This window comes from Nocardia sp. NPDC003693 (assembly GCF_053981095.1).
In genome coordinates, this window is record NZ_JBSFNO010000022.1 from 1 (window position 1) to 56,078 (window position 56,078).

The following is a 56,078-nucleotide window of genomic DNA, read 5'->3' on the forward strand; positions in this document are numbered from 1 at the left end:
GCGCCGATGGTTCTGCACTCGACAGGGTGTGGGAGAGTAGGTCACCGCCGGAACATCATTCACGAAACCCCCTGACTTCGGTCAGGGGGTTTCGTTGTTTCCGGGCACGGTAACTCGCCCCGCGGCGTCGCGAATTCGTTCGTCATTCAGAGCGCGGGTGCATTACACGTGGTATTGCCGCTGGCATAGACTCGTCCGGTGCGCCTTGTAATAGCTCGTTGCCAGGTCGATTACGTTGGCCGTCTGACCGCCCATCTGCCCATGGCTCGCCGCCTGATCATGATGAAGGCGGACGGGTCCGTGCTGGTGCACTCGGACGGCGGCTCGTACAAGCCGTTGAACTGGATGAGCCCGCCCTGCTGGGTGGAGGAGCGCGACTCCGAAGCGGGAGCGGCGCAACACCTTTGGGTAGTCACCAACAAGGCCGGCGAAGAGCTGCGCATCACCATCGAGGAAGTCGAGCACGATTCCAAGCACGAGCTCGGGGTGGACCCGGGTCTGGTCAAGGACGGGGTCGAGGCGCACCTGCAGGAGCTGCTCGCGGAGCACATCGAGACCCTCGGCGCCGGCTACACGCTTATCCGCCGCGAGTACATGACCGCCATCGGCCCGGTGGACATCCTGTGCCGGGACGCCGACGGCGCGACGGTGGCGGTGGAGATCAAGCGCCGCGGCGAGATCGACGGCGTCGAACAGCTGACCCGCTATCTCGAGCTCCTCAACCGCGATCCCCTCATCGCGCCGGTGACGGGTGTGTTCGCGGCGCAGCAGATCAAGCCGCAGGCGAAGGTGCTCGCCACCGACCGTGGAATCCGCTGTCTCACTCTCGATTACAACGCCCTACGCGGCACCGACAGCGACGAATTCCGGCTCTTCTAGGTTCGATGCCATGCCCCGCCGGAAGCCTCGTCCCAAGTCCTCCCAGGCGCGGTCCCAGCCGGAGCCGCGCCCGATCGGAGACGTCTTCGGCCGCACCGAGGACGGCCCCGGCGGCGACGAGTACATAGTTCGCACGATCCCCGGAACCCGGGCCACCAAGTACTACCGCTGCCCGGGCTGCGATCACGAGATCCCGCCCGGCGTAGCCCATCTCGTCGCCTGGCCCGCCTACGGCGGCGAGGACGACCGCCGCCACTGGCACACCGGTTGCTGGAAGGGCCGCCACACCCGCGGCATCACCCGCCGCTGGTCCTAGCCCCGAAAAGCAGGGGCTCCGGTTTCGTTCTGTGCCACAGCATCGCTCGCTACTCTCCCAGTGAAATTGAAGTACATGCATTTCACCTGGGAGTGCTGTGGGATCGAACAGAGGAATCGGATGAGCGTGCGCCGAATCAGCCTGGGGCCGAGCACCTTCGCGGTGGTCGCGGTCAGCGTTGTCATGGGTAGTCCGGTGGCGTCGGCGGATATCGCCTACGTATCGGCCTCCACGAACACCAGTGACCAGGGGCATGGCCAGATCTTCAACGATTGGCAAGCGGTTGCGGAATTGAAGCCCTGCAACACACTGCCGGTTCACTTCACGGACAGCGGCGGCGGCAGCTTCCAGTAAATACCCGCCGAGACCGCATTTCCTGACCTCGGGTCACCCCGGCGCCGGCCGACATCGCGGCGCGAGTTCTATTTTCTCTTGGAGATTTGTCATGCAAAAAAACCGAATCGCCGCGGCTGTCGCGGGATTCGCCGCTCTTGCCGCCGTCTGGGCGGGGGCTCCTGCCGCTTCCGCCGACATCGTCGACCTGGACATCCAGTATCGGACGATCGAAGGGTCCGAATTCTTGGTGGTCACCGTCAAGACGGATGACTGCAAGCCGGTGTATCTCTACGCCGACGGCGAGTACTTCGTCAACGGGCCGCTCATTCCACAGAATCCGCCCAATACGCCCTGTACGCCCGGGACGCATGAGGGCTGGTTGGTGTGGAAGCCGAAAAAGCTCGGCATCTATCAGGTTGTCGCGGAGCAGCAGGACAGCCAGTTGAATGTCACCAGCACGATGTCGACGCATTTCAATGTGATCCACATTCCGTGCGACACGCCCAAGACCGCCAGCGGCGATTGCCCGGCGACCTCCGGCAGCTTCTGAAGACATGGGGTTGGAAATGAGAACGAATCGAATCGTGTTGGCGGCGGCCGGATTCGCGGGCATCGCCGCGATCTGCGCGGGGACCCCCGTCGCGTCCGCGGATATCACCGGCGTCTCCGCCCATTACGGGGTGTTCGATCTGAGCTGGGGCGGCTCGATCGCCGTGACCACCACCGACTGTGCACTGGTGCGCATCACGGTCGATGGCAAGTATCTGCCGAGTGACCCGTTCGTCCCGGTCAGCACGCGCTTCTCCAAGGAAGCCTGTATCCCGGGGGCGACCAATTACGTAGATGTCGGGTGGCAGCCGTCGACTCCCGGCAGGCACCGCATCGAGGTGGTCCAGCGGGACGCCGACGGAAAGGTCATCAGCACGAAGTCCATCGACTACAACGTGGAGTGCCCGACCGGGATGTCCGGCGGCTGTCGAGGGAACACCGGCAGCTTCTAGTCGGGAGCGTGCCCGGGCTCACGAGCCCGGGCACGCTGATCGCGTCCCATACATAAGGAAGACCGCCCCCGAACCGGGGGCGGTCTTCGAGTTGAACGGGTGTCGCCCGGTCGGAGGACTAGCCGGAGATGTCGGCGTTCTCGCGCTCGTCCTCGACGGAGTCTTCGTCGCGGACATCGAGGGCCTTGCGGTTGCTGGACTTGCTACCCAGCGAGCGGGGCTCGGGGGAGCCGTCGAGCAGTTCGCTCTCGCGGTTGACCGCGGCGAGCATGGCCGGCACGGAGTCGAGCTGGCCGCGAATGCCGAGCAGCTGGGCCAGGACGCGGCCGCGCAGCACGCGCATCTCCTCGGCCAGTTCCTTGGCGTGCGCGATCTTGCGATCGGCGGTGTTGGTCGCCGAGGTGATGAGGCGGTTGGCCTCGTCGGTGGCGTCCTTGATGCGCTGGGCGGCCTCGGCGCGCGAGGTGGCCTCGAGCTCCTCCATGGCACGGGTGAGCTTGGTGCGGCGCTCGGCCATGGTGACCTCGAAGTCCTGCTGCGCGGCCTTGCGCTTGGCCTCGGACTCCTTGGTGAGGCGATCGGCCTCGGCGTTGGCGGCCTCGACGATCTTGTTGGCCTCGGAGCGGGCGTTGGCGAGGGTCTGCTCGAACTCGATCTCGAGGGCTTCGCGCTTCTCCTTGGTCTCCGAGAGCAGCGACTCGTACTTGCCGCGCATCTCGGTGGCCTGCTGCTCCGCGATGGAGATCATCTCGGCGGCCTCGGCCTGCGCCTGGGCGCGGACCTCGGAGGCCTCGTCGGAGGCCAGGCGGAGCATGCGGGAGATACGATCCGACATACCTTCGGCGGTGGTCGGCGGCACGGAGAGACGATCGACCTCCTTGCGCAGCTCATCGATCTCGTCGCGCGCGTCCTCCAGCTGGGCTGCCAGGTTGCGGGCCTGTGCTGCGGCGGCATCGCGATCGGTCGCGGTGACCCTCAGTTCGGCATCGAAACGGTCGAAGTAGTTACGCACCTCATCACGGTCATAGCCCTTCCGCACGACGGTAAAGGGCAGCGCAACGAAGCGATTACGATCGGGCTCAGTGGACGACATGGCACACAAACTACAGCCTGTCGACCACTGATGGTGACCCGACCGCGAATGTTGTTACAGCCTCTTTAGGCTCGCGGAAGTCGGTACTAGTGGGTAGTTTTCGCGGCAGGTTCGACGAGTTCGACCAGCACACCGCCAGCATCCTTCGGGTGGATGAAGTTGATGCGCGAACCCGCTGTGCCACCACGGGGCTCGTCGTACAGCAAACGCAAGCCCCGAGAACGCAGATGCGTGGCTACGGCCTCGACATCGGTGACGCGGTACGCGAGCTGCTGCAGGCCAGGACCGTTTCGATCGATGAACTTCGCGATGGTCGACGCGTCGTTCAGCGGCGCCAGCAACTGCAAGGCAACAGTTCCCGCCGGAGCGCCCGCATAGGACAGCATGGCCTCGTGCACGGCCTGCGCCTCGTTGATCTCGCGATGCGTCTCGACCATCCCGAGATTGTCCCGGTACCAGGCCACCGCCGTATCGAGATCGGGGACGGCGATACCGACGTGATCGATCGCGGTGATGTATTCGGTGGGGATGAATTCGGTGTTCTCGGTGTTGCTCACCCTGGCAACGGTAGCGCGCACCTGAGGAAGGTTGTCCGGGTCGGTCGGGTTACCTTTGAGTAGGGCTCCGATGGTTGGCGGAGCCACGACAATCGACGTAAGCGAGGCACATCGTGACCACCACCGTCATCGTCTCCGGCGCGCGCACCCCGGTGGGCCGGCTGCTCGGATCGCTGAAGGACTTCAGCGGCTCCGATCTCGGCGGCATCGCCATCAAGGCGGCCCTGGAGAAGGGCGGCGTCGCGCCCGAGCAGGTCGACTACGTGATCATGGGCCAGGTGCTCACCGCGGGCGCGGGGCAGATTCCGGCCCGGCAGGCCGCGGCGGCCGCCGGCATCCCGATGGACGTCCCGGCGCTGACCCTGAACAAGGTGTGCCTGTCCGGCATCAACGCGATCGCGCTCGCCGATCAGCTCATCCGCGCGGGTGAGTACGAGGTCGTGGTGGCCGGCGGCCAGGAGTCCATGTCCCGGGCCCCGCACATGCTGGAGAAGAGCCGTGAGGGCTTCAAGTACGGCGATGTGACCCTGCGCGACCACATGGCCTACGACGGCCTGCACGACGTGTTCACCGATCAGGCCATGGGCCTGCTCACCGAGCAGAAGAACGACACCGAGCCGATCAGCCGCGAAGCGCAGGACGCGTTCGCCGCCGCCTCGCACCAGAAGGCCGCCGCCGCGTGGAAGAACGGCCTGTTCGAGGACGAGGTCGCCCCCGTCTCCATCCCCCAGCGCAAGGGCGACCCGGTCGTCTTCAACGCCGACGAGGGCATTCGCGCGGACACCACCGTCGAGTCGCTCGGCAAGCTGCGCCCGGCGTTCCGCAAGGACGGCACCATCACCGCGGGGTCGGCCTCGCAGATCTCCGACGGCGCGGCCGCGGTGGTCGTGATGAGCAAGGCCAAGGCCGAAGAGCTGGGCCTGAGCTGGATCGCCGAGATCGGCGCCGCCGGCGTCGTGGCCGGTCCGGACTCCACCCTGCAGGATCAGCCCGCCAACGCCATCGCGAAGGCCTGTGCGCGCGAAGGCATCTCGCCCGCCGATCTGGATCTGGTCGAGATCAACGAGGCGTTCGCCGCGGTCGGCCTCGCCTCCACCGCGAAGCTCGGCATCGACCCCGAGAAGGTGAACGTCAACGGCGGCGCGATCGCCATCGGCCACCCCCTGGGCATGTCCGGCGCCCGGATCCTGCTGCACCTGGCCCTGGAGCTGAAGCGCCGCGGTGGCGGCGTCGGCGCGGCCGCCCTCTGCGGTGGTGGCGGTCAGGGCGACGCCCTGATCATCCGCGTGCCCTGAGCATCGGCCTGATAGTCACCGCCCCGGTTCGTAGTACGGACCGGGGCGGTGTCGTGCCCGGGGTCGGCGCGGCCGCCCACCCCGGACTCGGGGGTCCGGGGGCTGGGCCCCCGGAAACCCCTTCGCCCGGGTCCCGGGGTGGAACCCCGGGTGCCGAACGCATGTGACCAGCTCCACGACACAGCGTCGTAGTCGTCCGGCACAATGGGTGCCGTGAATATCTTCGATCTGAGCACCATTGCCAAACGGTTCCGATTCGTCGCGGTGCTCGAGGCGGTGTCCTGGGCTCTGCTGATCGTCGGCATGATCTGCAAGCGGCTCGACGAGCCGATCATGTGGCCGGTGAAGGTGTTCGGCATGTTCCACGGCGCGGTGTTCGTGGCGTTCCTGATCGTGGCGCTGCTGGCCGCGCGGGAACTGAAGTGGCCCTGGTGGGTTGCGCTGCTCGCGCTGGCGTCGAGCATTCCGCCGTTCTTCACGGTCCTGTTCGAGCTCTGGGCCGCGAAGTCCGGTCTGCTCGGCGAGCTGAGCACCGGCCGCCGGACCGAACCTGCGAGCCCCGCACCCGCGCGTTCGTGACAGACTGGATGTCGTGACTCGACCCGCACGACGACCCTCTGCCGCCGCAGCTGCCGCCATGTCCGGCGCGGTGGACCTGTCCGCACTGAAGCAGCCGGTAGCCACGGATGTTCCCGGCGACCACGCTGTCACCGAGGCCGATTTCGAGCACAAGGTGCTGCGCCGTTCGACGCACGTGCCGGTGGTGGTGGTGCTGTACTCCCAGCGCAGCCCCGGCAGCGTCGAACTGGTGAAGCTGCTCGAGCGGTTGTACGCCGACAACGGCGGCGAATGGGATCTGGCGACCATCGAGGCCGAGGCCAACATGCGCATCGCGCAGGCCTTCGGCGTGCAGGGCATTCCGACCGTGGTGGCCGTGGCCGCCGGGCAGCCGCTGGCCGACTTCACCGGCAACCAGCCCGAACCGCAGGTGCGCCAGTGGCTCGCGGCCGTGGTGGACGCGGTGCGCGGCAAGCTCGAGGGCGGCGTCCCCGAGGGTGAGGCCGAGGCCGAGGCGCCCGAGGACCCGCGCTTCGTCGCGGCCGAAGAGGCTTTGGAGCGTGGCGATTTCGACACCGCCGTCGCCGCGTACAAGGCGATCCTGAACGCCGAGCCGAACAACGCCGAGGCCAAGGCCGCGCTGCGCCAGGTGCAGTTCATCGCCCGGGTGCAGGAGGTCGATCCCGAGGCGCTCGCCAAGGCCGACGCCGATCCGAGCGATCTGGACGCCGCGCTGGCCGCCGCCGATCTGGAGATGTTCAACCAGCAGACCGAGGCCGCGTTCGATCGCCTGATCGCGCTGGTCAAGCGGACCGCGGGCGACGATCGCACCCGGGTGCGCACGCACCTGCTCGAGCTGTTCGACCTGTTCGATCCGGCCGAGCCGATCGTGACGGCCGCGCGTCGCAAGCTGGCCGCCGCGCTGTACTGATACCGGCGGCTTCCGCTGCGCCGCACGGTTTTACGAGCAGAAGAACCGGGCCCCCTCCGCGACATCGCGGAGGGGGCCCGGTCCTTGTCGAACCCGCCGGAAACTAGGCGTCGGGGGTGGTGTCCGGGGTGCCCGGCGTCGCCGGGGCCTTGGAGCTGCCCGCGATGAGCTTCTGCACCAGCTCGGAGAGCGCGGTCGCCGAGGAGCCGGTGCCGTTGGGGTCCGGCTCGCCGGGCGCGATCTCGGTCACCGGCTGCAGGGTCACCTGCGCGGCGGCGGTACCGGCCGCGCCACCGATGATTCCGGCGGCCGCGACGCCGATGATCGCGACAGTGCTCAGCTTCTTCATCAAGATTCGTTCCTATCCCAAGAGATTCGATGGTCGCCCCGACGGGAGCCAGTTCACCACCCGGGAAAGGGCTTGGGCAGCCCACACATTCGGTGGCACGGCTATTCGGGTGCCGGCGCCGATCGCGGTTTCGGGCGCACCGCGGCGGCGGGCGCGTCCACCGGCACGAACCACACCCCGCTGCTGGGCGGCAGGGTGAGCACCGCCGACGCCGGGCGTCCGTGCCACGGTTCGGCGGTCGCGGTGACCGCGCCGAGATTGCCGATTCCGTTGCCGCCGTAAGCGATAGCGTCGGTGTTGAGCACCTCCCGCCACACCCCCGCGCCGGGCAGGCCCACGCGGTACCCGCGGTGCTCTGTCCCGGAGAAGTTGTAGACGCAGGCCAGGATGGAGCCGTCGGTGCCGTAGCGCAGGAACGACACCACGTTGTTCTCGCGATCGTCCGCGTCGATCCACGAGTAGCCGCCGGGCGAGGTGTCCTGGCTCCACAGCGCGGTGGTGGCGCGATAGCGGGCGTTCAGGTCGCGCACCAGCAGGGCGATGCCGCGGTGCAGCGGGTTGTCCAGTTCGTGCCAGTCCAGGCCGCGATCGTGGTCCCATTCCCGGAACTGGCCGAATTCCTGTCCCATGAACAGCAGTTGCTTGCCCGGATGCGCCCACATGTAGGCCAGCAGCGCCCGCACGCCGCTGGCGCGGGCGAAGTCGTCGCCGGGCATCCGGGTCCACAGCGTGCCCTTGCCGTGCACGACCTCGTCGTGACTGATGGGCAGCACGTAGTGCTCGCTCCACGCGTAGGTGAGGGAGAAGGTGAGTTCGTTGTGATGCCAGGCGCGGTGCACGGGATCGTGGCCGAGATAGCCCAGGGTGTCGTGCATCCAGCCCATGTTCCACTTCATGGTGAACCCGAGTCCGCCGACCTCGGTGGGCCGGGTGACGCCGGGCCAGGTGGTGGATTCCTCGGCGATGGTGACCACGCCCGGATGGTGCTTGTGCACGGTCGCGTTCATCTCCTGCAGGAACGCCACCGCCTCCAGATTCTCCCGGCCCCCATGGACATTGGGCTCCCAGTCCGGGCGCGAGTAGTCCAGGTAGAGCATGGAGGCGACCGCGTCCACGCGCAGGCCGTCGATGTGGAACTCCTCGATCCAGTACCGGGCGTTGGCGACCAGGAAGTTGCGCACCTCGCGCCGGCCGAAGTCGAAAACGTAGGTGCCCCAGTCGAGTTGCTCACCGCGCCGGGGGTCCGGGTGCTCGTACAGGGCGGTGCCGTCGAAGCGGGCCAGCGCCCAGTCGTCGCGCGGGAAATGCGCGGGTACCCAGTCCAGCAGCACGCCGATGCCGCGCCGGTGCAGATGATCGATGAACCAGCGGAAGTCGTCCGGTGAGCCGAAGCGCGCGGTGGGGGCGTAGTAGGAGGTGACCTGGTAGCCCCAGGAGCCGCCGAACGGGTGCTCGGCCACCGGCAGCAGCTCGACGTGTGTGAAGCCCTGTTCCACAACGTATTTCGCGAGCTGCTCGGCGAGTTCGCGATAGCGGAGCCCGGGGCGCCACGACCCGAGGTGCACCTCGTACACGCTCATCGGCGCCCGGGTGGGATCGGTGCGCTCGCGGGCGCGGATCCAGTCCGCGTCGTCCCACCCGAAGCCGCCGTCCGCGACGATCGAGGCGGTGGCGGGCGGGGTTTCGGTGGCGAAGGCCATGGGGTCGGCGTGATCGGCGGTGTGCCCGTTCGCGCCGTGCACCCGGTACTTGTACTTGTCGCCGGGTTCGATGCCGGGCAGGAACACCTCCCACACCCCGGATCCGCCGAGCCGGCGCATGGGTGCGGTGTGCCCGCTCCACCCGTCGAAGTCGCCGATGACCGCGACCCCGCGCGCGTTGGGCGCCCACACCGCGAAGGAGGTGCCGGTGACCTCGCCGTCCAGGGTGGTGTAGCGCCGCGGATGCGCGCCGAGCACCTCCCAGAGTCGTTCGTGGCGGCCCTCGTTGAACAGGTGCAGATCCAATTCGCCCAGGGTGGGCAGGAATCGGTAGCCGTCGGCGTCGACGACGGTGCGCCCGCCGGCGTAGACGGCCACGACGCGGTAGTCCCACAGGTGTTCGAAGGGCAGCACGGCTTCGAAGACGCCGTGCCCGATGTGCTCGAGCGGCAGGTCCCGGTCGCCGACGCGCGCGTGCACGGTGGCCGCGTGCGGTCGCAGCACGCGCACCGTGGTGCCCCCGGCGTGCGGGTGCGCACCGAGCACGGTGTGCGGATCGGGATGCGTTCCCGCGGCCAGCAGCAGCAGATCGCGCCGGTTCATCCGAAGGATCTGCGATGGGCGAGTTCGGTGCGGGCGGCGGCGGGCACCGGGGGCAGCACCAGGATGTGCGCGACCGCGCGGGCGGGGTCCAGGCGCACGTAATTGCTCTGGCCCCAGTGGTATTGCTCGCCGGTGATCTCGTCGACGACGACCGGGCGGTCGTGCCATTCCCGGCCGATGGCGGGCAGATCCAGTGCGACGACGCCCTGTTCGGCGCCGAAGGGATTGAGGTTCACCACGACGAGCACGGCGTCGCCGGTGGTGGGATCGAACTTGGAGAAGGCCAGCAGCGCGTCGGAATCGGTGTGGTGGAAGTGGATGCACCGCAGCTGCTGCAGCGCCGGATGGGCGCGGCGGATCTCGTTGAGCCGGGTCAGCAACGGCGACAGCGATTCTCCGCGCGCGTCCGCCGCGGTGAAGTGCCGCGGGCGCAGTTCGTACTTCTCCGAGTTCAGGTATTCCTCGCTGCCCGGCTGCACCGCCTGGTGCTCGAACAGTTCGAAGCCCGAGTACACGCCCCAGGTGGGCCCGAGGGTGGCGGCCAGCACCGCGCGGATGGCGAACATGCCCGGGCCGCCGTGCTGCAGGCTCTCGTGCAGGATGTCCGGGGTGTTCACGAACAGGTTCGGCCGGGCCTCATCGGCTTTGGCGGCCAGTTCGCGGCCGAACTCGGCGAGTTCGTGCTTGTGCGTGCGCCAGGTGAAGTAGGTGTACGACTGGGTGAATCCGCGCCGGGCCAGGCCGTAGAGCCGCGCCGGGCGGGTGAACGCCTCGGACAGGAAGATGATCTCCGGGTGCCTGCGGTGCACCTGGGCGATCAGCCATTCCCAGAAGTCGGCGGGTTTGGTGTGCGGGTTGTCGACGCGGAAGATGGTGACGCCCAGGCCGATCCAGTGCCGCACCACCCGCAGCACCTCGGCGTAGAGCCCGTCCGGATCGTTGTCGAAATTGACCGGGTAGATGTCCTGGTACTTCTTGGGTGGGTTCTCCGCGAACGCGATGGTGCCGTCCGGCAGCGTGGTGAACCATTCCGGATGCGCCCGCACCCACGGGTGGTCCGGTGCGCACTGCAGGGCCAGATCGAGCGCGACCTCCATGCCCAGTTCGCGTGCGGCCCCGACGAATTCGACGAAGTCCGCCTCGGTGCCGAGGGCCGGGTGGATGGCGTCGTGGCCGCCCTCGGCGGAGCCGATGGCCCACGGCGAGCCGACGTCCCCGGGCTCGGCGGTCAGGGAGTTGTTGCGGCCCTTGCGATTGATCGTGCCGATCGGATGCACCGGTGGCAGGTAGACCACGTCGAAGCCCATGCCCGCGATGCGCGGCAGGTCCCGGGCGGCGGTGGCGAAGGTGCCGTGCACCGGTGTGCCCGCGGCGTCCCAGCCGCCGGTGGAGCGGGGGAAGAACTCGTACCAGGCTCCGAACAGCGCGCGCCGGCGTTCCACCAGCACGCTGAATCGCGGTCCCTGCGTGACCAATTCGCGCAGCGGCGTCTCGCGCAGGATCTCCGCGACCTCGGAGCCGAACGCCGCGGCCACCCGCGCGGGCAGCTGGGCGTCCCCGCGCAGCGCGGTCGCGGCGGCGTGCAGTATCTCCCACTGCCGTTTGGGCACGGCCTGGGCGGCGCGGTCGAGCAGGCGGGCGCCGATCTCGAGGTCGTTGGCCAGGTCCGCCGCGCTCTGACCCACCGAGAGTTTGGCTTCGACGCCGGCTCGCCACGTGGTCAGCGGGTCGGTCCAGCCCTCGACGCGATAGGTCCAGAGCCCGGGTTTGCCGGGTGTGAACACGCCGTTGAACACGTCGGGCTGGTACTCGGGCGTCATGCGAATGCGCTGGGTGCGCGAGGAACCGGGCGCGCGCACCGCGAGGGTGGCCGCGACCGCGTCGTGGCCCTCGGCCCACACCACCGCGCGCACCGGGAAGACCTCGCCGACGACGGCTTTACTGGGCCTGCCCCCGGGAATCGCGGGGGCGGTGTCATCGATGGCGATGCGGCCGGTCACCCGTTAGAACTTACCGGTTGCGGACTCCGGTCTACTGCTGGCCGGGCTTGAGCAGCAGGAACAGCCCGTGGGCCTCGGCGCAGAGGCGGTCGCCGTCGTGCATCGTCGCGCGGACGAAGACCTTGCGGCCCTCCACCCGCTCGACCCAGCCGTGCACGGCCAGTTCGGTGTTCAGCGGGGTGATGGCGCGGTAGTCCACGTGCAGGAACGCGGTGCGGGTGACCGCGCGGGTGTGCACCGCGGCGGTCATACCGAGCAGGTCGTCGAACCCGAGCCCGATGTGCCCGCCGTGCGCGGCGTTGTTGCCGCCCAGGTGGAAGGTGCGGAAGGTGATGCGCGCGTGCACCCCGTCCTTGGACGCCGAATCCACCAGGAACGGAGGCAGCGTGATGTTGCCGCGGGAGGGCAGGTCGGTGCGATGCCAGGTCGGGGCGGACCATTCGTCGGTCACGACCGCGTCGAGCTTGTCGTTGAGCTCCTTCAGGGTGGCGATGGCGTCCAGCGCGATCTCGTCGGTCGGATTGGCCAGACGCACCTTGTCCATCAGCGTGCGCACCTGGTCGACGAACTCGCCGTAGTGCGGCCCGCCGACGGTGAAGTCGCGCCCGAGGTCCGCGATCGGGCGGAAGCCACCTTCGTGATGTTCCGCGGTGGGCACGGCGTCAACCGCCTCGACCTGCTGTTCGCTCATGAGAACACGTTATCGGTTGCCCGGAGGATGCTCCCGTCGGGGCTCCGCGCCGAGCTCGTTCACGGCCCGTCTCGTACCGGACCGGGGAGCGCGGCGGAGCAGCGGGGGAGCGAAGAACGAGACTTCGGGGCCCGTGAACTCGCCCGGAGCGCGGCGGAGGGCAGAATGGGCACCGTGAAGGCACTGCGTCGATTTACGGTTCGCGCCCACCTGCCCGATCGGCTGTCCGCGCTGACCGAGCTGGCTACGAACCTGCGCTGGTCCTGGGACGCGCAGACCCAGGATGTGTTCGCACAGCTGGATCAGGGGCTGTGGGTCGAGGTCGGGCGCGACCCGGTGCGGATGCTGGGGGAGGTGCCCGCCGCCCGGCTCGACGAGCTCGCCGGGGACGAGGCGTACACCCGCCGGGTCGACGCCGCCGCCGCGGACCTGCGCGACTACCTGGCGCGCCCGCGCTGGTTCCAGCGGCAGGAGAGCGGGCCGCGCGGGATCGCCTACTTCTCGATGGAGTTCGGCGTGACCGAGGTGCTGCCGAACTATTCGGGCGGGCTCGGCATTTTGGCGGGCGACCATCTCAAGGCCGCATCCGATCTGGGCCTGCCGCTCATCGGCGTCGGATTGCTCTACCGCTCCGGCTATTTCCGGCAGTCGCTGACCGCCGACGGCTGGCAGGCCGAGCACTACCCGGCGCTCGATCCGCAGGGGCTGCCGCTGCGGTTGCTCACCGAGGGCGGCGCGCCGGTGCTGATCCACGTCGCCATGCCCGAGGGCCGGGTGCTGCGCGCCCGGGTGTGGATCGCCCAGGTGGGCCGGATTCCCCTGCTGCTGCTGGACTCCGACATCGCGGAGAACGATCCGGAGCTGCGCGCGGTCACCGACCGGCTGTACGGCGGCGATCAGGACCACCGCATCAAACAGGAGATCCTCGCCGGTATCGGCGGCGTGCGCGCGGTGCGGGCGTTCACCCGCGCCAACGGCCTGCCCGATCCCGACGTGTTCCATATGAACGAGGGCCACGCCGGTTTCCTCGGCATCGAGCGCATTCGCGAATTCATGACCGCGGGAATGGATTTCGACGCCGCGCTGACCGCCGTGCGGGCGGGCACCGTCTTCACCACCCACACCCCGGTCCCGGCCGGCATCGACAGGTTCGCGGGCGCGCTGGTGCGCCGCTACTTCGGCGGCGCGCACGGCGACCGCGAATCCCCGGTGCTGCCGGGCGTTTCGGTGGATCGCATCCTGGCCATGGGCCGCGAGGCCGATCCCTCGGTGTTCAACATGGCGCATCTCGGCCTGCGCCTGGCCCAGCGCGCCAACGGCGTCTCCCGCCTGCACGGCGAGGTCAGCCGGGACATGTTCGCGCCGCTGTGGCCGGGATTCGACGCCACCGAGGTGCCGATCGGCTCCATCACCAACGGCGTGCACGCCCCCACCTGGGCCGCGCGCGAGTGGATCGACAAGGCTCGCGAGCTCATCGGTGACGAGCTGGTCGAGGAGGCGCGCGGCTGGGAGCGGCTGTGCGATGTGGATCTGCGCGAACTGTGGTCCACCCGAAACGATCTGCGCGGACTGCTGGTCGACGAGGTGCGCCGCCGGGTGCGCGCCTCCTGGCTCGAGCGCGGCGCCGCCCCGGCCGAATTGGGCTGGGTGGATCAGGTTTTCGACCCGAAGGTGCTGACCGTCGGCTTCGCGCGCCGTGTGCCCACCTACAAACGCCTGACCCTCATGCTGCGCGATCCCGAGCGGCTGCGGGCGATGCTGCTCGATCCCGAGCGCCCGGTGCAGCTGGTGGTGGCGGGCAAATCCCATCCCGCCGATGACGGCGGCAAGGCCCTCATCCAGCAGGTCGTCCGGTTCGCCGACGATCCGGAGATCCGCCATCGCATCGTGTTCCTGCCCAACTACGACATGTCCATGGCCAGGTACCTGTACTGGGGTTGCGATGTGTGGCTGAACAATCCGCTGCGCCCGCTCGAGGCCTGCGGCACCTCCGGAATGAAGTCCGCGCTCAACGGCGGTCTCAATCTCTCCATCCGCGACGGCTGGTGGGACGAGATGTACGACGGGGAGAACGGCTGGGCCATCCCGACCGCCGACGGCGTGCGCGACGACGAGCGCCGCGACGATCTCGAGGCGTCGGCGCTGTACGAACTGCTCGAACGCGCGGTGCTGCCGCGCTTCTACGACCGCGATCACGACGACCTGCCGGTGCGCTGGATGGAGATGGTCCGGCACACCCTGCGGACGCTGGGCCCGAAGGTGCTGGCCTCGCGCATGGTTCGTGACTACGCGGTCGAGCTGTACGCCCCGGCCGCGGCGGCGTTCGCGGCCGTCGCCCAGGACGATTTCCGGGGCGCCCGCGAGCTGGCGGAGTACCGCCGCCGGATCGAATCCGCCTGGCCCGCCGTCAAGGTCGTGCAGGTCGACGCCTCCGGGCTGCCCGACATCCCGGTGATCGGCGCGACGCTGGCCCTGCGCGCGCGGATCGATCTCGCGGGGCTGAGTCCCGCCGACGTCAGCGTGCAGGCCGTGCTGGGCCGGGTCGACACCGCCGACGATCTCTCCGACGTGCACGGCGTGCCCATGACGCACACCGGGACCGATTCCGGCGCGGAGCTTTTCGAGGTGAAGACCGAGGTGCCGATCTCGGGCGCGGTCGGGTACACGATCCGGATTCTGCCCGCCCACCCGCTGCTGGCCGGGCCGGCCGAGCTGGGCCTGGTCGCCACCCCGAGCCCCTAACCCGGCTGCGCCAGGGTGCGTTTGAGGATCTTCCCGGTGGCGTTGCGCGGCAACGCTTCCAGGAAGGTCACATCGCGCGGTACCGAGAACCGGCTCACCCGGTGCCGGATGTAGGTGCGAACCATGTCCGAGTCCAGCCCGGCGCCGGGCCGTTTGACCACGAAAGCCGCCAGCCGCTGGCCGAATTCGCGATCGGGCACCCCCACCACGGCGACCTCGCTCACCTGCGGCAGATGCGAGAGCGCCTCCTCCACCGCACGCGGGAAGACGTTCTCCCCGCCGGAGATGATCATCTCGTCGTCCCGGCCCGCCACGAAGAGCTTGCCGTCCGCGTCCAGATATCCGATGTCGCCGGTGTCGAGCATGCCGTCGGACTCGTCCGGCGGGGTGGCGTCGGTGTAGCCGTCGAAGAGCATGTGGTTGCCGATGAAGATGCGCCCCACGGCCCCCACCGGCAGCCGCCGCCGATCCGGGCCCAGCACACCGATTCTGGTGCCGAGCGGCGGTCGCCCGGCGGTGGTGGGGGAGACCCGCAGATCGGCGGGATCGGCGATGCTCGCCCAGCTCACCTCGGTGGAGCCGTACACGTTGTAGAGGATGTCGCCGAAGGTCTCCAGGAACTCCACCACCGTGGCCCCGGACAGCGGCGCGCCGCAGCTGGCCACCACCTTCAGGCTCGACACGTCGTAGCGCTCGCGCACGTGCGCGGGCAGGTCGAGGATGCGATTCACCATGACCGGCACCACGATCAGCGCGGTGATCCGTTGTTCCTGGATGCGGCGCAGGCAGTCCTCGGCGTCGAAGCGGTCGTTGAGCACGATGGTGGCGCGAATCGCGGTGGCTATCTGCAGCGCCGCCAGCCCCCAGGTGTGGAACAGCGGTGACGGGATGAACATCGTCTCGTCGGTGCCGAACGGAATCCGCGACAGCAGCGCGGCCACCGTGCCGAAACCCTTGGGGTGCGGGCGGCGTGCGCCCTTGGGGGTGCCGCTGGTGCCGGAGGTGAGCACGATGAGCCGCCCGGCGCGGGGCGGCTTGCCGGTGACGCGCTGCCGGGCGGCGACGAGGTCGTCGATGGTCGTGCGGCCCGCGTCCGGCCGCCGGTCGTCGGGGGTGAAGCGCGGCAGGTCCGCGGGTACGTACCGCACCAGATGCTCGAATTCGCTGTCCACGAACAGCGCCGCGAGCTTGTGCCGGTGCACGATCTCCTCGATCTGGCGGGCGGGCAGTCCGGTGTTGAGCAGCACGCAGTCGGTGCCGGCCTTGCCCGCGGCCACCATCACCTCGACCATGCCGGTGTGGTTGCGGCACAGCAGGCCCACGCCGGTGCCGCCGAGTCCGAGCGCCGCCAGCGAACCGGCCAGCGCGTCGGTGCGCCCGTGCAACCGATCGAAGCTGCTGGTGGACCTGTCGTCGATCACCGCGGTCCGGGCCGGGGAGTGCGCGGCCGCCGCGGCGTAGCCGCCCGCCAGGCTGAACCCCCATCTGGCCAGGCCGCCGAGCTGTTTGAGCCCGACCCCGGGGTGATAGGTGCGGACCACGCCCGAGGCCACCATGCGTTTGGCGACGCCGGCCCGGCGGCGCAGCGGGGAGTCCTCGCCGTTGTTCAGGTAGGCGGTGGGTGCGCCGGTGATGAGCTCGGCGGCGCGGGTCAGCCCGGCCAGGGTCCAGCCGATCACCGCCGAGTTGGGCACCTGTCGCAGCGGCGGATGTGCCTGTGCGGCTTTGAAATAGGTGACGACGACCCTGGTGCGGCCGCGGTCCTCGCGCAGCCGGATCGTGGCGAAGCTGCCGGAGTCCGCGTGGTGGATCTCCAGCCCCTCCTCGTCGCGGCCGAGCCGGAGCTGGACCTGCAGGGTGCGAATCTCACTGTCGGCGTTGCCGATCCGCAGATTCAGGGTGGGGTGTTCGGCGGCGGCGTCGACCTGCTCGCACGCGCCGATGCCGCGGAACAGGCGCGGGTAGGACTGCGGCTCGACGAGCACGCTCCACAACGCGGTGCGCGGGACCGCGAATTCGGCGACCGCGTCGATGACATCTGTGACCACAGGCGTGCAATTCTCGTCGGCCGGTTCGAGTCTCGGGTCGGCGGATAATGTATGTGTAACGTCCCAGACAGTTACCCGCAAGCGTTTGGAAATACCGGTGGGTAATGAGTTTAATTGCCCACTGATTGCGCAGGTGATGCTGTGATTTCTTGGTTGAGGCAGGTGCGATTGCTCACGATTCGCCGGGCCGAGTGAAGTTCCGGCGAACCAGACAAGTACGGTGCCCAGGGCACCTGCTGTACCTGCCGGCGCCGCTCCCGTTCCCCGTTACCCGCCGACTGGAGACACCACACTCATGAGCACCGGCGTCCTCACGCGCACCAAGGGGCGCGTCGACGAGTACTTCGGCGTCACCGCGCACGGTTCCACCATCCGGCGTGAGCTGATGGCCGGAACGATCACCTTCCTCGCGATGTCCTACGTGCTCGCGGTAAACCCGGCCATCCTGGGCGACGAAGGTCCGCTGGGCGACAAGGGCATGCCCATGCAGGCGGTGTTCACCGCCACCGCGGTCGCCGCGGTCGTCGGCACGCTGGTGATGGGGATCTGGGCCAAGTACCCGGTGGCGCTCGCGCCCGGTATGGGCCTGAACGCCTTCTTCGCCTACACCGTCGTGCTCACCATGGGCATCCCGTGGCAGGAAGCCCTCTCGGGCACGTTGCTCTCGGGCGTCATCTTCTTCATCCTGGCCATCACCAAGGTGCGCGAGAAGATCATCGACGCGATACCGCTGCAGATGAAGCTCGCGGTCGGCGCGGGCATCGGCATGTTCGTGGCCTTCCTGGGCCTCAAGAACGCCGGCATCGTGGTCGCCAGCGAGGCGACCTTCGTGCACCTGGGCGACTTCCACAAGGGCACCACGCTGCTCGCGCTGTTCGGCCTGCTGGTGACGGTGATCTTCCTGGTGCTGGGCTGGCACGGCGCGGTGCTGTACGGGATCCTGTCGACCACCGTGGTCGGCGTCGTCAGCGGCCTGGTGGAACTGCCGGGTTCGGTCGCGGCGCTGCCGCACGGACTCGATCAGACCTTCGGCCAGGCGATCATTCATCTGCCCGACGCCTTCACCGGGCAGATGATCATCGTGGTGCTGACCATGCTCTTCGTCGACTTCTTCGACGCCTCGGGCACCCTGATCGGCGTGGCCAATCAGGCCGGGCTGCTGACCAAGGACGGCAAGCTCGAGCGCGCCGGGCAGGCGCTGGCCGCCGACTCGGTCGGCACGACCGCGGGCGCGATCATCGGCACCTCGACCACCACCGCGTACGTCGAGTCCACCGCGGGGGTGAGCGCGGGCGGCCGCACCGGCCTGACCGCGGTCTCCACCGCCGGCTGGTTCCTGGCGGCGATGTTCTTCTTCCCGCTGTTCGCCGTCGTCGCGGGCGTGCCCGCGGTGACCGCGCCCGCGCTGATCGTGGTGGGCGTGCTGATGTCCCGCGCGCTCGGCGATATCGACTGGAGCCGTTTGGAATACGCGGTTCCGGCGTTCATCACCGTGATCATGATGCCGCTGACCTACTCCATCGCGAACGGCATCGCGATGGGCCTGCTGTTCTACCCGGTGGTCATGATCGCCAAACGCCGTGCGCGCGAGGTGCATCCGGTCATGTGGGTGCTCGCGCTGGTCTTCCTGTCGTACTTCTGGTTCCTCGCCGAGTAACGCGGGTCACAACTTCTCTGTCGTGAGGCCCGGAATACCGTGCGGCACGGCCCGGTTGGTTGGAACTGTCGGCAGCGATGCGGACCGCAGTCCGGTTCTCTGGATCGGAGCGGTGCGCGGCGTTGCTTCCACAGCACCGGACCGACGAGGAATGAGAGAGCCATGACCACCACCGAAAAGGCCACCGCCACTCCCGAATCCGGCACCGTCGCCGCGAACGCCACCGCCTCCGATGTCGGCCTGCTGGTCCTGCGGGCCGGTTTCGGCGGGCTGCTGGCCGTGCACGGCGCGCAGAAGCTCTTCGGCTGGTTCAACGGGTACGGCCTGACCGCGACCCAGGAATCGTTCGACGCCATGGGCTACAACCCCGGCGCGCTCTTCGGCACGCTCGCCGGTGTGACCGAACTCGTCGGCGGCCTGCTCCTGCTGCTCGGCCTGGCGACCCCGCTGGCCGCGGCGATCGCGCTGGGCACCATGGTCAACGCGCTGCACGCCACCTGGGGTGACGGGCTGGCGGTCTACGAGATGGCGCTGCTGTTCACGATCGCGATCACCACGCTGGCCTTCACCGGTCCGGGCCGGTACTCCCTCGACGCCGGCCGCCCGTGGCAGCGGCAGGGGCTGGTGTGGGGCCTGGGCGCGGTGGTCCTGGCGCTCGCGGCCGGGGTCGGCACGCTGATCCTCAAGTGGGCGTTGTAATTCGAAGTTTCGGGTCCCCGCGCCGCGTGCAGGGCTTGGCGCGGGGACTACGGACACAGCCGATGTGGGAATTGGGGGTCCACCGGCGCATCGAGAGCCAATTTACTTTCGAACGGAAGTATGGACCAACCTTGTGAGCGGTCTCACACGGGAGTCTTGCTCGGCGCGCCGCTTTTCGTGAGACGCTCCAAGGCTTTTCGTACGACCGCGGGATCCGATGTCTCCCAATAGGGCGGCAACGACGCCCGCAGATATCCGCCGTAGCGGGCGGTCGCGAGTCGCGAATCGAGAATAGCGATGACACCGCGATCGTCCACGCTGCGCAGGAGCCTGCCGGTGCCCTGCGCCAGCAGCAGCGCCGCGTGATTGGCCGCGACCGAGAGAAATCCGTTGCCGCCCCGCGATTCCACCGCGCGCTGACGCGCCACCAGCAGCGGGTCATCCGGGCGGGGGAACGGAATGCGGTCCAGGATAACCAGACTCAGCGACGGCCCCGGGACATCGACGCCCTGCCACAGCGACAGGGTGCCGAACAGCGAGGTTTCCGGGTCGTCGGCGAACTTGCGCACCAGAGCCCCGGTGGCATCGTCGCCCTGGCACAGGATCGGGGTGTCCAGCCGTTCGCGCAGGGCCTCGGTGGCGGCCTTCGCCGCGCGCATGGACGAGAACAGGCCCAGGGTGCGGCCGTTGGCGGCCACGATGAGCTGCTCGATCTCCTCCAGGTAGGACGGCGGCAGGCCGTCCCGCCCGGGCGCGGGCAAATGCTTTGCCACGTACAGGATTCCGGACTTGGCGTGGTCGAAGGGCGACCCGACGTCGCAGGAATTCCAGCGCAGCTTGTCCGCGTCCGAGGGTGCTTCGATGCCGCTGGCGAGCGCCGGATCCACCTTGCTCGCGTTCTCCGGCGGCAGCCCCCAGGTGACCGCGAGATTGTCGAACGAGCCGCCGACCTGCAACGTCGCCGAAGTCAGCACGACCGTGGACGCGCCGAACAGCCGGCTGCGCAGCAGCCCGCCCACCGACAGCGGCGCCATGTGCAGGGTGCGCCGGGCGACCCCGCGCACGTCGTCGGCCGCGAGCCAGATGACGTCGCGATGGGCCGCCGGATCGGCCTCCTCGAAGGTGGTGAGCACGCGCACCGCGGCGTCGTGCACCTCCTCCACGGCCGAGAGCGCCTGATTGCGGGCCGCGGCCGACTCCGGATCGGCCTGCGGATTCGCCGAACCCGACGGCGCGAGCGCGGTGCGCGCGTTCCAGGCGGCGTCGCGGATCAGCGCCAGCACCGGGGCCGCGCCGTCGGGCATCCGGTCCCAGCGGCCGGGCGCGAGATCATCGAGCAGGGCGTGCCAGGCTTCCGCCGCGCCCTCGAGCCGATCGACCTCCTGCTCGTCGATGAGCTTGGTGCAGCGCTTGGCCGCGGTGCTGATGCCGCCGGTGGAGAGTTCGGCGGTGGCCACGCCGGTGACCCTGTCCACCAGTTCGTGCGCCTCGTCCACCACGACCACGTCGTGTTCGGGCAGCACCTGGATTCCGCTGATGGCGTCGATAGCCAGCAGCGCGTGATTGGTGACCACCACGTCGGCGGCCCCGGATTCCGCGCGCGCCTTCTCCGCGAAGCAGTCCTGCCCGAACGCGCAGCGCGACTTGCCCAGGCACTCCCGCGAACTCACGCTCACCTGCCGCCAGGCGCGGTCGCTGACGCCGGGCGCGAGTTCGTCGCGATCGCCGGTCTCGGTGTCGGACACCCATTCGTTGAGGCGCTGCACCTCGCGCCCGAGCCGGGAGATGGCGAAGGCGTCGAACAGTTCCGCCTCGGCGGGTTCGTCCGGAATCGCGCTATTGATCTTGTTCAGGCACAGATAGTTGTTGCGGCCCTTGAGAATCGCGAACTGCGCCACCCGCCCGAGCGGTTCGGCCAGCGCCGCGGTCAAGCGCGGCAAATCCCGGTCGACGAGCTGGCGCTGCAGCGCGATGGTCGCCGTCGACACCACCACGGTGCGCCCGGTGCGCACCGCGTGCCGCAGGCTCGGCACCAGATACGCCAGCGACTTACCGGTGCCGGTCCCGGCCTGCACGGCCAGGTGCTCCCCGGTGTCGATGGAATGCGCGACCGCGGCCGCCATCGTCTGCTGACCCTTGCGTTCCTTACCGCCGAGTGCCTGCACCGCGGTGGACAGGAGCTTGGGAACGGGAGGGAGTTCGGGCACGGCGGCCAGCCTAACGGCCGGTGCCGACAAGGTCCCGCGCGAGATGCAGCGAACGCACCGCGCGCAGGTGGTCAGCGCTCCAGGGCGCCGGCCAGCTCCACGCCCGCGGCGCGCAGGGCGTCCAGGGCGGTGGGCACGGTGGCGGGCGTGACCGCGGCGGTCAGGCCCAGCAGCACGCGGGTGCCGAAGCCCGCGGCGCGGGCATCGAGGGCCGTGGCGCGCACGCAGTGGTCGGTGGCGATGCCGCAGATGTCGACGGTGTCGATGTCGCGGGCGCGCAGCCAGTCCGCCAGGGTGGTGGAGCCGCCGGAGGCGGTGCCCTCGAAACCCGAATACGCCGCCGTATAAGCTCCTTTGGAGAAGATCTCGGCGACGGGCGCGGTATCGAGGCTCGGATGGAAGTCCGCCCCGGGGGTGCCGACCCGGCAGTGCGGGGGCCAGCTGTCCACGTAGTCGGGGTGCTCGGAGAAGTGCGCGCCCGGATCGATGTGGAAGTCGCGGGTGGCGACGATCGCGGCGTAGTCCGACACGCCCAGGTACTCGGTGATCCGCTCGGCCACCGCGGCGCCGCCGGTGACGGCGAGCGAGCCGCCCTCGCAGAAGTCGTTCTGTACGTCGACGACGATCAGGGCTCGGCTCATGGGTCGACCTCCGGGGATCGCGGATGAACTGCGGCGGTTCCGCCCGCGTAGAGCATTGTGCCGCCCGGGCGCGTCACCCGTCCATCCGCCCGGGCGGCGGTGCCGCGCACCCGGACGGGACGAACGCCGAGAACCGGGAGAACACCGTGAATCGCATGGTCATGCTGGTGCTGTTCCTCATCGTCATGGGGATCCTCATCGAGATCGCCGGCAACGACACCGTCGCCCTGTACGGCCGCGGGCTGATCCTGGGCGTGCTGGCCGTCGCGGGCGTGGCGTGGCTGCGCCGCCGGATCAGCTCAGGAAGGTCGTCGGGATAGCCGGATCGCCCGCGGAGAGTTTGAGCCCCTCCCACGGCAGGCTGACCAGGCCGCGCGCGACCAGGTCGCGGCTCTCGGCCAGCGTCGGCTGCCCGGGCACGACCGCGCCGGCGCGCACCAGCGGCGTCTGCAACTCGCGCACCTCGTACCCGTTGGCCGCGGGCAGCTGCGCGGTCTCGGGGTAGACGATCTCCTCGATCAGGGTTCCGGTGCGCCGCACCAGTCGCACCGCCTTCTTGCCGCCGCCACGAGATTCCTTGTGCGAGCTGCGTTTCGCGACCGGGACCCCCTCGACCTCGACCAGCTTGTAGACCATCCCCGCGGTGGGCGCGCCCGAGCCGGTCACCAGCGCGGTGCCCACCCCGTACACGTCGACCGGTTCGGCCCGCAGCGCGGCGATGGCGTATTCGTCGAGATCGCCGGACACCACGATGCGGGTGCGGGTGGCGCCGAGCCCGTCGAGCTGCTCGCGCACCTGCCGCGCCAGCACGCCCAGATCACCGGAATCGATACGCACGCCGCCCAATTCGGGACCGGCGACCTCGACGGCGGTGGCGACGCCCTGCGCGATGTCGAAGGTGTCGACCAGCAGCGTGGTGCCGACCCCGAGCGCCTCGATCTGGCTGCGGAAGGCCGCGGCCTCGTGCTGCCCGTCGGCGGCGCTGTGCAGCAGGGTGAAAGCGTGCGCGCTGGTGCCCGCGCCCGGCACCCCGAAGCTGCGCACCGCCTCCAGGTTCGAGGTGGCGTCGAGCCCGGCCAGGTACGCGGCGCGGGCGGCCGCGGGCGCGGCGAGCTCGTGCGTTCGGCGCGAACCCATTTCGATCATCCGCCGGCCGCCGGCGGCGCTCACCATGCGCGCCGCGGCCGAGGCGATGGCGCTGTCGTGGTTGTAGATCGACAGCGCCAGCGTTTCCAGCAGTACGCATTCGGCGAAGGTGCCGCGCACGGTGAGCACCGGCGAACCCGGAAAGTACAGCTCGCCTTCGCGATACCCGTCGATGTCGCCGGTGAACCGGTAGTCGCGCAGCCACGCCACCGTCGGTTCGTCCAGGAACTTCGCCACCACCGCCAATTCCGGTTCGCCGAACCGGAATTCGCTCAGGGCCGCCAGCAGCCGGCCGGTTCCCGCGACGACGCCGTAGCGCCGCCCGTGCGGCAACCGGCGCGCGAACAGCTCGAAGGTGCACCGCCGCTGCGCGGATCCGTCCCGCAGGGCCGCGGCGAGCATGGTCAGCTCGTACTGGTCGGTCAGCAACGCCGTGCTGTTGACTCCGTCAGCGATCATGGTCTCCATACTGCCCTGAATCGCCGCCCGCAGGACTTTGCCGAATTCTCGATCTTCGAACGCGTCGGCCCGGCGTGTTGCCTGGGGTGTTGTTTCTGCTTTGTCGAGTCGTACCCTGGACGTTATGGGTCTGTGCATGGAAGACGCCGTCCGGGTCGCTGCCGGTCCGGCAGGGGTGATCGGGGTTTCTTCGGCGGCACAGGTGGCGACCGGGTCCGCCGTGATCGTCGCCTCCGCGCCCCAGGCGACGCCGGAGACGGTCGAACACACCGAGATTCTGGAGGCCGAGGACCGGCCGTGGGTCACCGTGGTCTGGGACGACCCGGTCAACCTCATGCACTACGTGACGTACATCTTCCAGAAGCTGTTCGGCTACAGCAAAGGCAAGGCCACCGAACTGATGCTCGAGGTGCACAACGAGGGCAAGGCCGTGGTGTCCTCCGGCTCGCGCGACAAGGTGGAGCACGACGTGCAACGCCTGCACGCGGCCGGACTCTGGGCCACCATGCAACGGGACCAGTGATCGGGACGGCTACGGTTGAACCGTGCGGAAGTGGAGCAGGAAGAACTCCCTGGGCGGGCTGAAGCTGCGTTCGGAGATGGACGAGCACGAGGCCGAGGTCCTGCGCTCGCTCATCGGAGCCGTCAGCGGGCTGCTCACCGAGCGGGCGCGTTCGGCCCCCGAGGACGAACTGGCGGCCCTGACCGGGCTGCAGACGGGCAACACCGTCCCGCCGGATGATCCCCGGCTGCACCGGCTGCTGCCGGACTTCCATCGCAGCGAACCCGGATCACCCGACGCCGAGCGCGCCGGGCTCAACGGCGCCCTGCGCGGCCTGCACGAACCCGACATCATCGAGACCAAGGTGGCCGCGGGATCGGTCGTGCTCGAGACGCTCCCGCCCCAGGGCGGCAAGATCGTGCTCACCCCCGAACAGGCCGACGCCTGGCTGACCGCGCTCAACGACACCCGGCTGGCGCTGGGCACCGCGCTCGAGATCGGCCCCGACACGCCCGACCATCTCGACGAGGACGATCCGCGCGCGCCGAGCCTGGAGATCTACCACTGGCTGACCTGGATGCAGGATTCGCTGCTGCAGGCGCTCGCACCCTGACCCAGTACCGGCCACCGGAGGTGCAATCCGTGAACACCGTTGCGGGACCGCGTAATTCGATCACCGACGTGGTGGGTGTATTGGTCGGGCACCAGCACTCGATCGACCCGGACGCCACCCTCGGCTCCGGCGCCGCCACCGGCTGCACCGTGCTGCGCGTGCCCGGCGGCGCGACCGCCTCGGTGGACGTGCGCGGCGGCGGTCCCGGCACCCGCGAAACCGACCTGCTCGATCCGGGCAACACCGTCCGGCGGTTGAACGCGGTGCTGCTCACCGGCGGCAGCGCGTACGGCCTGGCCGCCGCCGACGGCGTCATGCGCTGGCTCGAGGAACACGGCGAGGGCATCCCCATGGATCCCGCCGACCCCACGCGCGTGGTGCCCATCGTCCCCGGCGCGGTCATCTTCGATCTGCCGGTGGGCGCCTGGCACATTCGGCCCACCGCCGATTTCGGCTTCCTGGCGTCCGAGGCCGCCGCGGTCGAGTTCGCGCGCGGTTCGGTGGGCGCCGGGGCGGGCGCCCGCGCGGGGTCGATCAAGGGCGGGGTCGGCACCGCCAGCGTGTACTTCACCGAGGGCCCGGCCGCGGGCATCACCGTGGGCGCGCTCATCGTCGCCAATCCGGTCGGCTCGGTGTTCGATCCGCGCACCGGACTGCCCTGGGGCGCGGGCACCGACGGCGCGGCGCACTTCGGCCTGCGCCCGGCCGCCGCCGACGCGCTGACCGCGGCCAACGCGCTCCCGGTCAAGGGCACGGTCCTGAACACCACCATCGGCGTCGTGGCCACCGACGCCGCGCTCGATCCGGCCGGCTGCCGCCGCCTGGCCGCCACCGCGCACGACGGGCTCGCCCGCGCCATCCGCCCCGCGCACTCGCCCCTGGACGGCGACACCCTGTTCGCCCTCGCCACCGGTACCGCGTCCCCGTCCGCCCCGGCCTTCCCGCTGCCGCCCGCGTTCCCGGCCGACCTGCTCATGCTCGACGAATTGTGCACGGCCGCAGCGGTATGCGTGGAACGCGCGATCGTGGACGCCATCCTCTCGGCCACGACCGTCGCCGGAATCCCGTCCTACGCGGACCTGTTCGGCGGCTGACCAGGTCCCGGCCGGCCGCCGCCCGATACGCCGGCCCCGCGCGCGGGGGTGTCATCGGGCACGCCGGGAATAGGTTGCCTAGGCTGACAGGTTGACCGCCTTCGAGCGGTGAGCCCATCGCACAGGCACGAACCGGCGGGAGGATTTCGACGGTGCTGGTGATCAGAGCCGACCTCGTGGACGCGATGGTCGCGCACGCGCGCGCCGACCACCCCGACGAGGCGTGCGGCGTGATCGCCGGGCCGGAGGGCTCGGACCGCGCCGAACGCTTCATCCCCATGGTCAACGCCGAGCGCTCGCCGACCTTCTACCGCTTCGACTCCGGTGAACAGCTGCGCGTGTGGCGCGCGATGGACGACGCCGACGAGGAGCCCGTGGTCATCTACCACTCGCACACCGCGACCGAGGCGTACCCGAGCCGGACCGACATCTCCTACGCGTCCGAGCCCAACGCGCACTACGTGCTGATCTCCACCCGCGATCCCGAGGTGCACGAACTGCGCAGCTACCGCATCGTGGACGGGGTGGTCACCGAGGAACCGGTGCACCTGATCCTGCCCCCGGACTGAGCCGCGGGCCCGGAAGAACCCACCGCAACCCACTCTCCCGCGACGAAGGAGCCCAACCCATGTCGGTCACCGTGTCCATCCCGACCATCATGCGCACCCTCACCGGGGGCGAGAAGCGAGTCCAGGCGCAGGGCGCGACCCTGGCCGCGCTCATCGACGATCTCGAGGCCAACCACACCGGTCTCAAGGAGCGCCTGCTCAAGGACGGCAAGCTCAACCGCTACGTGAACATCTACGTCGACGACGAGGACGTGCGCTTCGCGGGCGGACTGGACGCCGAGATCACCGACGGCGGCACCGTCACCATCCTGCCCGCTGTCGCCGGGGGCGCGCCGGACACCGTGACCGGCGGCCGGTAGTCCGGTGGCCCGCTACGAGTCGCTGATCGCGACCCTCGGCAACACGCCCCTGGTCGGGCTGCGGACCCTGTCCCCGCGCTGGGACGGCGACGACCACGTGCGCCTGTGGGCCAAACTCGAGGACCGCAATCCCACCGGATCCATCAAGGACCGGCCCGCCCTGCGCATGATCGAGCAGGCCGAACGCGACGGGCTGCTCACGCCCGGCTGCACCATTCTCGAGCCGACCAGCGGCAACACCGGGATCTCGCTGGCCATGGCCGCCAAGCTCAAGGGCTACCGGCTGGTGTGCGTCATGCCGGAGAACACCTCGGTCGAGCGCAGGCAGCTGCTCACCATGTACGGCGCGGAGATCATCGACTCGCCGGCGGCGGGCGGCTCCAATCAGGCTGTGGCGCTGGCCAAACAGATCGCCGCCGAGCATCCGGACTGGGTCATGCTCTACCAGTACGGCAATCCGGCCAACGCCCTGGCGCACTACGAGACCACCGGCCCGGAGATCCTGGCCGATCTGCCCGAGATCACGCACTTCGTCGCGGGCCTCGGCACCACCGGCACGCTCATGGGCACCGGCCGCTTCCTGCGCGAGCACGTGCCCGGGATCGACATCGTCGCCGCCGAACCGCGCTACGGCGAACTGGTCTACGGGCTGCGCAACATCGACGAGGGCTTCATCCCCGAGCTCTACGACGAATCCGTGCTGACCTCCCGTTTCTCGGTCGGCCCGTACGACGCCGTGCGCCGCACCCGCGAACTGGTCCTGCAGGAGGGCATTTTCGCGGGCATCTCCACCGGCGCGATCCTGCACGCCGCGCTCGGCGTGGCGAACAAGGCCGTCAAGGCGGGTGCGCGCGCCGACATCGCGTTCGTGGTGGCCGACGGCGGCTGGAAGTACCTGTCGACCGGCGCGTACGACGGCACACTCGACGAGGCCGAGGAGCGGCTGGACGGCCAGCTCTGGGCCTGACGCCCGCGCCCGGCGGGCCGCACCGCCGGGCCGTCGCCCCTCGATAGCGCGTTGCCCGGCGCGCCCGGCGGTACGCTCGGGGCAGAGTGCGGCCTAGGAGGTCTGGCTATGAGTGGCGGCGTCGGAGCGTCTTTCGATCCGGATCGGATCGGGCGACTGCGGGGACAACTGACCGATCCGCGCTCGGCGACGGGCGGCGGCGGGGCGCTGAAACTGTTGTGGCAGCGGGCCATTGCGATAATCCTGGCGTTCACCGCGCTGCTCTACGCCGTGGAAGGCGTCGATTCGGTAACCGGACATAAGCTGGATCTGGAAGCCGGGGTCGAGCCGCGGCGTGTCGGCGGACTCGACGGGATCTTGTTCGGCCCTGTGCTGCATGCCAATTGGGAACACCTGATGGGTAACACGCTGCCCGTCCTGGTCCTCGGCCTGCTGACGTTGCTGACCGGGATCGCGCGCGGACTGGCCGCCACCGCGATCATCTGGGTGATCGGCGAAACCGGCACCTGGCTGACCGGCGCCACCGGGTCGGTGCATGTCGGGGCCTCGGTCCTGGTGTTCGGCTGGCTCACCTATCTGATCTCCCGGGGACTGTTCGCACGGAATGTGGCGCAGATCGCTATTGGCGTCCTCGTGGGGTTGCTGTATGGGTCGATTCTGTGGGGTGTGCTGCCGGGACAGGACGGAATCTCTTGGCAAGGACATCTTTTCGGGGCGGTGGGTGGTCTGGTTGCGGGGTGGGTACTCTCTGGGGATGAACGTCGTCATCGTCGAGGGGCTAACGCCGGCCGTCTCGCGTCGTAGGGGTGACGGTGGCACCGGTCGGCGATTTGGGGGATCCCTCCTTGAGTGAGACAGCAGCGTGGCAGCATGGGGGAATGCGCCTCACCGTGATCGGGTGCTCGGGCAGCGTGTCCGGCCCGGATTCCCCGGCTTCGGGATACCTGCTCACCGGCCCGGATATGACACCCACCGTCATCGATTTCGGCCCCGGCGTCCTGGGCGCGCTGCAGCGCTACCTCGACCCGGGCGAAGTGGATATCTTCCTCACCCACCTGCACGCCGACCACTGCCTGGATCTGCCGGGCCTGCTGGTCTGGCGCCGGTACCACCCGAATCCGCCCACGGGTAAGGCCATCGTCTACGGCCCGTCCGACACCTCCCTGCGGATCGGCAACGCCTCCGCCGAGATCGGCGGCCAGACCGACGACTGGTCCGACGTCATCGACATGCGCACCTGGGTCGCGAACGAACCGATCACCTTCGGCCCCGGCCATGTCATCGAGGCCCGCCGCATGTTCCATCCGCCGGAGTCCTACGGCCTGCGGATCAAGACCGCCGCGGGCAAGACCTTCGTCTACACCGGCGACACCGCCATCTGCGACGACGTCTTCGAACTCGCCCGCGGCGCCGACGTGCTGCTGGCCGAGGCCTCCTGGACCCACGACCCCGCGAATCGCCCCCCGGGCATTCACCTTTCGGGTCACGAGGCGGGGCTGGTCGCCGCCGAGGCCGGCGTCGGCGAACTCCTGCTGACCCACATCCCGCCGTGGACCTCCCGCGAGGACGTCATCGCCGAGGCCAAGGCGGTGTTCAAGGGTCCCGTGCACGCGGTGTCCCCGGGCGAGACCTTCGACATCTGATTTCGTGCGTGTCGGGGTAACTCCCGGGGCACGCCCACAACAGGCGACGCACTCAACCGCACTACGCGTGCGAAACTGCCAACGGCTCCCAGGCCGTGCGCTGAATATCCGGGGAGGCGGAACAGCTTGCGGTATCGGCCCGGCTAGGGTGAGGCTGTGTCGAAACGAGCCGATGGTAGGGCGGATGACGAACTCCGCGACGTGAAGATCACCCGGGGATTCACCACGCATCCGGCGGGTTCGGTGCTGGTGGAGTTCGGCGGGACCCGGGTCATGTGCACCGCGAGTGTCACCGAGGGCGTGCCCGGGTGGCGTCGCGACTCCGGAATGGGCTGGCTGACCGCGGAATACGCCATGCTGCCCGCCGCCACCCACACCCGTTCCGGGCGCGAGTCGGTGAAGGGCAGGGTGGGTGGCCGCACCCAGGAGATCTCCCGGCTCATCGGCCGGTCGCTGCGCGCGTGCATCGACCTGTCCACCATCGGTGAGAACACCATCGCCGTGGACTGCGACGTGCTGCAGGCCGACGGCGGCACCCGCACCGCGGCCATCACCGGCGCGTACGTGGCGCTCTCGGACGCCATCACCTACCTGGCCGCGGCCGGGCAGCTCACCGACCCGCAGCCGATCTCCTGCGCGATCGCCGCGGTGAGCGTCGGCGTGGTCGACGGCCGCGTGCGTCTGGACCTGCCGTACGAGGAGGATTCGCGCGCCGAGGTCGACATGAACGTGGTCGCCACCGACACCGGCACCCTGGTCGAGATCCAGGGCACCGGCGAGGGCGCCACCTTCCCGCGCTCCACCCTGGACCGGCTGCTGGATTCCGCGCTGGCCGGGTGCGAACAGCTGTTCCAGGTGCAGAAGCAGGCCCTCGCGCTCCCGTATCCGGGGGTGCTGCCCGAGCCGTCCGAGACGGGGAAGAAGAAGTCCTGATGACGCGCCGCGTGCTGGTCGCCAGCCGTAATGCCAAGAAGCTCAACGAATTGCGCCGCATTCTCGACGAGGCCGGGATCGCGGGCCTGGAGATCGTCGGTCTGAACGACGTCCCCGAGTACGAGGAGGCGCCGGAAACCGGGGCGACCTTCGAGGAGAACTCCCTGGCCAAGGCCCGCGACGGGTTCGCGGCGACCGGATTGGCCTGTGTCGCGGACGATTCCGGTATCGCGGTGGACGCCCTGAACGGTATGCCCGGTGTGCTGTCGGCCCGCTGGTCCGGCACGCACGGCGACGACGCGGCCAACAACGCGCTGCTGCTCGCCCAGATCGGCGACGTCCCCGACGAGCGGCGGACCGCGCATTTCGTCTCCACCTGCGCGCTGGTCGCGGACGGCGTGGAAACGGTGGTGCGCGGCGAATGGCCCGGTGTCATCGCGCGAAAGCCGGTGGGCGACGGCGGGTTCGGCTACGACCCGCTCTTCGTGCCCGAGGGCGGCACGGTCTCCGCGGCCCAGCTCACCCCGGCCGAGAAGGACGCGGTGTCCCATCGCGGGCGCGCGCTGAAGCAGTTGCTTCCCGCGCTGAAGGCGCTGGCCGGCAACTGAATTCGGCTCCCTGACATACCGACAGAGCGCTCCCGGCCGGATCGGCCGGGAGCGCTCTGTCGATGTACGGGGAAGCGGGCGGCGGCTCGCGCCGGACCTGCCGTCAGAGCCCGAAGGTCCGGCGGACTTCCAGGGTGCGCTTGTGCTCGAACCAGAACGACAGGAACGGGACGGTGCCGGCCAGGCAGGTCAGTGCCGTGGTGACCGGCTCCCAGCGCGCCTTGATGCCGAGGTCGACGGTGAAGACCAGGTAGATCATGTAGAACACGCCGTGCGCCTGGGCGATGTAGAAGAACCACTCCGGCGCGGTGTTCTTGTCCTCGAGCAGCAGGTACTTGTAGACCATCTCGCCGGACAGCACCAGCAGCCACAGACCGGTGATCCAGGCCAGGATCCGGTAGCGCAGCAGGGCGCCGCGGATCTTCTCGGTCGGGGCGGCGCCGGCCGGCCGGGCGGGGGTCGTAGCGTCCGTGTTCACGGCGGATTCGTCGCGGGTCGTCACCCGGCGCTCCTCTCGGTGTTGTTGCCCAGTCCCGCGTCCTGAATCCGCTGATCCATGTCGACGGCGTGCAATTCGGCCAGGTACCTGTTGTATTCGGTGGTCTGCTCGTCGGCGTCGACGGCGGCCTTCGGCCGCTCGGGCAGCAGCCCGGCGGGGATCTCGCGCGGCGCGGCCGGCTTGACCCGCTGCGGGCGCGGTGCGCTGTCGGTGGTCGGCGCCGCGGCGGCATCCGGCGCGGCTTCCCGGTCGACCTCGTCGCGCGCGGCCTTCTCCAGCCGGACGAAACGCACGTAGGCGAAGATGACGAACCCCGCGAACAGCGGCCACTGCAGCGCGTAGCCCAGATTCTGGCCGGTGCCGCTGCCGGACTCGTACCGCGTCCACTGCCAGTAGCCCAGCGCGAGGCAGGCCGCGAATGCCACGATCACGAAGACGACCAGGGCCGGGCGGCGGTGGGGAGCGGCGGACACCCCACCAAGGTACCTGGCTACTACGGCTCCCGTAGTAGGTGGGCTGTCCCGCTAGAACTTGTACGTGACGCCCGTGAGGCGTTCGGACTCCTCCCAGAGGCGGCGCCAGAGTTCGCGGTTCTGGGACAGCTTGCTGGAGGAGGCGGCCTCCACCGGGCCCTGGGCGCCGCGCAGGCGGTTGGGGCCCCAGTAGACCGTGGGGTCGGCGTCGGGTTCGGTGGCCGCGAACAGCGAGGAGTGCGCGGCGCGGGCGGGGGAGTGGCCGATGATCCGCACGAACGGCTTGGAGATCTTGTCCAGCGGGGTTTCGGTGCGGGCGAACAGGTCGGTCGCCGAGACGCCGGGGTGAACGCCGTAGGAGCGCTTGGCGGATCCGGCCTCGCCCAGGCGGCGCTGGAGCTCGCGGGCGAACATGAGGTTCGACAGCTTGGACTGGGCGTAGGCCAGATTGCGCTGGTAGCGGCGGTTCTCGTAGTTGAGGTCGTCGATCCAGAGCTTGGGGGTCTGGCGGTGCGCGATGGAGGCGAGGGTGACCACCCGGTCGCGCATCCGGTCCAGCAGCAGCCCGGTCAGCGCGTAGTGGCCGAGATGATTGACGCCCCACTGGGTTTCGAAGCCGTCGGCGGTGCGCCGGAACGGGATGTTCATCAGGCCGGCGTTGTTGATGAGCACGTCGAATTCGCCCGTGCCGGCGGCGAATTCGCGCACCGAGGCCAGATCGGCGAGATCCAGCGCGGCGACCCGCACGTCACCCTCGATGCCGTCGGCCACCTCCTGGGCCTTGGCGGTGTTGCGGCAGGCCATGATGACCGTCGCGCCCTTGCTCGCGAGGACCTTGGTGGTCTGCTCACCGATGCCGCCGTTGGCGCCGGTGATCACGAAGGTGCGTCCGGACTGATCCGAGATGTGGCTTGGCTTCCATGCCATGGCTGTTGACCTCACAGGTTCGGCGTTCGATGTGCACCGTCGCACTCGCTGCCCCGACCTTACTCCAGAGTAAGTTCGAGCGGTAGTCCGCTTACCCAGACAGCGGGCACGTCAACCGAGCATGCCCTCGAGCGCCCGCGTGCGGGCCGGTTGGCGCAACTTCTGCATGGCCTTGGCCTCGATCTGGCGCACCCGCTCGCGGGACACGCCGAAGATCCGGCCGACCTCTTCCAGCGTGCGCGGCTCGGCGTCGCCGTCGAGACCATAGCGCAGCGCGATCACCTGCGCCTCACGTTCGGGCAGCCCGGCCAATACCCGGCGCAGTTGCCCGCCCAGCGCGCCGTCGGTGACCGCCACCGCGGGGTCCGGGCCCGGATCGGCGAGCAGCGAACCCAGGTCGGCGTTGTCGTCCTCGCCGATCGGGGTGTGCAGCGAAATCGGTTCGCGCGCATGGCCGAGCAGTTCGCGGACCTGGGTGACCGGCAGCTCCAGCTCGGCGGCCAGCTCCTCGGCGGTGGCCGCGCGGCCCAGCCGCTGGGACAGCGCGCGCTCGGTGCGCAGGACCCGGTTCAGTACCTCGACCACGTGCGAGGGCAGGCGCACGGCCCGGCCGCGTTCGCCCAGCGCGCGGCCGATGGACTGCTTGATCCACCAGGTGGCGTAGGTCGAGAGCTTGAGCCCGCGCCGGTGCTCGAACTTGTCGATGGCGTGCATGAGCCCGAGCGTCCCCTCCTGCACCAGATCCAGCATGGACATGCCGGTGGCGGGCGGGTACCGCTTGGCGATCGAGACCACCAGGCGCAGGTTGGCGCGCACCATGTGGTCCTTCGCCTGCTGCCCGCCGGTGATCGCGCGCAGCAGCTCCCGCCGCTCGGCCGCGCTGAATTCCGTTCCCGCGCACTCGGCTTCGGCCAGGCGCTGCCGGGCGAGCACCCCGGCCTCGATGCGCTCGCCCAGGGCGTACTCGTCCGCGGCGGTGAGCAGCGGCGTGCCGCCGATCCGGCGCAGGTAGTCCCTGATCGAGTCCTCGCTGAGGGTCATGCGGCCGGTGTCCGGGCTGCCGGCGGTGGTGCGGGCGGCGGTGGTGACGGTCATGTGCGCTCCCTCGGTCTCGTCGCCGTCTCCGGCGACGAAGACAAAGATAGGTCGAACACAAAAATATGTCAACCATGAATTTATGACGAGATAAGTTATGCTCGATCCATGAGCCGACAGACCGCCGATCCCGCCGCCCGCCCGGACGGGTTGCGCGCCCGGAAGAAGCAGCAGACCAGGGAGAACATCTCCGCCACGGCCACCGCGCTCTTCCTCGAGCGCGGGTACGACGCCGTCACGATCGCCGACATCGCCGCCGCCGCCGACGTCGCCAAGATGACGGTGACCAACTACTTCCCCCGCAAGGAGGACCTGGTTCTGGATCTGGCCGAGGAGTACGTCGGCGGGCTCGCGGCCGTCGTTCGCGACCGGGAGCCGGGCGCATCGGCGCTGCACGCGCTGCGGCGGGCGTACGAGACGGCGGCGCGCGACCGGAATCCGGTCGTCGGCTTCTCCGGGCCCGAATTCGCCCGCCTGCTGGTGAGCAGTCCGGCGCTGCTGGCCCGGTTACGGGAGTTCCACGAGGAGCGCGAGAATCGGCTCGCGGTCCTGCTGGCCGACGAAACCGGCTCCGGCGCGGACGATTTCACCCCGCGCGCCGCGGCGGCGCTGCTCGGATCGGTGCATCGCGCGCTCTTCGAGGAGACCCTGCGCCGCTCGGTCGCGGGCGAACCGGACGATGTCATCGCCGCCGCGTTGCTGCGCTACATCGCGACCGCGTTCGACACCCTGGAACCGGCGCTGGGGCGGTACGCGGTGCGACTCGGCTGACCGGCTCGGGCGGATCCGTGCGCGGCGGCCGCGCGCGGGTTCGGGACCGCGCACATGATGCAACCGATCGGTCTCGTTTGCCGTGTCGTTGCCCTATCGGGGCTGGTGAGCGCAACATACTGGGCCGATGACCGGTGCCAGCGCAGCCGCAACCCTCCCGTCACCACCTCAGCCGCTGAGCAAGGCCCGTATCGACATCATCTTCGGGACCGTGGTGCTGGGCATGCTCATGGCGGCGCTGGACTCCACCATCGTCGCCACCGCGTTGCCGACCATCGTCGCCGACCTCGGCGGGGCCGGGCACATGGCCTGGGTGGTGACCGCGTACCTGGTGGCCGAGGCCATCGCCACCGCGCTGGCCGGCAAGTTCGGCGACCTGTTCGGCCGCAAACTCGTCTTCCAGGCCAGCGGCGCCATCTTCATCATCGGCTCGATCATCGCGGGCATGTCCGGCGACATGACGCTGCTCATCGTGGCCCGGGCCATCCAGGGTCTGGGCGCGGGCGGGCTCATGGTCACCTCGATGGCCCTGATCGCCGACGTGATCCCGCTGCGCGAGCGCGGCAAGTACCAGGGCGGCCTCGGCGCGGTCTTCGGCATCACCACGGTCATCGGCCCGACGCTGGGCGGGCTGTTCACCGACCATCTGAGCTGGCGCTGGTGCTTCTACGTGAACGTGCCGCTGGCGATCATCATGATCCTGGTCGCGGCTCGCACGATCCCGGTGGTCAAGAACGCGGTCAAGCCGCTGGTCGACTACCTGGGCATCGCGCTCATCGCGGTCGCGGTCACCTGCCTCATCCTCGGATTGGAATGGGGCGGACAGGAATACGCGTGGGGCTCGCCGGTGATCCTGGGATTGTTCGCGGCCTCGGCCATCCTCACGGTGCTGTTCGTGCGAGTGGAACTGCGGGCCGCGGAACCCATGCTCCCCATGCATCTGTTCCGCAGCAACGTCTTCACCGTCTGCTCCATCCTGAGCTTCATCGTCGGCTTCGCCATGCTCGGCGCGATGACCTACCTGCCGGCGTTCCTGCAGTACGTCATGGGCGTCTCGGCCACCGTGTCGGGCGTGCGCACGCTGCCGCTGGTGGTCGGGTTGTTCTTCACCTCGATCCTGTCCGGCACGGTGGTCGGCAGGACCGGGCGCTACCGGTATTTCCCGATCGCCGGGACCGCCGTCATGGCCGTGGGCCTGTTCCTGATGTCGACCATGGACGCGAACACCTCGGTCTGGCTGCAGTCGCTGTACATGCTGATCCTGGGCCTGGGCATCGGCCTGGCCATGCAGGTGCTCACCATCGCGGTGCAGAACAGCGTGCCGTACGCCGATCTCGGCACCGCGACCTCGGGGGTGACGTTCTTCCGGACCATCGGCAGCGCCTTCGGCACCACCGTGTTCGGCACCCTGTACTCCAACCAGATCGGCCCGAATCTCGGTGCGGCGGTTGCCGAGTCGAAGGTGCCGCCGGAGGTCGCGCAGAATCCGGAGGCGCTGCGGCAGCTGCCGCGCGATCAGGCGCTGCCGATCATCGACGCCTATGCCACCTCCATCGACTACGTCTTCCGGTGGGTCGTGCCCGTGGCGGTGCTCGGCTTCCTGGTGGCCTGGCTGCTCAAGGAGGTGCCGCTGCGCGACAGCGCGCGCGGTGAGGCCGGAGACGTGGGTGAGGGCTTCGCGGTGCCCGACTCCGGCGACCGCGCGGTGCAGTTGGAGCGCGCGGTGGCGCAGGTGCTGCGCAAACTCCGCGACAACTCCGTCCCGGATCCGGGCATCCTGGCCGCCGCGGGCAGTTCGCTCAGCCGGGACGAGGCGTGGGCGCTGGGCCAGGTGCGGATCTATCAGAAGCTGCGCGGCGCGGCGACCGTCGGCGACATCGCCCGCACGCACTGGGTGCCCGCCGAACTCGTGGAGCCGGTGTACGCCAAGGCCGAACGCGAGGGTCTGCTGCGGCGGGACGGGAACGACCTCGAACTCACCGACCGCGGGCTGCGCGAGGTGGACCGGGTGCGCGCGGCCTGGAAGCGGTGGCTCGAAACCCAGTTGGAGGACTGGGATCTCACCGATCCGAAGGACCGCGCGCTGCTCGATCAGGCGCTGGAGAACATCGCCGGCAAGCTGCTCGACGAGGCGGACCGCCCGGACGCGCTGCCCGCCCGCCGCTGAGACGGCCGCTCGCGGAACGCCGGGCGGACAGCCCATCCCGTGCGTTCCGAGCGGGCCGGGATGATCCCCGGCCCGCTCGGAACGCATCGGATCGCCGGGGCGGCTAGACGCCGAGGCGCTCGGGCCGCACCGGGGCGTCCCAGTCGATCCGGAAGCGCTGCTCGGCCCCGAACACCTTCTCCGGGTTCATCATCCGGAACATCACCGGCATGAGCGCGGACATCATCCGGCGCGCGACCGGACCGGCGGCCTTGGTGCTGTTGGTGCGCGCCACCCGGGCCGCGACCGCTTCCACCCGGGGCCGGCGCAGGGCCTCGTAGGCGGCGAAAGCCGCTGCCGGATCACCGATGTCGCGCAGGCAGCGCGCCAGCTCGATACCGCTCTCGATGGCCAGCGACGCACCCTGTCCGGAACTGTTGGACGGTGCGTGCACCGCGTCGCCGGTGAGCGCCATCCGCCCGCGCCACCAGTTCGGCACCCGCGGCATGATGTACAGTCCGCCGACCACCTCGAGGTCCTCCGGCCGGGTTCGGCGTACCAGCTCCGCGCCCGGGTCGTCCTGGGCGTAGGTCTCGCGCAGGATCTCCAGCCACCGTTCGGCCGGGATCGCCCGCGCCTCGGTGAGCGAGAGCTTGCGCTCGTGCGGCAGATTCGCGCCCCACATCACCCGCCCGTCCGGCATGGAGCCGTACAGGTAGTAGGCCCGCCGCCCGAAGGCGAAAGTCATACTCTCCGGCGGCAATTCGAGGTCGCAGGTGGTGTACGCGCCGAAGCCGAGCATGCGCAGGTAGGTCGGTCCGGGGGCCTGCGGGTCGACCAGTGCCCGCGTGGCCGAATGAATGCCGTCGGCGCCGATCAGCACGTCGGCGGTGGCGGTGGAGCCGTCGGCGAACCGCGCGGTGACGCCGTCGGCGCGCTCGTCCACCCCGACCAGCCGCCGCCCGTACTCGATCACGACGCCCTGGGCGACGGCGTGCTCGTGCAGGACCCGGTGCAGGTCCGGCCGGTCGACCAGGCGCAGCGGTTCCACCCCGTCGAGCCGGGGCAGGTCGACGTGTTTGGCGCCGATGGCGGCGGCCTGGGCGCTGAACGGCGCGGCCACGGCGCGAATCGCGTCGCCGACGCCGATGACGTCGAGGGCCGCCAGGCCGTTCGGGGCCAGTGCCAGGTTGGAGCCGATGCTGTGGGCGGGGCCGGGATAGGCCTCGTACACCCGGGTGTCGATGCCCGCGCGGTGCAGGGCGGCCGCGGTCACCGGACCGGAGATGCCGCCGCCGATGACCATGGCGGAGCGCACGCGGGCAGAGTTGATGAGGGACATGGGTTTTCTCCCTGGGTATCGAAGAAGATCGTTTACCCGAATCCCCGCGCGCGCGGCGAAGCCAGTTATCCTGTAGTTGCCAAACTCGGAGCCGAGTTCGCCTGCACGAACGAGGTTCGGGACTGTGCACATCCGGGTCTCGGCGGTCGTGTTGCAGCACGCTCGCCGGGGCCCGGTCTATCGAGAATTCGTGTCCGGCGGCTGCGCCCCGGGCGTTCCTCCCTCCACCTCGATGACGACCTCGGCCGGTGGTAGCCCGGCTCGATGCCACTCGCGCCACGTCCCGATCTCCGGGAAGGTGCCGTCGGCGAGGGCGTCGCGCGTCGTGCGCGCCCAGTGCGCCTCGGCCTCCAGCATGGCCAGTTCGTACTCGTCCTCGATGAGGAACAGGCGCGGCAAAGTGCCTTCCAGCGTGGATAATTGGGCGCGCTGCTCAGCGATCGTGCGCTCCAGCGCGGTGATTCGCGTCCCGAGCAACTCCACGACATCGTCCGGCGGCAGCGCCGCGAGCACCGACAGGCCCGCCATGAAGGGCCGCTGTTCGGGCATGGGCGTGGAGATGAGTTCCCGTGCCCAGTCGGCGAGTTCGGCGCGACCGGCGCCGGTGATGCGGTAGATGGTGCGCTCGGGGCGCGCGCCGTCGCGCTCGCTGCCCGCGATCTCCAGGAAGCCGTGCTTGGTGAGGTTGTCCACCACGGTGTAGAGCGACCCCCATTTGACGCCCATGTCGCGGTCCTTGCCCCACGCCCGCAATCGGGCAGCGATCTCGTAGCGGTGCATGTCCCCGGTGGCGAGCACCGAGAGCACGGCCAGGGCCATGAGATTGCCGACCTTGCGTTTGCGGGCCATCCGCGCGCCTCCTTACTCGCATACGAATATACGTCTACGAGTATTCGGGAGCAAGGGGTGGACGGCCTGCCCGGCGGCATGTGCGCCGGGCTCGGGGGCGATGCTGCTCAATCCCGGGCGAACCGCGCCCGCAGCAGGTCGGCGGTCGGCCGGTCGGCGGGCAAGAATGCCTCCAGGTGCAACTCGGCCAGCGTGATGTCGGTCGCGGTGGCGAACGAGGTCAGGGTGGTGATCAGCCGCAGTTCGGTGTCGCCGTGCCGCAGCCGCAGCGGCACGGCGAACCCGAGATGGTTCGGGCCGGGATCGGCCGGCGGCAGGTAGCCGGTCAGTTCGGCGATGAGCGCGTCCAGCGCCGGATCCGGACTGTGCGCGGCGCGATTGCGCAGGCTGTCGACGATGTGCCTGCCCCATTCGGGCAGATTCAGTACCCGGGGCGCGAGACCCGCCGGATGCAGGGCCAGGCGCAGGACGTTCACCGGCGCGGTCAGCAGGCCGGGCGCGCAGCCCGCGGTCAGCAGCTCGAACGCGGCATTGGCGGCCACCAGCACCCCGTAGGGGCGGGTGACGACCGCCGGGTAGGGCAGGTGCCCGTGCAGGATGGTCTCGACGGCCTCCCGTACCGCGCCGAGTTCCGGTGCGTCCAAAGCGGATTCGGGAAAGGCGGGGGCATAGCCGGCGGCCAGCAGCAGGGTGTTGCGCTCGCGCAGCGTCAGGCCGAGCGATTCCGCCAGGCGCACCACCATGGTCCGCCCCGGATGCGAGCGGCCCTGCTCCAGGAAGCTCAGGTACCGCTGACTGGTCTCGGCCCGGATCGCGAGGTCGAGCTGGCTGATCCGGCGCAGCGACCGCCACCGGCGTAGTTGCTGTGCGAAGGGGCTCGTCGCCACCGCCATGATCGTCATACCTCCACTGTGTGCGCGGTCGCGCCGCGCCGCGATTCCCCGGAGGGAATGACGGCGGCGGCCCCCGGATCATTCCCTCCGGGGAATCGCGGCGGCGCCCGGGCGGCGCACACACTCGCTGCCATGAGCAACGAACTCGATCAGCGCACCCCTGATGTCGTCACTTCCCTTGCGGCGGAGGTGCTTCCGGCAACCGACTCGAACGAGGCCCGGGCCTACCGGGCGGAACCGCTACGCGGCCTGGACGGCCTGACGCTCGGCACCCGGCCGGTGCCGCGTCCCGGCTCGGGGCAGGTCGTGGTCCGCGTCCGCGCCACCTCGCTCAATCGCCGCGATCTCATGCTGCTCGAGGGTTCCTATCCGGTTCCGCTGACCCCGGGCATCGTGCCGCTGGTCGACGGCGTCGGTGAAGTGGTCGCCGTGGGCGCGGGGGTGCGCCGGGCCGCGCTCGGGGATCGCGTCTCGGGCACCTACTTCGTCGCCTGGAACGACGGCCCGCAGAAACTCGCCCTCGCCTATCAGCAGTACGGCGCCAACAACGCGGGCTGGCTGGCGGATTACATTGTGCTCGAAGACGATTCGGTCGTACACGTGCCCGCGCACCTGACCGATGTGGAGGCCGCCGCCATGACCTGTGCCGGTCTGGTCGCCTGGTCGGCGCTGACCAAGCCGGTGCCGGTGGGGCCGGGGGAGACGGTGCTGACCGTCGGCACCGGACCGGTGGGGCTGTTCGCCGTCCAGTTCGCGAAACTGCTCGGCGCGCGGGTCGTTTCGATCACGTCCTCCGGCGCCAAGGCGGCTCGGTTGCGCGCGCTCGGCGCCGACGAGGTCGTCGATCGGACCGTCACCCCGGCCTGGGAGCAGGTGGTCCTGGACCACACCGGCGGCGACGGGGTGGAGCACGTGGTGGACGCGGTCGGTCTGCTCACCCTGCCGAAATCCCTTGCGGCAGCGGCCTACAACGCGCAGGTGACCCTGATCGGCGCGTTTCCCGCGCCGCCGGGCGGCGAACCGGCCGACCCGCTCGGCGGCAAGTTCCTGTCGGTGCGCCGCATCGCCGTGGGCAGCCGCGCCGACCACGAGGCAATGAACGCGGCCGTCGCCGCGCATCGCCTGCGCCCGGTCGTCGACCGCGTCTTCCCGTTCGACGAGGCGATCGACGCGTACCGCTACTTTGCCGGCCAGGACCCGTTCGGCAAGGTGGTCATCACCGTCGACTGACCGGGGCGCGATCATCGGCGAACTTTCGGCAATGCTGCTCAATAGATACTGAGCTGGAATATTTCGTGCCCGTCGAGCGCATTCAGGTTTTCGGCAAACCTGTGTACGGTGCGGAGAAGTACGAGCTTTTCGGATCGGCGGCAGCGCTGCTCGAACGAAGGAGTTCCGCGGTGGCACCGAGCACCATGCAGGAGAAACCCCCTGCGAGACCGAACAACGACGGCACCCCCGGCGTCACCGAGCCGGGGGAGATGTCGGTGCGGGCGGTGATCGTCATGGGCGCGCTCGCCATCGGCATCGCCTGTCTGCTGGTCGGCGGCGGCCTGCGCGCCGGGCTCGGGGGTTCTCCCGGCGGGGCCGAATCGGCCACGACCACCCCCGGATCCAAGTCCTCGACCACCCAGCCGGTCGATTCCGTGCCACCGCCCGCTCCCGCGCCCGAGCCCCCGCCTCCGCCGCCCGCGCCGGAGCCGCCCCCGCCGGTGGAAGCGCCGCCGCCCGCTCCCGAACCCGAACAGCAGTACATTCCGCCCGCCCCGGCCGAGGCCCCGCCGCCCGAGCCCGCGCCGCCGCCGGAACCCCCGCCCCCGCCGCCGCCCCCGGTGGTTCCGGACATCCTCGCCCCGATCCTGCCGTTCCTGCTGCCCCCGCCACCGCCCCCGCCGCCCGCCCCGTAGGAGGTAGACCGCCATGCTCGGTAGCGTTCACGAATCGACGCCGGCCGACGAGGGCGACATCGATCCCCGGGCACTGGGCACGGTGGCCCTGGCCTCCGGCCTGATGGTGCTGGCGATCGGCGCGGGCGTGCTGCTCACCCGCTCCGGCGACACCGGCGCGGCCGAGTCGACCCCGACGGTCGCCCCGCCCCGGAACACCGCCCCCGCGTTGGTGATTCGGGTGCCCCAGGCCCCCGTCGCAGGGGTGCCGACGGTGGTCGGGGTCCCGCCCGTCGCCGGCATCCCGCCGGTTGCCGGTGTGCCGCCGGTGGATGGCGTGCCACCCGTCCTCGCCCCACCGCCCCTCGACGGCGTGCCGCTCCCACCCATGGGAGAGGCCGCCGAGGCCGGCGTGCTGCCGCCCCTCGACGAGCCCACGCCGGTGGAACCCGCTACGCCGCACCCGGTGGATCCCCCGATCCTGTTGCCACTGCCCTGATTTCGTCGTAGCCCGCCAGCTGCGTCTAGATCCCCGACACGTCCGCGATCTGGCCGATGCCGTACGTCACGGCCATGGCCAGCGCGCCGCCGACCACCACGCGCAGCACCGCGCGCCAGGGATCGCTGCGACCCAGGCGGGCGCTCACCGTCCCGGTGACGGCCAGGGCGACGAGCACCGCCACGAAGGTCACCGGGATCCGGTACGACACCGGCGGGAGCAGGATCGCCAGGAGGGGGAGCAGCGCGCCGAGGGTGAAGGCCACCGCGGAGGACAGCGCCGCGTGCCACGGGTTGGTGAGTTCGGTCGGATCCAAACCCAATTCGGCTTCGGCGTGCGCGCGGAAGGCGTCGTGCTCGGTGAGTTCGGCGGCCACCCGGCGCGCGGTCTCGGGGGACAGGCCCTTGCCCTGATAGATCTGCGCCAGTTCGGCGAGTTCGTAGTCCGGCGATTCGGCGAGCTCGCGCTTCTCCTTCGAGAGCAGCGCGCGTTCGCTGTCGCGCTGGGTGCTCACCGAGACGTACTCACCGGCGGCCATCGAGATCGCGCCCGCGCTGAGTCCGGCGATGCCCGCGGTGAGAATCGCGGAGGTTCCGGTGTTCGCCGCGGCGACGCCCACCACCAGCCCGGCGGTGGAGACGATGCCGTCGTTGGCCCCGAGCACCCCGGCCCGCAGCCAGTTCAGCCGGGTGGCCAGCCCCTCGGTCGAATGGGGCTCGTGCGGATGAACCTGCCCGCCCGAATCGGTCGTATCGGTCACACGAAAAGCCTAGGCGTCCGACTGGGCCGATCGACGCGACGGCACGCCGCCATGATGTTGCCCACAGTGACGCGCCCGGTGCCGGGCACCGGGCGCACCCGGCGTTCGCACAGGTGGGCCGGGTTCTCGGCGGGCCCCCGCGACCGGCGACGCGCCAGGGCTCCTCACCAGCACGATTGCCGGACGATGTCCGAATTTGGATAGGATCCTCTCGACTTCCCGTCGACGTCCCGCCGACCATCGGAGCCAATTTGCTGCCAGTCCTGCTCGCACTCGCGTTCGCCGCGTTGGCTGCGCCGTGGTGCGTCCGGGTCTTCGGTCGCGACGCCTTCTTCGGTCTCGCCCTCGTCCCCGCCGCGGGTTTGGGCTGGGTCGTCGCGAATTGGGGCTCCACGCAACAGGTTCGGATCGAGTGGGCGCCGGAGATCGGCATGAACATCGATCTTCGCTTCGATTCGCTCGCCGCGATCATGGCCAGTCTGGTGCTCGGCGTGGGCGCGCTCATCCTGGCCTACTGCGCCAGATACTTCGAGAACGACGAACCCCGCCTCGGCGTGTTCGCCGGGCTGCTCACCGCCTTCGCCTGCGTCATGTTCGGCCTGGTGACCAGCGACAACATGCTGCTGCTGTTCACCTTCTGGGAACTGACGACGGTGCTGTCGTTCCTGCTGGTCGGGCACTACGCCGACCGCCCGGACAGCCGGCGCGCCGCCATCCAGGCGCTGCTGGTGACCGGCGCGGGCGGGCTGGCGATGCTGGTCGGCATCGTCATCCTGGGCGAGGCCTACGGCAGCTACCTGCTCTCGGATCTGCTCGCCGCGCCCGAGATGCCCACCGGTACCGCGGTCGATGCCGCGGTCGTACTGGTGCTGGTGGGCGCGCTGAGCAAGTCCGCGCTCATCCCCCTGCACTTCTGGCTGCCCGGCGCCATGGCCGCGCCGACCCCGGTGAGCGCCTACCTGCACGCCGCCGCCATGGTGAAGGCCGGTGTCTACCTGGTGGCCCGGCTGGCCCCGGTCTTCTCGGAATCACCGCTGTGGCATCCGCTGGTGCTCGGGCTGGGCGTGACGACCATGGTGCTGGCCGGAATTCGAGCACTCCAGGTCACCGACCTGAAACTGGTGCTCGCCTTCGGCACGGTCAGCCAGCTCGGATTCCTGGTGCTGCTGGTCGGCATCGGCACCCCCGGCGCGGCGCTGGCCGGTATGACGCTGGTGGTGGCGCATTCGCTGTTCAAGGCGTGCCTGTTCATGGTGGTCGGCATCATCGATCACAGCGCCGGCACCCGTGACCTGCGGCGACTGACCGGCATCGGCCGCCGCGAACCGGCGCTGCTCGGCGTGGCGGCGTTGGCCGCGCTGAGCATGGCCGGTATCCCGGTTCTGCTCGGATTCGTCGGCAAGGAAGCCGCGCTCGGCGCGATCCTGGATGCCGGGAATCTCACCGACGTCAGCCGAATCCTGTTGTGCGCCGGTGTGGTCGCGGGCTCGACCCTGACCGTCGCCTACAGCGCGCGCTTCGTCTGGGGCGCCTTCGCCGACAAGCCGAGCGCCGCGGACGTCGAGTTCGCCGACTGGCACCGCCCGGGCGCGCTGTTCCTCGCCCCGGCCGCCGTGACCGCGGTCGCCGGCCTGCTCGGCGGCCTCGTGGCGCCCTGGATCGACGGGCTCATCCGGCCCTACGCGGCGACCCTGTCCGGTGACGAGCCCGAGCACCTCGCCCTCTGGCACGGCTTCACCGTGCCGCTCGCGCTCACCGCGGGCATCATCGCCGCCGGTGTCGCGGTGTTCGTCTACTTCGGCCGCGGCGGTGAGTCCACCCGCTCGCTGCTGGGCAACGCCGACCGCGTCTACGACGCCACCCTGCGCGGCATGGACCGGCTCTCGCTGCGCATGACCGGATCGGTGCAGCGCGGTTCGCTGCCGCTGAGCCAGGCCACCATCCTCGGCACCATGGTGGTGCTGCCCGCGGTGATCCTGGCGACCGGCACGCGCACGGGAGTCGAACTGCGCCTGTGGGATTCGCCGCTGCAACTGGCCATCGGCGCGATCATGGCGGCCATGGCGATCAGCGCGACGGTCCTGCGCAACAGGCTCGCCAGCGTGCTCGTCGTCGGCGTCACCGGCTACGGCTCGGGCGTGCTGTTCGCCCTGCACGGCGCACCCGACCTCGCGCTCACCCAGGGCCTGGTGGAAACCATCACCCTGGTGGTCTTCGTCCTGGTGCTGCGGGCGTTCCCCGCCGAGATCGAGGACAGCCGCACCGCCAGTTTCAAGGTCCGCCGGGCGCTGCTCGCGGCGGGCGTGGGCGTCACCGTCGCGGTGCTGGCGGGTTTCGCCATCGCGGCGCGCACGGCCGAGCCGATCTGGCATCTGATCCCGGCCGCCGCCTACGAGGGCGGCGGCGGCAAGAACGCGGTCAACGTGCTGCTGGTCGACATTCGCGCGTGGGACACCCTCGGCGAGGTCTCGGTGCTGATCGTGGCCGCGACCGGCGTGGCCTCCCTGGTCTTCCGCAATCGCCGCTACGGCGCCGCCCCCCGCGCCGCGGACTCGCCCGACTACAACCCGGATCTGCCGAGCTGGCTGCCCGCCGGCCGGCTCGTGGCCCGCGAGAAGCGGTCCATGGTCCTGCAGCTGACCACCCGCCTGGTGTTCCCGACCATCATGGTGCTGTCGGTCTACTTCTTCTTCGCCGGGCACAACGCGCCCGGCGGCGGCTTCGCGGGCGGACTCATCGCCGGCCTGGCGCTGACCCTGCGGTATCTGGCCGGCGGCCGCTACGAGCTGGGGGAGGCCCTGCCGGTGGACGCCGGGCATCTGCTCGGCGCGGGCCTGACCCTCGCGGCGGGCACCGCCACCACCTCGCTGCTGCTGGGCGCGCCGCCGCTGTCCTCGGCGATCATCGAGTTCACCCTGCCGGTGTTCGGGCAGATCAAATTGGTGACCGCGCTGTTCTTCGATCTCGGCGTCTATCTGATCGTCGTCGGTCTGGTGCTCGATGTACTGCGCAGCCTGGGGGCGCGTCTGGACATCGAACTCGGCGACACGACCGACGACGACACCGAGACGGCGCAGGAAGGTGCCCGAGCATGAGCGGTCGAATCCGATGAGCGCCAACCTGACCCTGCTGATCCTGATCGGCGTGCTGACCGCCTGCGGGGTCTACCTCATCCTGGAACGCGCCATCTCCAAGATGCTGCTGGGCATGATCCTGGTCGGCAACGCGGTGAACCTGCTGCTGCTGGCGGTCGGCGGGCCGGACGGCGCGCCGCCCATCCGCGGCTACACCGATGCCACCGACACCGAGATGGCCGATCCGCTGGCCCAGGCCATGGTGCTCACCTCGATCGTCATCACCATGGGCCTGGCGGCGTTCGTGCTCGCGCTGTCCTATCGCGCGTACATGCTCACCACGACCGATGACGTCCAGGTCGACGAGGCCGACGCCGAGGTCGCCGCCCGGCGCGAGGGAGAGGACCCGGAAGATTGACCGTGTCACCGGACCTCATCCGCGTACTGGCGCCGCTCCCGGTGCTGGTGCCGCTGCTCGCCGCGGCCGCCACCCTGGTCTTCGGCCGCATGCCCAATCTGCAACGCGCCGTGATGCTCTCGGCCCTGACCGCCCAGGTCGTCATCAGCGCGCTGCTGCTGATGCTCGCCGATCAGCACGGCACCGTCGCCCTGCAGGTCGGCGGCTGGGACTTCCCGATCGGCATCACGCTCGTGGTGGATCGACTATCGGCGGCCATGCTGCTGGTCTCGGCGATCGTGCTGCTGTCGGTCTCGCTGTACGGCTCCGGCCAGCGCCTGCGCGACAGCGGTGACGATCAGCCCACCTCGATCTACCGGCCCACGTATCTCATTCTGACGGCGGGCATCTCGGGCGCCTTCCTGGCCGGCGACCTGTTCAACCTGTACGTCGGCTTCGAGATTCTGCTGGCCGCCTCCTACGTGCTGCTCACCGTGGGCGCGACCACCGAGCGCATTCGCGCGGGCGTCACCTACGTGCTCGTGTCCATGCTGTCCTCGCTGATCTTCCTGATCGGCATCGCGCTCATCTACGCGACGGTCGGCACGCTGAACATGGCGCAGATCGCCGAGCGCACGGGCGTGGTGCCCGAGGGCATTCGCACCGCGGCCTTCGCGGTGCTGCTGGTGGCCTTCGGCGTCAAGGCCGCGATCTTCCCGCTGTCGAACTGGCTGCCGGACTCCTACCCCACCGCGCCCGCGCCGGTGACCGCCGTGTTCGCCGGTCTCCTCACCAAGGTCGGCGTCTACGCGATCATCCGCACCTACACGCTGTGGTTCCCCGACGGCGGGCTGAACGCGCTGCTCATGGTGAGCGGTCTGCTCACCATGCTGGTCGGCATCCTGGGCGCCATCGCGCAGAACGACATTCGCCGGGTGCTGTCCTTCACGCTGGTCAGCCATATCGGCTACATGGTCTTCGGTATCGGGCTGACCTCGCAGGCCGGTCTGGCCGGCGCGGTCTACTACGTCGCGCACCACATTCTGGTGCAGACGGCCCTGTTCCTGGTGGCCGGTCTGATCGAGCGGCAGGGCGGTTCCACCTCGCTGCGCCGGCTCGGCGGACTGGCCGCGGCGAGCCCGGTGCTGGCCGTGCTGTTCCTGATCCCGGCGCTGAATCTCGGTGGCATTCCGCCCTTCTCGGGCTTCATTGGCAAGGTCGCGCTGCTGCGCGCGGGTGTGCTGGACGGCAGCGTGCTGGCCTGGGTGCTGGTCGGCGGTTCGGTGGTCACCAGCCTGCTCACGCTCTACGTGGTCGCGCGCATGTGGTCGAAGGCGTTCTGGCGCCCGCGATCCCAGGCCCCGGAGGGTCATCTCGCGGCGGCCAGGACCCCCACGCTCATCGAGGACAGCACCGACGTCAGCTGGGACGATCGCGTGGATCCCGGCCGGATTCCGGCGCTGATGGTGTTGTCGACCGGTGCGCTGGTCGCGGTGAGCCTGAGCCTGACGATCTTCGCCGGCCCGATCCTCGGCATCGCCGATCGCGCCGCCTCCGATCTGCACGATCCCGCGGTCTACATCACTGCGGTGCTGGGAGGTGACGCCGATGCGGATCGATAGTTCGAGCGTCATCCGGATCGGCCTGATCGGCTGGCTCGCGGTGGTCTACACGGCGCTGTGGGGCGATCTGACCGTCGCCAATCTCCTTGCGGGACTGGTGATCGGCGTCGTGATCGTCTACGGGCTGCCGCTGCCGCGACTGCCGGTCTCGGGACGGCTGCGCCTGCTGCCGCTGATCGAATTGATCGCCGTCAGTACGTATTACGCGCTGCTGTCCAGCGCGCAGGTGGCCTGGTACGCGATCCGGCCTTCGCCGCCACCGGTTTCCGGCGTGCTGCGGATCGGCCTGACCACCGACTCGGACCTGGTACTGGTGCTGTGGGCCGATGTCATGAACCTGATTCCCGGCACGATGGTGCTGGAACTGGATCGTAAGGCGTGCGTCGCCGAGGTCCATGTCCTGGACGTCAGTCCGGCGACGGTGCGCAGCTTCTACACCCAGGCGCTGCGGGTCGAACAGATGCTCATCGCCTCGTTCGAGCGCCCGATTCCCCGACCGGTGAGGAAGTGATCCGATGGCACCCGTAGTCGCTGTCATTGCCGCGGTGTTACTCGTCGCCGCGGCCATCATCACCAGCTACCGCATTCTGGCGGGTCCCTCGACCCTGGACCGGGTGCTGGGCATCGACTCGCTCATGGCCATCGCGTCCTGCGGGCTGGCGACCTACGCGGCGTTCAGCCGCAACACCACCGTGGTGCCCGCGATCGTCGCGCTGTCCCTGGTCGGCTTCCTCGGTTCGGCGGCGGTCACGCGTTTCCGGGTGCGTGACGACCGATGACGACCCTGCTGACCTGGCTCTCGGCGATCCTGATCCTGTCGGGTTCGGTGCTCGCGCTGACCGCGGCGATCGGCATCGTCCGCTTTCCCGACTCCCTCATGCGCATGCACGCGGCCAGTAAGCCGCAGGTCGTGGGTCTGGTGCTGGTGCTGTCCGGCACCGCGATCGAGATTCGCGACAATCGCGACATGTGGATGATCATCCTGGTCATCCCCTTCACCATGCTCACCGCGCCGGTGATCGGCCATCTGCTCGGCCGAACGGCGTACCGCGAGAACACGAATCGCGGCGAGTTGCGGCCGGTCGACAGGTCCGGCGAGTAGGACTCACGCGTTCGGGCGGTCGACGCGTTCCGTCTGTGAACCGCGCGCGGTTCGGTGCGAACCGCGCGCTGCCCGCACCCGATCCGGCGGCCCGATTCTGGATAGCTGCCAGTTCACTACCTTCGCGGTTTGGTATGGCTGGACGCCCCGAAGCGGGTGCGCGGGGAGTTCGCCCCGCGAGCGTTTTCGACCCCGTTCATAGCCATTCCGGTCTGATAACACGTTGCAGAATCCCAGGTCACATCGCGGAAATGTCCACTGAGCGGGAATGTAGCCAGGGGTACTGGTCGGTAACTTAGAGGTCTGCATCACACCTCGAGCCGATTTGTTGTAACCGGGCGTAACCATTAGCTTTGATGGCAGGCAGTGTTGCCGATCACGGAGAAGAAGATTTGAACCTCGTCACCCGGCGTCGGCTCCGACGTCTCGCCGCAGCAGTCCCGCACCGTTCCGCGGGGTCTTCGAGAACTTCGGTCCGAGGATGACCCGGACCCTGCCGGGCGAGCGCGTACGCAAGACCTCCGCCGCTCGCATCGTGCGCGACAACTTCTCCGGCACCGCGGTCGCGTCGCTGCGCACCTTCGGCCGGGCCGCGGGCATCGCCCAGGAAGCGGTGACCGGCACCTTCAGCGATATCGCGCGCGGGAAGTTCCAGTGGAAGGAAGCCATCCTGCAGGCGTGGCGACTGGTCACGGTCACCGCGATTCCGGCCATCCTGATGGCGATCCCGTTCGGCGTGATCGTCTCGGTGCAGGTGGGCAACCTCATCCACACCCTGGGCGCGGACTCGCTGCTCGGCGCGACCGGCGGCCTCGGGGTCATCAAGCAGGGCGCGCCCCTGGCCACCGGCTTCCTGCTGGGCGGCGCGGGCGCGGCGGCCCTGGCCGCGGATCTCGGGGCGCGGACCATCCGCGAGGAGATCGACGCGCTGAACACCATGGGTATCAGCCCGATTCATCGCCTGGTCATCCCGCGCATGGTGGCCATGCTGGTGGTCGCGCCGCTGCTGAACGTGCTCATCATCTTCGTCGGCGTGCTGGCCGGGTACGTGGTCGCCATCGGCGGGCAGAACGTGACCCCGGGTAGTTACTGGGCCACCTTCGGCTCCTTCACCACCACCGCCGACGTGTGGATCTCGCTGTTCAAGGCCGTCATCTTCGGCTTCATCGTGGTGATCATCGCCTGCCAGCGCGGGCTCGAGGCCAAGGGCGGCCCGCGCGGGGTCGCCGACGCGGTGAACGCGGCCGTCGTGCTCTCGGTGGTCTCCATCGTGACCGTGAACCTGGTCGCCACGCAGATCACCGCCATGTTCCTGCCCACGAGGCTGGCCTGATGTCCGCGACCTACGTCCCGAAGGGACTGCACTGGGCCGCGCGCTTCTACCACCGCCGGGGACTGCTGCTACGCCGCGTCGAGGGCCTGGGCTTCGTGCTCGCCTTCGTCTGGCAGGTGCTCTCGTCGATTCCGTTGACGCTCAAGCGGTATCGCGACGAGACCATGCGGGCCATCACCAACATGACCTGGGGCCGCGGCTCGATCATCGTCGGCGGCGGGACCGTGCCGATGATGATCGTGCTCGGCATGGTCATGGGCGCCTCGGTGGCCGTGGAATCCTTCGCGACCCTGGACATGCTCGGCATGGGCCCGGTGACCGGCCTGGTCTCGGCCTACGCCACCACGCGCGAACTCGCGCCCATCGCCGCCGCCATCGGGTTCGCCGCGCAGGCGGGCTGCCGCATGACCGCCGAGATCGGCTCGATGCGCATCTCCGAGGAGATCGACGCGATCGAATCGCTGGGCCTGCGCTCGGTGCCGTTCGTGGTGACCACCCGCGTGCTGGCGGGCGCGGTCGCGATCGTGCCGACCTTCCTCATCGCGCTCATCCTGTCGTACCTGTCCTGCCGCGGGCTCATCACGCTGGTGCACGGGTCGTCGGCGGGCGTGTACGACCATTACTTCTTCCAGTTCGTCTCCGGCTTCGATGTGATCGCGGCGGTGGTGAAGGTGGCCATCTTCGCCGTCGTCGTGATCCTGATCCACTGCTACTACGGGTTCTTCGCCACCGGCGGTCCCGAGGGTGTGGGCATCGCCTCGGGTAAAGCGGTGCGCGCGAGTTCGGTGGCGATCATCGCCCTGGACATGGTGCTCTCGCTCGTGCTGTGGGGATTCAACTCGGCCATCACGTTCACGGGGTAGGGATGCCGAATTACGGAATGCCCGGCGTCGCCGTGGATCGCAAGCGATCCATGGCCGTCGGAGCCATCGCGGTGGCGCTGGTGCTCGCGGTCGCCGCGAGCTGGGCGCTGTACCGCGCACAGAAAGCCGAAGTGGGCCTTGCGGTCACGCTGCGCACCGAGCAGATCGGCGACGGCGTGCTCGTGGGCACCGAGGTGCGCTCGAACGGCGTGCTCGTCGGCGAGGTCACCGACATCACCCCGGACCGGCACGGCACCCAGCGCATCGAACTGCGCCTGGACGACGCCAAGCTGTTCGGGCTCGACGACAGCCTGCGGGTGGACTACGCGCCCGCGAATCTGTTCGGCATCAGCGAGATCGACCTGCGGCGCGGTCCCGGTGGCGCTCCGCTGCGCGCGGGTGCGCTCATCGATCTGACCGGCGCCAAGGCGAGCGACGTCTACGACGCCACCATGGGCTCGATCCTGCGCAGTGCCTCGCGGGTCGGCGATTCGGTGCTGACCCCGCAGATGGCCTCGGTCATCGCGCAGGCCGCGGCCGACACCGAGGCGCTCATGCCGCTGGCGCAGGCGCTCATCACCGCGACCCGCACGGTCGCGGACAACCAGACGATGCCGCTGTCGCGGCTGGTGGGTGAGCTGGGCCCGGCCTTCGACGGCGGCGGCCGGTTCGCCGGCGCGACCGTCCAGGCGGTGGACATGATCCTGAGCATGCAGCGCCTGCAGAGCAATCGGGCGGAGTACGACGCGGGCCTGGCGATCGTCACCCAGCAGCTGCTGCCCACGCTGGCGGGCACGCTCGGCACCGCGGGCACCGAATTGTCCGGTCTCACCGACATGCTCGCGCCGGTGCTGACCATGCTGGCCCAGATGCTGCCGCGCCCACAGCAATCCGCGGCCGAGCTGCGCACGCTGCTGCAGCGGTTGCACGCGGCGATGCCCGACGACGGGCAGGGGCCGGTGCTGAATCTCGAGGTCGATCTGCACGGCGTGCCCGCCGTCGCGGTGCCGCTGCTGGGAGGTGTGCGATGACGGTCAAGGGTGCGGCCTGGCGGCTGGGCCTGTTCGCCGCGGTGATCGGGGTGGTGCTCAGCCTGGTGCTCACGGCCATCTCCCGGCCGGTCTCGGGGGAGACCGAGAACCACGAGGCCCTGTTCACCGACGCCAACGGCCTCAAGGTCGGCGACGACGTGCGCATGTACGGCGTGCAGGTCGGCAAGATCAAGGAGATCGAACTCGCCGGCGCGCAGGCGCTGGTGCGGCTCTCGGTCAAGACCGACGCCCCGATCTACGACAACAGCAAGCTGGCCATTCGCTACCAGAACCTCACGGGGCAGCGGTACATCGATCTGCAGCAGCAGCCGGCGCCCGGGACCCGCCTGGCCGCGGACTCCCGGATCGGCACCGATCGCACCGTGCCGTCCTTCGACGTGACCAGCCTGTTCAACGGCCTGAAGCCGGTGCTGGCCACCATTTCCCCGGAGTCCATCAATCAGTTCAGCGCCAGCATGGTCGCGCTGATCGAGGGCGACGGCAGCGGCATCGGCCCGGCCATGGATGCCATCGGCAAGCTCGCCGCCCACGTGGAGAACCGGCAGCAGGTCATCGGCACGCTGATCCGCAACATGTCCGATCTGGACGATCGGCTCAGCGGCCGCATCCACTACCTGGTGCCGCTGCTGGCGCGGCTCAGCGACATCTTCGAGGCGCTGCAGGCCAACATCGGCGGGCTCGCGCAGTTCGCCATGACCGCGCCGTCGGTCCTGGGCCCCATCGACAGTCTGCTGCGCACGCTCGGTATCAGCAGCGGAAACGACGTGGACGCGCTGATCCGGCAGATCTTCCCCGACGCCCGCGAGGCGGTCGAGGTGTTCGGCCGGCTGCCCGCGGTGCTGACGGCGGCGGACGCCGCGGCCCCCGCGAACGCCACCGGCTGGAAGCCGGTGTGCGCCAAGGGCAATGCCGAACTGCCGGAGCTGGTGCAGGTGCTGATCTCGGGACAGCGGGTGGCGATATGCAACGGATGAGTCTCGAGCGCCTGCGCGAGGCGCTGCGGCGCGGGGACATGGTCATCGACGACGGCACCCGCAAGCGGCGCGAACTGCGCCGCGGCGTGATCGGCGCGGTCCTGCTGGTCGCGGCGCTGGTCGCGGTCGGTGTGCTGTTCGTGGTGCCGTTCGGCAAACAGACCTACACCGCGGAGCTGTCCGAGGCCCAGTCGGTGAAGGTCGGGGACGACGTGCGCATCGCCGGCATCTCGGTCGGGGAAGTGAAGACGCTGGAGTTGAAGCCCGATCGCGTCGTCATGACCTTCACCGTGGATTCCGATGTGTTCCTTGGTGATCAGACGTCGCTGGACATCCGCATGCTCACCATCGTCGGCGGTCACTACGTGGCCGTGTTCCCGGCGGGGGACCGGGCGCTGGGGTCGTCGGCGATTCCCGCGGACCGAGTTCGCCTGCCCTACAGCCTGGTTCAGACCTTCCAGGACGCCGCGGCCCCGCTCGCCGCACTGGACGGCAACAGCCTCAACCGCAATCTCGCCGCGCTCGGCGATTCCTTCGAGGCCGCGCCGGAGAGTCTGCGCACCACGCTGTCGACCGTCGGCACCTACGTGGACATGCTCGAGCGCCAGCGCACCCAGGTGTCCAACGCGGTCGCGGTGGCCGACGAGTACGTGACCATGTACGACGGCGCGAAGACCGATCTCGGCAGACTCATGGACAACGCGAACCTGCTCGTCACCGTGCTCGAGGCCAAGCACAGCGAGATGTCCGAGGCGCTGCGCCTGCTCGGCGGCGTGGTCGCCCGGCTGGCCGGCGCGCAACCCGCCTGGGACGAGTCGCTGCAGACCAAGCTGACCGACGCGATCACCCAACTCGAAGAGCTGGGAACGCGTTTCGAGCCGACGCTGGCCGCCGCGCAGAGTCTGCAGCACAGGTTCGCCGAACTGGTGATCCCCGAGGACGGCGTGCACGTCGACGGGTCCCAGCAGACGGTGACCGTGCCGCCGGTGTGCGTGCCGGTGCCCGGAAAGGACTGCTGATGTTCAAACGCATGCTCGGCTCGCAGGCGTTCATGTCGGTCGCGGGCGCGGTCCTGGTGGCGGTGCTGGCCACGGTCGGCTACTTCGTCTACTTCGACCCGATGAAGAAGACCCAATCCTATTGCGCCCTCATGCCGGACGCGGTCGGGCTGTACGTGGGCAACAAGGTGACCATGCGCGGCATCGCGGTGGGCACGGTGGATTCCATCGCCGCCGAGGGCGCCAAGGTCAAAGTTGCCTTCTCGGTGGACGCGAAGTATCCGGTGTACGCCGACGCCGCGGCCACCACGGTCGCCGACTCCATCGTCGCGGATCGCAATCTGGCGGTGTTGTTCAGCGGTAAGAATGCGGCGCAGTGGGATTCGAGCCGGTGCATCGACAAGACGCTGACGCCCAAGAGCATCACCGAGACGCTGTCCGCGATCGCGGATCTGTCGGCGCAGTTGCAGGCCGCGGAGTCCCCGAACGCGCTCGAGCACGGTCTGGCCGGGCTCGACACCGCGACCGCCGGGGCCGGTCCGCAGATCAACGAGATCGTCAAGAAGCTCGGGTCGGCCCTGGCCGCGCCCGACGCCGACATCGGGCATCTGGCGGGCATCTTCGACGCCTTCGCCTCGGTCGGTGCGAAGGTCGAGCAGCACTGGGGCGATCTGCGGTCCATGCTGCTGCGCCTGGCGCCCGCGCTGAACAACGCGAGCACCGAATTGCTCGGTCCCGGTGCGGAATTGATCGACAGCCTCGGTCAGGCGCTGCCGATGCTCAACGACCTGATCACCATCGCCGGTGATCCCATCATGCGCGCCCTGGACGACACCCTGCCGCTGGTGCGGTTGCTGCGCGCCAACGTCGGGTCGCTCTCGGAGATCATGCTCAAACTTCCCGTGCTGACCGATGCCGCGCGCTCGCTCATGGGCGACGGCGTCGCCTACGGCTCCCCGCGCGCGGCGCTCCCCGTGCCCGAGGCCGATCAGGTGTGCGCCGCGGTGAACGCCCTGACCCCGGGCGCGTGCACGAATTCCGCCGACGGCATGGTGAACGTGCCGCTGGTGCCGCTGGTGCTCGACATGGCAGGTGCGCGATGACGATTCGAACTTGGCGGCGCCGCGCCGGCGCCGCGATCCTGTCCGCCGGGCTGCTGGCCGGTGCCGGCGGCTGTGCCTTCGATCCGTCGTCGGTGCCGGTACCCGGCACCACGGTCTCGGGCCCCACCTATCGGGTGCACATCGAGTTCGCCAACGTGCTCAATCTGCCCGCCCGCGCCAAGGTCATCGCCAACGGCGCGCAGGTCGGATCGGTCGCCGGTGTG

The 56,078-nt window shown here is 69.6% G+C and carries 58 protein-coding genes (1 of these 58 running past the window's edge); 40 read left to right on the forward strand and 18 right to left on the reverse strand.

Annotation, left to right across the window (positions count from 1 at the left end):
- Positions 1-198: 198 nt before the first annotated feature.
- The 5 genes from nucS to ACWDOP_RS23240 all read left to right on the forward strand — a co-directional run bounded on the left by nucS (position 199) and on the right by ACWDOP_RS23240 (position 2,532).
- Positions 199-879, forward strand: coding sequence for an endonuclease NucS (gene nucS / locus ACWDOP_RS23220; protein WP_454205499.1), 681 nt, complete (start codon positions 199-201; stop codon positions 877-879).
- A gap of 10 nt (positions 880-889) precedes the next feature.
- On the forward strand, positions 890-1,195 hold the full coding sequence (locus tag ACWDOP_RS23225; RefSeq protein ID WP_454205498.1) for an ATP/GTP-binding protein: 306 nt from the start codon (positions 890-892) through the stop codon (positions 1,193-1,195).
- 120 nt (positions 1,196-1,315) lie between these two features.
- Positions 1,316-1,549: a hypothetical protein gene (locus tag ACWDOP_RS23230; protein WP_456346741.1), complete on the forward strand. Its 234-nt coding sequence runs from the start codon at positions 1,316-1,318 to the stop codon at positions 1,547-1,549.
- Between the two features lie 91 nt (positions 1,550-1,640).
- Positions 1,641-2,081, forward strand: coding sequence for a hypothetical protein (locus tag ACWDOP_RS23235; protein ID WP_456346742.1), 441 nt, complete (start codon positions 1,641-1,643; stop codon positions 2,079-2,081).
- A 16-nt stretch (positions 2,082-2,097) separates the two neighbouring features.
- A complete protein-coding gene (locus tag ACWDOP_RS23240; protein ID WP_456346743.1) occupies positions 2,098-2,532 on the forward strand; it encodes a hypothetical protein in 435 nt (144 codons plus the stop codon).
- A 118-nt stretch (positions 2,533-2,650) separates the two neighbouring features.
- On the opposite strand, the gene ACWDOP_RS23245 is transcribed toward ACWDOP_RS23240, so the two are convergent.
- Positions 2,651-3,625, reverse strand: a complete 975-nt coding sequence (locus ACWDOP_RS23245; RefSeq protein ID WP_454205493.1) for a hypothetical protein — start codon at positions 3,623-3,625, stop codon at positions 2,651-2,653.
- Positions 3,626-3,711: 86 nt separating this feature from the next.
- Positions 3,712-4,182, reverse strand: coding sequence for a methylmalonyl-CoA epimerase (mce, locus tag ACWDOP_RS23250; protein WP_454205492.1), 471 nt, complete (start codon positions 4,180-4,182; stop codon positions 3,712-3,714).
- A 113-nt stretch (positions 4,183-4,295) separates the two neighbouring features.
- Between mce and ACWDOP_RS23255 the strand changes: the two genes are divergently transcribed.
- The 3 genes from ACWDOP_RS23255 to ACWDOP_RS23265 all read left to right on the forward strand — a co-directional run bounded on the left by ACWDOP_RS23255 (position 4,296) and on the right by ACWDOP_RS23265 (position 6,966).
- A complete protein-coding gene (locus ACWDOP_RS23255; RefSeq protein ID WP_456346744.1) occupies positions 4,296-5,477 on the forward strand; it encodes an acetyl-CoA C-acetyltransferase in 1,182 nt (393 codons plus the stop codon).
- A 204-nt stretch (positions 5,478-5,681) separates the two neighbouring features.
- Positions 5,682-6,056, forward strand: coding sequence for a DUF3817 domain-containing protein (locus tag ACWDOP_RS23260; RefSeq protein WP_454205490.1), 375 nt, complete (start codon positions 5,682-5,684; stop codon positions 6,054-6,056).
- 58 nt (positions 6,057-6,114) lie between these two features.
- Positions 6,115-6,966 carry a tetratricopeptide repeat protein gene (locus ACWDOP_RS23265; RefSeq protein WP_456346834.1) on the forward strand — a complete coding sequence of 284 codons (852 nt, stop codon included), beginning with the start codon at positions 6,115-6,117 and terminating at the stop codon, positions 6,964-6,966.
- A gap of 103 nt (positions 6,967-7,069) precedes the next feature.
- On the opposite strand, the gene ACWDOP_RS23270 is transcribed toward ACWDOP_RS23265, so the two are convergent.
- The 4 genes from ACWDOP_RS23270 to ACWDOP_RS23285 all read right to left on the reverse strand — a co-directional run bounded on the left by ACWDOP_RS23270 (position 7,070) and on the right by ACWDOP_RS23285 (position 12,309).
- Positions 7,070-7,315 carry a hypothetical protein gene (locus tag ACWDOP_RS23270; protein WP_456346745.1) on the reverse strand — a complete coding sequence of 82 codons (246 nt, stop codon included), beginning with the start codon at positions 7,313-7,315 and terminating at the stop codon, positions 7,070-7,072.
- 101 nt (positions 7,316-7,416) lie between these two features.
- A complete protein-coding gene (glgB, locus tag ACWDOP_RS23275; RefSeq protein WP_456346746.1) occupies positions 7,417-9,618 on the reverse strand; it encodes a 1,4-alpha-glucan branching protein GlgB in 2,202 nt (733 codons plus the stop codon).
- Positions 9,615-11,618 carry an alpha-1,4-glucan--maltose-1-phosphate maltosyltransferase gene (locus ACWDOP_RS23280; protein WP_456346747.1) on the reverse strand — a complete coding sequence of 668 codons (2,004 nt, stop codon included), beginning with the start codon at positions 11,616-11,618 and terminating at the stop codon, positions 9,615-9,617. The genes glgB and ACWDOP_RS23280 overlap by 4 nt, the downstream gene beginning before the upstream one ends.
- Before the next feature lie 31 nt (positions 11,619-11,649).
- The gene (locus tag ACWDOP_RS23285; RefSeq protein ID WP_456346748.1) at positions 11,650-12,309 is read right to left on the reverse strand and encodes a PaaI family thioesterase; all 660 of its coding nucleotides are present in this window, start codon (positions 12,307-12,309) and stop codon (positions 11,650-11,652) included.
- Positions 12,310-12,483: 174 nt separating this feature from the next.
- On the opposite strand from ACWDOP_RS23285, the gene glgP reads away from it, so the two are divergent.
- On the forward strand, positions 12,484-15,051 hold the full coding sequence (gene glgP / locus ACWDOP_RS23290; protein ID WP_456346749.1) for an alpha-glucan family phosphorylase: 2,568 nt from the start codon (positions 12,484-12,486) through the stop codon (positions 15,049-15,051).
- Here the strand turns inward: glgP and ACWDOP_RS23295 are convergent.
- Complete coding sequence (locus tag ACWDOP_RS23295) at positions 15,048-17,099, reverse strand: AMP-binding protein (protein ID WP_456346750.1); 2,052 nt, start codon at positions 17,097-17,099, stop codon at positions 15,048-15,050. The genes glgP and ACWDOP_RS23295 overlap by 4 nt on opposite strands.
- A 295-nt stretch (positions 17,100-17,394) precedes the next feature.
- Here ACWDOP_RS23295 and ACWDOP_RS23300 point away from each other — a divergent pair, with 295 nt between their 5' ends.
- Positions 17,395-18,756, forward strand: coding sequence for an NCS2 family permease (locus ACWDOP_RS23300; protein WP_454205483.1), 1,362 nt, complete (start codon positions 17,395-17,397; stop codon positions 18,754-18,756).
- Between the two features lie 162 nt (positions 18,757-18,918).
- Positions 18,919-19,455, forward strand: a complete 537-nt coding sequence (locus tag ACWDOP_RS23305) for a DoxX family protein (RefSeq protein ID WP_456346751.1) — start codon at positions 18,919-18,921, stop codon at positions 19,453-19,455.
- Positions 19,456-19,598: 143 nt separating this feature from the next.
- Here the strand turns inward: ACWDOP_RS23305 and ACWDOP_RS23310 are convergent, their stop codons facing one another.
- Positions 19,599-21,662, reverse strand: a complete 2,064-nt coding sequence (locus tag ACWDOP_RS23310; protein ID WP_456346752.1) for an ATP-dependent DNA helicase — start codon at positions 21,660-21,662, stop codon at positions 19,599-19,601.
- A gap of 71 nt (positions 21,663-21,733) precedes the next feature.
- The gene (locus ACWDOP_RS23315) at positions 21,734-22,303 is read right to left on the reverse strand and encodes a nicotinamidase (protein ID WP_456346753.1); all 570 of its coding nucleotides are present in this window, start codon (positions 22,301-22,303) and stop codon (positions 21,734-21,736) included.
- Positions 22,304-22,449: 146 nt separating this feature from the next.
- Here ACWDOP_RS23315 and ACWDOP_RS23320 point away from each other — a divergent pair, with 146 nt between their 5' ends.
- Positions 22,450-22,623, forward strand: coding sequence for a hypothetical protein (locus ACWDOP_RS23320; RefSeq protein WP_456346754.1), 174 nt, complete (start codon positions 22,450-22,452; stop codon positions 22,621-22,623).
- Here the strand turns inward: ACWDOP_RS23320 and ACWDOP_RS23325 are convergent.
- Complete coding sequence (locus ACWDOP_RS23325) at positions 22,598-23,908, reverse strand: nicotinate phosphoribosyltransferase (protein WP_456346755.1); 1,311 nt, start codon at positions 23,906-23,908, stop codon at positions 22,598-22,600. The two genes, ACWDOP_RS23320 and ACWDOP_RS23325, sit on opposite strands and share 26 nt — an antisense overlap.
- Positions 23,909-24,032: 124 nt before the next feature.
- Between ACWDOP_RS23325 and clpS the strand changes: the two genes are divergently transcribed.
- The 10 genes from clpS to rdgB all read left to right on the forward strand — a co-directional run bounded on the left by clpS (position 24,033) and on the right by rdgB (position 31,196).
- A complete protein-coding gene (gene clpS, locus ACWDOP_RS23330) occupies positions 24,033-24,431 on the forward strand; it encodes an ATP-dependent Clp protease adapter ClpS (protein ID WP_456346756.1) in 399 nt (132 codons plus the stop codon).
- 22 nt (positions 24,432-24,453) lie between these two features.
- A complete protein-coding gene (gene aosR / locus ACWDOP_RS23335) occupies positions 24,454-25,023 on the forward strand; it encodes an oxidative stress transcriptional regulator AosR (protein WP_454205476.1) in 570 nt (189 codons plus the stop codon).
- Between the two features lie 29 nt (positions 25,024-25,052).
- A complete protein-coding gene (locus tag ACWDOP_RS23340) occupies positions 25,053-26,117 on the forward strand; it encodes a P1 family peptidase (RefSeq protein ID WP_456346757.1) in 1,065 nt (354 codons plus the stop codon).
- Between the two features lie 152 nt (positions 26,118-26,269).
- Positions 26,270-26,686 carry a Mov34/MPN/PAD-1 family protein gene (locus ACWDOP_RS23345; RefSeq protein WP_456346758.1) on the forward strand — a complete coding sequence of 139 codons (417 nt, stop codon included), beginning with the start codon at positions 26,270-26,272 and terminating at the stop codon, positions 26,684-26,686.
- Positions 26,687-26,745: 59 nt separating this feature from the next.
- Positions 26,746-27,045 (forward strand): MoaD/ThiS family protein, encoded by a 300-nt coding sequence (locus ACWDOP_RS23350; protein ID WP_456346759.1) that lies wholly within the window; start codon positions 26,746-26,748, stop codon positions 27,043-27,045.
- Positions 27,046-27,049: 4 nt separating this feature from the next.
- Positions 27,050-28,012 (forward strand): PLP-dependent cysteine synthase family protein, encoded by a 963-nt coding sequence (locus ACWDOP_RS23355; protein WP_456346760.1) that lies wholly within the window; start codon positions 27,050-27,052, stop codon positions 28,010-28,012.
- Positions 28,013-28,114: 102 nt separating this feature from the next.
- A complete protein-coding gene (locus ACWDOP_RS23360; protein ID WP_454205501.1) occupies positions 28,115-28,816 on the forward strand; it encodes a rhomboid family intramembrane serine protease in 702 nt (233 codons plus the stop codon).
- Between the two features lie 74 nt (positions 28,817-28,890).
- Complete coding sequence (locus ACWDOP_RS23365; RefSeq protein WP_454205471.1) at positions 28,891-29,655, forward strand: cyclic nucleotide-degrading phosphodiesterase; 765 nt, start codon at positions 28,891-28,893, stop codon at positions 29,653-29,655.
- A 156-nt stretch (positions 29,656-29,811) separates the two neighbouring features.
- Positions 29,812-30,588 (forward strand): ribonuclease PH, encoded by a 777-nt coding sequence (gene rph, locus ACWDOP_RS23370; RefSeq protein ID WP_454205470.1) that lies wholly within the window; start codon positions 29,812-29,814, stop codon positions 30,586-30,588.
- On the forward strand, positions 30,588-31,196 hold the full coding sequence (gene rdgB / locus ACWDOP_RS23375; protein ID WP_456346761.1) for an RdgB/HAM1 family non-canonical purine NTP pyrophosphatase: 609 nt from the start codon (positions 30,588-30,590) through the stop codon (positions 31,194-31,196). The genes rph and rdgB overlap by 1 nt, the downstream gene beginning before the upstream one ends.
- A 103-nt stretch (positions 31,197-31,299) precedes the next feature.
- On the opposite strand, the gene ACWDOP_RS23380 is transcribed toward rdgB, so the two are convergent.
- From ACWDOP_RS23380 to ACWDOP_RS23395, 4 genes are all read right to left on the reverse strand, one after another.
- Complete coding sequence (locus ACWDOP_RS23380; RefSeq protein WP_454205500.1) at positions 31,300-31,674, reverse strand: DUF3817 domain-containing protein; 375 nt, start codon at positions 31,672-31,674, stop codon at positions 31,300-31,302.
- Positions 31,675-31,694: 20 nt separating this feature from the next.
- Entirely contained in the window at positions 31,695-32,168 is a 474-nt protein-coding gene (locus ACWDOP_RS23385; RefSeq protein WP_456346762.1) for a transcriptional regulator, read from the reverse strand.
- 51 nt (positions 32,169-32,219) lie between these two features.
- The gene (locus ACWDOP_RS23390; protein ID WP_454205467.1) at positions 32,220-33,095 is read right to left on the reverse strand and encodes an oxidoreductase; all 876 of its coding nucleotides are present in this window, start codon (positions 33,093-33,095) and stop codon (positions 32,220-32,222) included.
- A 111-nt stretch (positions 33,096-33,206) separates the two neighbouring features.
- Positions 33,207-34,190, reverse strand: a complete 984-nt coding sequence (locus ACWDOP_RS23395; RefSeq protein WP_456346763.1) for a sigma-70 family RNA polymerase sigma factor — start codon at positions 34,188-34,190, stop codon at positions 33,207-33,209.
- A gap of 108 nt (positions 34,191-34,298) precedes the next feature.
- Between ACWDOP_RS23395 and ACWDOP_RS23400 the strand changes: the two genes are divergently transcribed.
- Together ACWDOP_RS23400 and ACWDOP_RS23405 are read left to right on the forward strand one after the other, a co-directional pair.
- On the forward strand, positions 34,299-34,961 hold the full coding sequence (locus ACWDOP_RS23400) for a TetR family transcriptional regulator (RefSeq protein WP_456346764.1): 663 nt from the start codon (positions 34,299-34,301) through the stop codon (positions 34,959-34,961).
- A gap of 127 nt (positions 34,962-35,088) precedes the next feature.
- Positions 35,089-37,128, forward strand: a complete 2,040-nt coding sequence (locus ACWDOP_RS23405) for a DHA2 family efflux MFS transporter permease subunit (protein ID WP_456346765.1) — start codon at positions 35,089-35,091, stop codon at positions 37,126-37,128.
- Positions 37,129-37,231: 103 nt separating this feature from the next.
- On the opposite strand, the gene ACWDOP_RS23410 is transcribed toward ACWDOP_RS23405, so the two are convergent.
- From ACWDOP_RS23410 to ACWDOP_RS23420, 3 genes are all read right to left on the reverse strand, one after another.
- A complete protein-coding gene (locus tag ACWDOP_RS23410) occupies positions 37,232-38,449 on the reverse strand; it encodes an FAD-dependent oxidoreductase (RefSeq protein WP_456346766.1) in 1,218 nt (405 codons plus the stop codon).
- A gap of 177 nt (positions 38,450-38,626) precedes the next feature.
- A complete protein-coding gene (locus ACWDOP_RS23415) occupies positions 38,627-39,298 on the reverse strand; it encodes a PadR family transcriptional regulator (protein ID WP_456346767.1) in 672 nt (223 codons plus the stop codon).
- Positions 39,299-39,405: 107 nt separating this feature from the next.
- Positions 39,406-40,200, reverse strand: coding sequence for a helix-turn-helix domain-containing protein (locus tag ACWDOP_RS23420; protein WP_456346768.1), 795 nt, complete (start codon positions 40,198-40,200; stop codon positions 39,406-39,408).
- Positions 40,201-40,323: 123 nt separating this feature from the next.
- Here ACWDOP_RS23420 and ACWDOP_RS23425 point away from each other — a divergent pair, with 123 nt between their 5' ends.
- From ACWDOP_RS23425 to ACWDOP_RS23435, 3 genes are all read left to right on the forward strand, one after another.
- Positions 40,324-41,421: a zinc-dependent alcohol dehydrogenase family protein gene (locus ACWDOP_RS23425; RefSeq protein WP_456346769.1), complete on the forward strand. Its 1,098-nt coding sequence runs from the start codon at positions 40,324-40,326 to the stop codon at positions 41,419-41,421.
- 65 nt (positions 41,422-41,486) lie between these two features.
- The gene (locus tag ACWDOP_RS23430) at positions 41,487-42,098 is read left to right on the forward strand and encodes a hypothetical protein (RefSeq protein WP_456346770.1); all 612 of its coding nucleotides are present in this window, start codon (positions 41,487-41,489) and stop codon (positions 42,096-42,098) included.
- Between the two features lie 13 nt (positions 42,099-42,111).
- Positions 42,112-42,576, forward strand: coding sequence for a hypothetical protein (locus ACWDOP_RS23435; protein ID WP_456346771.1), 465 nt, complete (start codon positions 42,112-42,114; stop codon positions 42,574-42,576).
- Between the two features lie 25 nt (positions 42,577-42,601).
- On the opposite strand, the gene ACWDOP_RS23440 is transcribed toward ACWDOP_RS23435, so the two are convergent.
- Positions 42,602-43,336 (reverse strand): VIT1/CCC1 transporter family protein, encoded by a 735-nt coding sequence (locus ACWDOP_RS23440; RefSeq protein ID WP_456346772.1) that lies wholly within the window; start codon positions 43,334-43,336, stop codon positions 42,602-42,604.
- Positions 43,337-43,587: 251 nt separating this feature from the next.
- Between ACWDOP_RS23440 and ACWDOP_RS23445 the strand changes: the two genes are divergently transcribed.
- The 13 genes from ACWDOP_RS23445 to ACWDOP_RS23505 all read left to right on the forward strand — a co-directional run.
- Positions 43,588-46,431 carry a Na+/H+ antiporter subunit A gene (locus tag ACWDOP_RS23445; protein ID WP_456346773.1) on the forward strand — a complete coding sequence of 948 codons (2,844 nt, stop codon included), beginning with the start codon at positions 43,588-43,590 and terminating at the stop codon, positions 46,429-46,431.
- Between the two features lie 13 nt (positions 46,432-46,444).
- The gene (locus ACWDOP_RS23450) at positions 46,445-46,828 is read left to right on the forward strand and encodes a Na(+)/H(+) antiporter subunit C (protein ID WP_454205455.1); all 384 of its coding nucleotides are present in this window, start codon (positions 46,445-46,447) and stop codon (positions 46,826-46,828) included.
- Positions 46,825-48,429: a Na+/H+ antiporter subunit D gene (locus tag ACWDOP_RS23455; protein WP_456346774.1), complete on the forward strand. Its 1,605-nt coding sequence runs from the start codon at positions 46,825-46,827 to the stop codon at positions 48,427-48,429. Before ACWDOP_RS23450 ends, ACWDOP_RS23455 begins: the two co-directional genes overlap by 4 nt.
- The gene (locus tag ACWDOP_RS23460) at positions 48,416-48,940 is read left to right on the forward strand and encodes a Na+/H+ antiporter subunit E (protein ID WP_456346775.1); all 525 of its coding nucleotides are present in this window, start codon (positions 48,416-48,418) and stop codon (positions 48,938-48,940) included. The genes ACWDOP_RS23455 and ACWDOP_RS23460 overlap by 14 nt, the downstream gene beginning before the upstream one ends.
- A 4-nt stretch (positions 48,941-48,944) precedes the next feature.
- Positions 48,945-49,208 carry a monovalent cation/H+ antiporter complex subunit F gene (locus ACWDOP_RS23465; RefSeq protein WP_456346776.1) on the forward strand — a complete coding sequence of 88 codons (264 nt, stop codon included), beginning with the start codon at positions 48,945-48,947 and terminating at the stop codon, positions 49,206-49,208.
- On the forward strand, positions 49,205-49,531 hold the full coding sequence (gene mnhG, locus ACWDOP_RS23470; RefSeq protein ID WP_454205451.1) for a monovalent cation/H(+) antiporter subunit G: 327 nt from the start codon (positions 49,205-49,207) through the stop codon (positions 49,529-49,531). The genes ACWDOP_RS23465 and mnhG overlap by 4 nt, the downstream gene beginning before the upstream one ends.
- A gap of 481 nt (positions 49,532-50,012) precedes the next feature.
- Positions 50,013-50,864 (forward strand): ABC transporter permease, encoded by an 852-nt coding sequence (locus tag ACWDOP_RS23475; RefSeq protein WP_454205450.1) that lies wholly within the window; start codon positions 50,013-50,015, stop codon positions 50,862-50,864.
- Positions 50,864-51,727, forward strand: coding sequence for an ABC transporter permease (locus tag ACWDOP_RS23480; protein ID WP_456346777.1), 864 nt, complete (start codon positions 50,864-50,866; stop codon positions 51,725-51,727). The genes ACWDOP_RS23475 and ACWDOP_RS23480 overlap by 1 nt, the downstream gene beginning before the upstream one ends.
- A 2-nt stretch (positions 51,728-51,729) precedes the next feature.
- Positions 51,730-52,758 (forward strand): MlaD family protein, encoded by a 1,029-nt coding sequence (locus ACWDOP_RS23485; RefSeq protein WP_456346778.1) that lies wholly within the window; start codon positions 51,730-51,732, stop codon positions 52,756-52,758.
- Positions 52,755-53,753 (forward strand): MlaD family protein, encoded by a 999-nt coding sequence (locus ACWDOP_RS23490; RefSeq protein WP_454205447.1) that lies wholly within the window; start codon positions 52,755-52,757, stop codon positions 53,751-53,753. Before ACWDOP_RS23485 ends, ACWDOP_RS23490 begins: the two co-directional genes overlap by 4 nt.
- Positions 53,741-54,772 carry an MlaD family protein gene (locus ACWDOP_RS23495; RefSeq protein ID WP_456346779.1) on the forward strand — a complete coding sequence of 344 codons (1,032 nt, stop codon included), beginning with the start codon at positions 53,741-53,743 and terminating at the stop codon, positions 54,770-54,772. The genes ACWDOP_RS23490 and ACWDOP_RS23495 overlap by 13 nt, the downstream gene beginning before the upstream one ends.
- Entirely contained in the window at positions 54,772-55,854 is a 1,083-nt protein-coding gene (locus ACWDOP_RS23500; RefSeq protein WP_456346780.1) for an MlaD family protein, read from the forward strand. Before ACWDOP_RS23495 ends, ACWDOP_RS23500 begins: the two co-directional genes overlap by 1 nt.
- A protein-coding gene (locus ACWDOP_RS23505; RefSeq protein ID WP_456346781.1) for an MlaD family protein crosses the window boundary here: on the forward strand, positions 55,851-56,078 show its 5' end (the start). The gene runs 837 nt beyond the window's last position; 228 of the gene's 1,065 nt are visible here — the first part of the coding sequence; the start codon lies at positions 55,851-55,853; its stop codon lies beyond the right edge, outside the window. Before ACWDOP_RS23500 ends, ACWDOP_RS23505 begins: the two co-directional genes overlap by 4 nt.

Coding starts and splice junctions, on each gene's coding strand:
- ACWDOP_RS23225 (WP_454205498.1), top strand. CDS start 890: ATGCCCCGCCGGAAGCCTCGTCCCAAGTCCTCCCAGGCGCGGTCCCAG.
- ACWDOP_RS23230 (WP_456346741.1), top strand. CDS start 1,316: ATGAGCGTGCGCCGAATCAGCCTGGGGCCGAGCACCTTCGCGGTGGTC.
- ACWDOP_RS23235 (WP_456346742.1), top strand. CDS start 1,641: ATGCAAAAAAACCGAATCGCCGCGGCTGTCGCGGGATTCGCCGCTCTT.
- ACWDOP_RS23240 (WP_456346743.1), top strand. CDS start 2,098: ATGAGAACGAATCGAATCGTGTTGGCGGCGGCCGGATTCGCGGGCATC.
- ACWDOP_RS23245 (WP_454205493.1), bottom strand. CDS start 3,625: ATGTCGTCCACTGAGCCCGATCGTAATCGCTTCGTTGCGCTGCCCTTT.
- ACWDOP_RS23260 (WP_454205490.1), top strand. CDS start 5,682: ATGGGTGCCGTGAATATCTTCGATCTGAGCACCATTGCCAAACGGTTC.
- ACWDOP_RS23265 (WP_456346834.1), top strand. CDS start 6,115: ATGTCCGGCGCGGTGGACCTGTCCGCACTGAAGCAGCCGGTAGCCACG.
- ACWDOP_RS23270 (WP_456346745.1), bottom strand. CDS start 7,315: ATGAAGAAGCTGAGCACTGTCGCGATCATCGGCGTCGCGGCCGCCGGA.
- glgB (WP_456346746.1), bottom strand. CDS start 9,618: ATGAACCGGCGCGATCTGCTGCTGCTGGCCGCGGGAACGCATCCCGAT.
- ACWDOP_RS23285 (WP_456346748.1), bottom strand. CDS start 12,309: ATGAGCGAACAGCAGGTCGAGGCGGTTGACGCCGTGCCCACCGCGGAA.
- ACWDOP_RS23300 (WP_454205483.1), top strand. CDS start 17,395: ATGAGCACCGGCGTCCTCACGCGCACCAAGGGGCGCGTCGACGAGTAC.
- ACWDOP_RS23305 (WP_456346751.1), top strand. CDS start 18,919: ATGACCACCACCGAAAAGGCCACCGCCACTCCCGAATCCGGCACCGTC.
- ACWDOP_RS23315 (WP_456346753.1), bottom strand. CDS start 22,303: ATGAGCCGAGCCCTGATCGTCGTCGACGTACAGAACGACTTCTGCGAG.
- ACWDOP_RS23325 (WP_456346755.1), bottom strand. CDS start 23,908: ATGATCGCTGACGGAGTCAACAGCACGGCGTTGCTGACCGACCAGTAC.
- clpS (WP_456346756.1), top strand. CDS start 24,033: ATGGGTCTGTGCATGGAAGACGCCGTCCGGGTCGCTGCCGGTCCGGCA.
- ACWDOP_RS23350 (WP_456346759.1), top strand. CDS start 26,746: ATGTCGGTCACCGTGTCCATCCCGACCATCATGCGCACCCTCACCGGG.
- ACWDOP_RS23365 (WP_454205471.1), top strand. CDS start 28,891: ATGCGCCTCACCGTGATCGGGTGCTCGGGCAGCGTGTCCGGCCCGGAT.
- rdgB (WP_456346761.1), top strand. CDS start 30,588: ATGACGCGCCGCGTGCTGGTCGCCAGCCGTAATGCCAAGAAGCTCAAC.
- ACWDOP_RS23390 (WP_454205467.1), bottom strand. CDS start 33,095: ATGGCATGGAAGCCAAGCCACATCTCGGATCAGTCCGGACGCACCTTC.
- ACWDOP_RS23395 (WP_456346763.1), bottom strand. CDS start 34,190: ATGACCGTCACCACCGCCGCCCGCACCACCGCCGGCAGCCCGGACACC.
- ACWDOP_RS23400 (WP_456346764.1), top strand. CDS start 34,299: ATGAGCCGACAGACCGCCGATCCCGCCGCCCGCCCGGACGGGTTGCGC.
- ACWDOP_RS23405 (WP_456346765.1), top strand. CDS start 35,089: ATGACCGGTGCCAGCGCAGCCGCAACCCTCCCGTCACCACCTCAGCCG.
- ACWDOP_RS23410 (WP_456346766.1), bottom strand. CDS start 38,449: ATGTCCCTCATCAACTCTGCCCGCGTGCGCTCCGCCATGGTCATCGGC.
- ACWDOP_RS23415 (WP_456346767.1), bottom strand. CDS start 39,298: ATGGCCCGCAAACGCAAGGTCGGCAATCTCATGGCCCTGGCCGTGCTC.
- ACWDOP_RS23420 (WP_456346768.1), bottom strand. CDS start 40,200: ATGACGATCATGGCGGTGGCGACGAGCCCCTTCGCACAGCAACTACGC.
- ACWDOP_RS23425 (WP_456346769.1), top strand. CDS start 40,324: ATGAGCAACGAACTCGATCAGCGCACCCCTGATGTCGTCACTTCCCTT.
- ACWDOP_RS23435 (WP_456346771.1), top strand. CDS start 42,112: ATGCTCGGTAGCGTTCACGAATCGACGCCGGCCGACGAGGGCGACATC.
- ACWDOP_RS23450 (WP_454205455.1), top strand. CDS start 46,445: ATGAGCGCCAACCTGACCCTGCTGATCCTGATCGGCGTGCTGACCGCC.
- ACWDOP_RS23460 (WP_456346775.1), top strand. CDS start 48,416: ATGCGGATCGATAGTTCGAGCGTCATCCGGATCGGCCTGATCGGCTGG.
- ACWDOP_RS23465 (WP_456346776.1), top strand. CDS start 48,945: ATGGCACCCGTAGTCGCTGTCATTGCCGCGGTGTTACTCGTCGCCGCG.
- mnhG (WP_454205451.1), top strand. CDS start 49,205: ATGACGACCCTGCTGACCTGGCTCTCGGCGATCCTGATCCTGTCGGGT.
- ACWDOP_RS23475 (WP_454205450.1), top strand. CDS start 50,013: ATGACCCGGACCCTGCCGGGCGAGCGCGTACGCAAGACCTCCGCCGCT.
- ACWDOP_RS23480 (WP_456346777.1), top strand. CDS start 50,864: ATGTCCGCGACCTACGTCCCGAAGGGACTGCACTGGGCCGCGCGCTTC.
- ACWDOP_RS23485 (WP_456346778.1), top strand. CDS start 51,730: ATGCCGAATTACGGAATGCCCGGCGTCGCCGTGGATCGCAAGCGATCC.
- ACWDOP_RS23490 (WP_454205447.1), top strand. CDS start 52,755: ATGACGGTCAAGGGTGCGGCCTGGCGGCTGGGCCTGTTCGCCGCGGTG.
- ACWDOP_RS23495 (WP_456346779.1), top strand. CDS start 53,741: ATGCAACGGATGAGTCTCGAGCGCCTGCGCGAGGCGCTGCGGCGCGGG.
- ACWDOP_RS23500 (WP_456346780.1), top strand. CDS start 54,772: ATGTTCAAACGCATGCTCGGCTCGCAGGCGTTCATGTCGGTCGCGGGC.